This window comes from Pseudomonas morbosilactucae (genome assembly GCF_023241715.1).
In the GTDB taxonomy this organism is placed as follows: Bacteria; Pseudomonadota; Gammaproteobacteria; order Pseudomonadales; family Pseudomonadaceae; genus Aquipseudomonas; species Aquipseudomonas morbosilactucae.
In genome coordinates, this window is record NZ_JALQCW010000114.1 from 1 (window position 1) to 41,599 (window position 41,599).

Annotated in this window: 31 protein-coding genes and 5 pseudogenes; 20 read left to right on the top strand and 16 right to left on the bottom strand. The window is 64.5% G+C overall.

Translation table 11 applies throughout. From position 1 onward, the window contains the following. Positions 1–106: 106 nt before the first annotated feature. Together M1B34_RS34350 and M1B34_RS32230 are read right to left on the bottom strand one after the other, a co-directional pair. Positions 107–481 carry a phosphopantetheine-binding protein gene (locus tag M1B34_RS34350; protein WP_482827993.1) on the bottom strand — a complete coding sequence of 125 codons (375 nt, stop codon included), beginning with the start codon at positions 479–481 and terminating at the stop codon, positions 107–109. A gap of 45 nt (positions 482–526) precedes the next feature. Then, positions 527–6,712, bottom strand: a pseudogene (locus tag M1B34_RS32230) (amino acid adenylation domain-containing protein); the annotation flags it as partial. Positions 6,713–6,951: 239 nt separating this feature from the next. On the opposite strand from M1B34_RS32230, the gene M1B34_RS32235 reads away from it, so the two are divergent. Further along, a complete protein-coding gene (locus M1B34_RS32235) occupies positions 6,952–7,890 on the top strand; it encodes a siderophore-interacting protein (RefSeq protein ID WP_268267286.1) in 939 nt (312 codons plus the stop codon). Positions 7,891–8,090: 200 nt separating this feature from the next. Next, positions 8,091–9,224, top strand: a complete 1,134-nt coding sequence (locus M1B34_RS32240; protein ID WP_268267287.1) for a cupin-like domain-containing protein — start codon at positions 8,091–8,093, stop codon at positions 9,222–9,224. A 65-nt stretch (positions 9,225–9,289) separates the two neighbouring features. Here the strand turns inward: M1B34_RS32240 and M1B34_RS32245 are convergent, their stop codons facing one another. Continuing rightward, on the bottom strand, positions 9,290–10,030 hold the full coding sequence (locus tag M1B34_RS32245; protein WP_268267288.1) for a thioesterase II family protein: 741 nt from the start codon (positions 10,028–10,030) through the stop codon (positions 9,290–9,292). Between the two features lie 54 nt (positions 10,031–10,084). After that, a pseudogene (locus M1B34_RS32250) lies at positions 10,085–11,277 on the bottom strand (MFS transporter). Between the two features lie 148 nt (positions 11,278–11,425). Between M1B34_RS32250 and M1B34_RS32255 the strand changes: the two are divergent. From M1B34_RS32255 to M1B34_RS32280, 6 genes are all read left to right on the top strand, one after another. Continuing rightward, on the top strand, positions 11,426–12,037 hold the full coding sequence (locus M1B34_RS32255; protein WP_123335086.1) for a TetR/AcrR family transcriptional regulator: 612 nt from the start codon (positions 11,426–11,428) through the stop codon (positions 12,035–12,037). A gap of 101 nt (positions 12,038–12,138) precedes the next feature. Then, the gene (locus tag M1B34_RS32260) at positions 12,139–12,939 is read left to right on the top strand and encodes a glucose 1-dehydrogenase (RefSeq protein ID WP_123335084.1); all 801 of its coding nucleotides are present in this window, start codon (positions 12,139–12,141) and stop codon (positions 12,937–12,939) included. Continuing rightward, complete coding sequence (locus M1B34_RS32265; RefSeq protein WP_268267289.1) at positions 12,932–14,758, top strand: glycoside hydrolase family 15 protein; 1,827 nt, start codon at positions 12,932–12,934, stop codon at positions 14,756–14,758. Before M1B34_RS32260 ends, M1B34_RS32265 begins: the two co-directional genes overlap by 8 nt. 105 nt (positions 14,759–14,863) lie before the next feature. After that, positions 14,864–15,337: a hypothetical protein gene (locus M1B34_RS32270; protein ID WP_268267290.1), complete on the top strand. Its 474-nt coding sequence runs from the start codon at positions 14,864–14,866 to the stop codon at positions 15,335–15,337. A 22-nt stretch (positions 15,338–15,359) separates the two neighbouring features. Beyond that, positions 15,360–16,772 carry a TIGR01777 family oxidoreductase gene (locus M1B34_RS32275; protein WP_279653539.1) on the top strand — a complete coding sequence of 471 codons (1,413 nt, stop codon included), beginning with the start codon at positions 15,360–15,362 and terminating at the stop codon, positions 16,770–16,772. A gap of 9 nt (positions 16,773–16,781) precedes the next feature. Further along, complete coding sequence (locus M1B34_RS32280; RefSeq protein ID WP_268267292.1) at positions 16,782–19,220, top strand: PEP-utilizing enzyme; 2,439 nt, start codon at positions 16,782–16,784, stop codon at positions 19,218–19,220. A gap of 18 nt (positions 19,221–19,238) precedes the next feature. On the opposite strand, the pseudogene M1B34_RS32285 reads toward M1B34_RS32280, so the two are convergent. Further along, a pseudogene (locus M1B34_RS32285) lies at positions 19,239–20,230 on the bottom strand (GlxA family transcriptional regulator). 114 nt (positions 20,231–20,344) lie between these two features. Between M1B34_RS32285 and inhA the strand changes: the two are divergent. After that, entirely contained in the window at positions 20,345–21,034 is a 690-nt protein-coding gene (inhA, locus tag M1B34_RS32290; RefSeq protein ID WP_123335072.1) for an isonitrile hydratase, read from the top strand. 26 nt (positions 21,035–21,060) lie between these two features. Here the strand turns inward: inhA and M1B34_RS32295 are convergent, their stop codons facing one another. Next, positions 21,061–21,405: an antibiotic biosynthesis monooxygenase family protein gene (locus M1B34_RS32295; RefSeq protein WP_268262280.1), complete on the bottom strand. Its 345-nt coding sequence runs from the start codon at positions 21,403–21,405 to the stop codon at positions 21,061–21,063. 26 nt (positions 21,406–21,431) lie between these two features. Then, positions 21,432–22,061, bottom strand: coding sequence for a LysE family translocator (locus M1B34_RS32300; RefSeq protein ID WP_268267293.1), 630 nt, complete (start codon positions 22,059–22,061; stop codon positions 21,432–21,434). Positions 22,062–22,149: 88 nt separating this feature from the next. Between M1B34_RS32300 and M1B34_RS32305 the strand changes: the two genes are divergently transcribed. After that, entirely contained in the window at positions 22,150–23,475 is a 1,326-nt protein-coding gene (locus tag M1B34_RS32305; RefSeq protein ID WP_268267294.1) for an aminotransferase-like domain-containing protein, read from the top strand. Positions 23,476–23,885: 410 nt separating this feature from the next. On the opposite strand, the gene M1B34_RS32310 is transcribed toward M1B34_RS32305, so the two are convergent. Continuing rightward, complete coding sequence (locus M1B34_RS32310) at positions 23,886–24,185, bottom strand: ArsR/SmtB family transcription factor (RefSeq protein ID WP_259740433.1); 300 nt, start codon at positions 24,183–24,185, stop codon at positions 23,886–23,888. Beyond that, positions 24,172–24,630 (bottom strand): SRPBCC family protein, encoded by a 459-nt coding sequence (locus tag M1B34_RS32315; protein WP_268267295.1) that lies wholly within the window; start codon positions 24,628–24,630, stop codon positions 24,172–24,174. Before M1B34_RS32315 ends, M1B34_RS32310 begins: the two co-directional genes overlap by 14 nt. A gap of 185 nt (positions 24,631–24,815) precedes the next feature. Here M1B34_RS32315 and M1B34_RS32320 point away from each other — a divergent pair, with 185 nt between their 5' ends. Genes M1B34_RS32320 through M1B34_RS32330 form a run of 3 tightly spaced genes read left to right on the top strand, consistent with a single transcriptional unit; the run spans position 24,816 to position 26,590 of the window. Further along, positions 24,816–25,736: an ADP-ribosylglycohydrolase family protein gene (locus M1B34_RS32320; protein ID WP_268267296.1), complete on the top strand. Its 921-nt coding sequence runs from the start codon at positions 24,816–24,818 to the stop codon at positions 25,734–25,736. Further along, positions 25,733–26,143 carry a GFA family protein gene (locus M1B34_RS32325; RefSeq protein WP_268267297.1) on the top strand — a complete coding sequence of 137 codons (411 nt, stop codon included), beginning with the start codon at positions 25,733–25,735 and terminating at the stop codon, positions 26,141–26,143. Before M1B34_RS32320 ends, M1B34_RS32325 begins: the two co-directional genes overlap by 4 nt. 45 nt (positions 26,144–26,188) lie before the next feature. Then, on the top strand, positions 26,189–26,590 hold the full coding sequence (locus tag M1B34_RS32330; protein WP_268267298.1) for a lysozyme inhibitor LprI family protein: 402 nt from the start codon (positions 26,189–26,191) through the stop codon (positions 26,588–26,590). An 84-nt stretch (positions 26,591–26,674) separates the two neighbouring features. Here the strand turns inward: M1B34_RS32330 and peaD are convergent, their stop codons facing one another. The 4 genes from peaD to peaA all read right to left on the bottom strand — a co-directional run bounded on the left by peaD (position 26,675) and on the right by peaA (position 31,268). After that, positions 26,675–27,808 carry a quinohemoprotein amine dehydrogenase subunit beta gene (gene peaD, locus M1B34_RS32335; RefSeq protein WP_268267299.1) on the bottom strand — a complete coding sequence of 378 codons (1,134 nt, stop codon included), beginning with the start codon at positions 27,806–27,808 and terminating at the stop codon, positions 26,675–26,677. Between the two features lie 40 nt (positions 27,809–27,848). Then, positions 27,849–28,172 carry a quinohemoprotein amine dehydrogenase subunit gamma gene (qhpC, locus tag M1B34_RS32340; protein ID WP_123335048.1) on the bottom strand — a complete coding sequence of 108 codons (324 nt, stop codon included), beginning with the start codon at positions 28,170–28,172 and terminating at the stop codon, positions 27,849–27,851. 1 nt (position 28,173) lies between these two features. Then, a complete protein-coding gene (gene peaB, locus M1B34_RS32345; protein ID WP_123335046.1) occupies positions 28,174–29,604 on the bottom strand; it encodes a quinohemoprotein amine dehydrogenase maturation protein in 1,431 nt (476 codons plus the stop codon). Positions 29,605–29,684: 80 nt separating this feature from the next. After that, entirely contained in the window at positions 29,685–31,268 is a 1,584-nt protein-coding gene (gene peaA, locus M1B34_RS32350) for a quinohemoprotein amine dehydrogenase subunit alpha (protein WP_268267300.1), read from the bottom strand. A gap of 453 nt (positions 31,269–31,721) precedes the next feature. On the opposite strand from peaA, the gene M1B34_RS32355 reads away from it, so the two are divergent. Next, positions 31,722–33,371 (top strand): WG repeat-containing protein, encoded by a 1,650-nt coding sequence (locus tag M1B34_RS32355; RefSeq protein WP_268267301.1) that lies wholly within the window; start codon positions 31,722–31,724, stop codon positions 33,369–33,371. A 102-nt stretch (positions 33,372–33,473) separates the two neighbouring features. Next, the gene (locus tag M1B34_RS32360) at positions 33,474–34,142 is read left to right on the top strand and encodes an HAD family hydrolase (protein WP_268267302.1); all 669 of its coding nucleotides are present in this window, start codon (positions 33,474–33,476) and stop codon (positions 34,140–34,142) included. A 43-nt stretch (positions 34,143–34,185) separates the two neighbouring features. On the opposite strand, the gene M1B34_RS32365 is transcribed toward M1B34_RS32360, so the two are convergent. Then, a complete protein-coding gene (locus M1B34_RS32365) occupies positions 34,186–34,656 on the bottom strand; it encodes a DUF4265 domain-containing protein (RefSeq protein ID WP_123336069.1) in 471 nt (156 codons plus the stop codon). Positions 34,657–35,088: 432 nt separating this feature from the next. Between M1B34_RS32365 and M1B34_RS32370 the strand changes: the two genes are divergently transcribed. The 4 genes and pseudogenes from M1B34_RS32370 to M1B34_RS34260 form a co-directional block, all read left to right on the top strand. After that, complete coding sequence (locus M1B34_RS32370) at positions 35,089–36,213, top strand: alkene reductase (protein ID WP_268267303.1); 1,125 nt, start codon at positions 35,089–35,091, stop codon at positions 36,211–36,213. Between the two features lie 113 nt (positions 36,214–36,326). Beyond that, positions 36,327–36,632, top strand: coding sequence for an ArsR/SmtB family transcription factor (locus M1B34_RS32375; RefSeq protein WP_123335036.1), 306 nt, complete (start codon positions 36,327–36,329; stop codon positions 36,630–36,632). A gap of 316 nt (positions 36,633–36,948) precedes the next feature. After that, positions 36,949–37,218 (top strand): annotated as a pseudogene (locus M1B34_RS34255) (PAS domain-containing protein); the annotation flags it as partial. A 351-nt stretch (positions 37,219–37,569) separates the two neighbouring features. Further along, a pseudogene (locus M1B34_RS34260) lies at positions 37,570–38,514 on the top strand (methyl-accepting chemotaxis protein); the annotation flags it as partial. Positions 38,515–38,583: 69 nt separating this feature from the next. On the opposite strand, the gene M1B34_RS32385 reads toward M1B34_RS34260, so the two are convergent. After that, entirely contained in the window at positions 38,584–39,027 is a 444-nt protein-coding gene (locus tag M1B34_RS32385; protein WP_123336067.1) for a hemerythrin domain-containing protein, read from the bottom strand. Between the two features lie 195 nt (positions 39,028–39,222). On the opposite strand from M1B34_RS32385, the gene M1B34_RS32390 reads away from it, so the two are divergent. After that, complete coding sequence (locus M1B34_RS32390) at positions 39,223–39,990, top strand: AraC family transcriptional regulator (RefSeq protein ID WP_268267304.1); 768 nt, start codon at positions 39,223–39,225, stop codon at positions 39,988–39,990. Positions 39,991–39,994: 4 nt separating this feature from the next. Here the strand turns inward: M1B34_RS32390 and M1B34_RS32395 are convergent, their stop codons facing one another. Beyond that, positions 39,995–41,557 (bottom strand): DHA2 family efflux MFS transporter permease subunit, encoded by a 1,563-nt coding sequence (locus M1B34_RS32395; protein WP_268267305.1) that lies wholly within the window; start codon positions 41,555–41,557, stop codon positions 39,995–39,997. Between the last annotated feature and the right edge of the window lie 42 nt (positions 41,558–41,599).

Consider the following 41,599-nt stretch of genomic DNA (forward strand, 5'->3'; position numbering starts at 1 on the left):
CCGCAGGGGCCAGGGAAAACCCCACGCCAGCTGTCGCCCTCAGGTTGAAAGCTCAGACGCAGGGCATCATGTTGCTGCACCACGCCGACAAGGCTTTTCCAGCAGCTCAGCCTGCGACAGGAACCAGGGCCTTGAGCGCCACCGACTGATTCCAGTGATGCCGTGCCACGCTGTTTTCCGCGAAGAACGCTTGCTGCACCGGCAACAGCGGCATGCTGCCACTGACCGGCCCCTGATCGATCTGCACCCCCTGCTCGCCTTCGCTGGCCACGCTCGCCAGGCCCTGCACGGTCTGATACTGGAACAGGTCCTTGGGGGTGAAGTGGATGCCTGCCTGCCGAGCGCGACTGACCACTTGAATGGAAATGATCGAGTCACCGCCCAGTTCGAAGAAGTTATCGGTGACGCCCACCTGCTCCAGTCGCAATACCTGCTGCCAGACCTGAGCGATACGCTGCTCCAGGTCCGAACGCGGCGCCACATAGGCCAGTTGCAGCTCACTGATGTCCGGCTCGGGCAAGGCCTTGCGATCCAACTTGCCATTGATGTTCAGCGGCAACTGCTCAAGGAACAGCAGGTGCGCGGGAACCATGTACGCCGGCAACCGCTGCTTGAGCTGCTGCTTGAGCGCTTCACGCAACGCGGCCTGGGCCTCTCGCTCGGGCACGTCACGGGCGACCACATAGGCCACCAGTTGCAGGCCGGCGGCACCGGGCTGGGCCAGGACCACTGCTTCGACCACTTCGGGCAGGTCACGCAGGCAGGTTTCGACCTCACCCAACTCAATGCGGAACCCACGAATTTTCACCTGCTGGTCGATCCGCGCCAGGTACTCGACGCTGCCGTCTCGCCCATAACGACACAGGTCACCGGTGCGATACAGGCGGCCACCGGCCTCGCCGAACGGGTCCGGCACAAAGCGCTGGGCGGTCAAGGCGGGTTGGTGCAGATAACCGCGCGCCAGGCCTTGCCCTCCCACCAACAACTCGCCGGCCACACCCTCAGGCAGCGCTTCAAGAAAACTGTCCAGCACATACCCCTGGCGCTGACCAACCGGCCGGCCGATCGGCGCATAGCCGCTGCCGTCATCCGCCGTCGGGCACGGCCAGATCAACGGGCTGACCACTGCCTCGGTCGGGCCGTAGGCATTGAACAGCTGTGCAGGCCGAACCTGTTTCAAGTGGCGCAGCAGACTGCGGTCCCAGGCTTCGCCGCCCAGGATGCACACCCGCACCGAGATCGATCGTCCAAGGGCCTGCAAGGCCTGATCGACCTGGACCAGATAGGCCGGCGGCAGGTCAATCACGCTGACGGCGTGCTGTTCAAGCTGATCCAGCAACTGCTCCACCGACCATTTCGGTACATCACCCAACACCAGGCGAGCACCACGAATCAGCGGTAGGAACAGCTGTTCGGCGGCCGCATCGAAACTGCTGGAGGCGAATTGCAGCGAGCAATCGCTGGCCTGGATGCCATACAGGTCGGCAGCGGCCTGGCAATGCATGGCCAAGGCGCCGTGACTGACCGCCACCCCCTTGGGTGCGCCAGTGGAGCCGGAGGTGTAGATCACGTAAGCCAGACCGGATGGCAGCGCCGGGCTGACGAACTCCGTCACCGGGCTGGCCGATACCTCGAGGTCGTCCACCAGGAGCACGTCCACCGTCGGTCCGCAACGCTCGACCACCGATTGCCCGCGCTCGCTCAGCAACAACTGCAGGCCACTGTCTTCGATCATGTAGGCCAGACGCTCGGCGGGGTACTCAGGGTCCAACGGCACATAGGCGGCGCCGCTCTTGAGAATCGCCAACACCCCGATCACCCATTCGAAGCCCCGCCCCAGGGCGACCCCCACCAGCCGCTCCGGCCCTGCACCCGCGTTTTGCAGACGCTGGGCCAACCGATTGGCGCGCTGCTCCAGCTCGGCATAGGTCAGTTGCTCACGTCCCAGCACCAAGGCCGGGGCCTGGGGCGTCAAACGGGCTTGAGCCTCGAAAAGACGGTGGACACAGGTATCGCCAGCGTCTGCGGCGTACGCTGGATTGCGCGCCACCAGCACCCCATGCCGTTCGGCCGCATCGAGCAACGGCAATTGGGCCACGGGCTGCCCGGGATCCTTGACGATGCCTTCGACCAGGTTCAACCAATGCCGCGCCATACGCTCGGCAGTGGCGGTTTCGAACAGCTCCGCCGAGTACATCAGCGAGACATTCAGCCCCTGATTGGTTTCCAGGGTTTCCAGGGTCAGGTCGAACTGCGCCGCGCCGCCCTCAAGAGGAATTTCCCGGGCTTGCAGGCCGGGCAGGCTGTCGCTGGTCACGGCCGTGCCACGGGTCGACAGATGGTTGTACATGACCTGGAACAACGGGCTCTGATTCAACGTGCGTTGAGGGTTGAGCACCTCCACCAGCTTGTCGAACGGCAGGTCCTGATGGGCCTGGGCCGCCAGTGCGGTGTCGCGCATCTGTTGCAACGCCTGGCGCACCGGCAGGTGACCGTCGACCTGCGCGCGGAACACCAAGGTGTTGACGAAAAAGCCGATCAGGCCTTCAAGCTCTTCACCGCTGCGGTTACTCACCGGGATACCGACGCGGATGTCGTCCTGGCCGCTGTAACGCGCCAGCCACAACGAGAAACTACCCAGGAAGAACTGGAACAGGGTCATGTTCTGCTGTTTGAGCAACGCCCTGACGGACTGTTCCAGGGCGGGTGGCAGGCTAAAGTCGATACGCCCTTCGCGGTGCGCCGCGTGAGCGGGTCGCGGCAGGTCGGTGGGCAGGCTCAGGACCGGGTGCTCATGGCCCAGTTGGGCGACCCAATAGTCGATCTGGCGCTGCATCTCTCCTTGCGCCAGGGTCTCGCGTTGCCATTGGGCATAGTCAGCGTACTGCACCGGCAAGGCACTCAGGGTCGGCGCCTGCCCGACGTTGAAACTGCGGTACAACGACACGAATTCGTGGGCCAGAACGCCCATGGACCAGCCGTCGGAGACGATGTGGTGCAACGTCAGCACCAGCACATGCTCCTGCTCGGCCAGTTGCAGCAACTTGACCCTCAGCAGTGGGCCGTGGGTCAGGTCGAACAGTGCCTGGGTTTCTGCGTGTATCGCACCAGACAGCGCTGCCGAGGCAATGCTTTCAAGGGCCAGTGGCACGCGATGAGGCGGGTTGACCACCTGCAGCAGTGCATCCCCGGACTCGATAAAGGTGGTGCGCAGGGTTTCATGGCGCGCCACCAAAGCATCAAAGGTGCCCTGCAAGGCGGCCAGGTCCAGCGCCCCCAGCAAGCGCACGGCAATCGGCGTGTTATAGGCCGCGGTTTCCGGGTTCAACTTCCAGAACAGCCATTGCCGTTGCTGGGCATAAGAGGCCAGCAGCGGCTGGTCCCGGGGCAGGGATACAACGCCCAACCCAAGGTTGCCGCGGTTTTGGGACTGGACATGGGCCGCCAGTTCTTCAAGGTTGCGGGTCTCGAACAGGCTGCGCAGTGCGATCTCCACGGACAGCAAGCGCCGGATACGAGAAATCACCTGGGTGGCCAGCAGCGAGTGACCACCGAGGGCAAAGAAATTGTCATCCAGACCGACCTGCTCCACCTGGAGCACCTCGGTCCAGATCTGCGCCAATTGCTGCTCGACGCTGCTGATCGGCGCGCGGTACTGCCGGCCACTGTCCGTCGCCTCTAGCGGCGGCAAGGCCCGCACATTGAGCTTGCCATTAAGGGTCAACGGCAGGCTTGGCAGCACCAGGAAGTGCGCCGGCACCATGTAGTCAGGCAAGCTGCGCGCCAGGTGCTCACGCAAGGCATTCAGGCTCTGCGCAGGCTCCTCGCCGGCGGCCAGCGCCACATAGGCCACCAGTTGCTTGTCGGCACCGGCGCTGTGGACCTGCACCGTGGCCTCGCGCACGCTGGCATGGGCCAGGAGGCTGGCGGTGATTTCCCCCAGCTCAATGCGATAACCGCGAATCTTGACCTGATGATCGATACGTCCGGCGAACTCGATCGCGCCGCTGTCCTGGTAACGACTCAGGTCGGCGGTGCGGTACATCCGTGACCCGGCCGGGCCAAAAGGGTTCGGCACAAAACGCTCGGCCGTCAGCCCCGGGCGCTGATGGTAACCCCGGGCAACACCGGCTCCGGCCAAGTGCAATTCGCCGTAATTACCCACCGCCACCGGTTGCAGCGAGGCATCCAGGATATAGGCGCTGACATTGCCCAGCGGACGACCCAGGGGCACGCTCACACCGAAGCGGGCCGGACTGTCTATCACGTGCGCCAGGGCGCCGACGGTGGTTTCAGTGGGGCCATAGTGGTTGACCACGCGGCACTGGGGCGCGGCCTGCGCGATACGCCGCAGCAATTCACTGGAGCAGGCTTCGCCTCCCAGCACCAGGCAGCGCTTGGGCAGCACTTGCCCGGCCCATTCATCCGCCAGCAAGGCCTCGATATGGGAGGGGACGATTTTCAGCACATCGATCTCATGGCGATCCATGTACTGGCCGAAACGCGCCGCATCCAGTGAGGTATCCAGAGGCACCACGTGCAGGGTGCGCCCGGAACACAGCGCGCCGAACAAGGTGGTGTGGCCGAGGTCAGCGGCGATGGTCGATACCACGGCCATGCTGCGCGCGCCCTCCAATGGCAACCGCTCCAGCACCGCCTGCACGTAGTTGACCAGCGCTCCATGGCTGATGGTCACGCCCTTGGCAGCACCGGTTGAACCGGAGGTGTAGATCACATAGGCCAGGTTGTCCGGCGACAGGACCACGGGCTGCAGCAGAGGGCTGGGCGCCCGGCTTTCATCCAGGTACTCATCCAGCACCAGGGTCTGCACCGATGCCATGGACGGCAGGCGCTGCAACAGGTGAGCCTGAGTCAGCAGCCAGGCGATGCCACTGTCTTGCGCCATGTACGCCAAGCGCTCAGGCGGGTATTCCGGGTCGAAGGGCACGTAGGCGCCACCGGCCTTGAGCACCGCCAACAGGCCGACCACCATTTCCAGGCTGCGCTCCACTGCGATGCCAACCAGCACGTCCGGACCGACGCCTTGTGCCTGCAGGACGGCAGCCAAGCGTTCGGCCCGCTCGTTCAACTGCTGGTAAGTCAACGACTGCTCGCCGAACACCAGAGCGGTGGTGAGCGGCGACTGCTCGCCCCAGGCTTCGATAAGACCGTGAATGCTGCACTGATGGGGGTAACTCACCGCCCCCTGACGACCCTGCGAAATCACTTGCTGGCGCTCGCCCGCGTCAAGCATCTGCAGCTCGCCCAGACGCTGCCGAGGATCATCGACCAACCCGGCGAGCAGGTTCAGCCAATGGCCAGCCATGCGTTCGATGGTGGCTGCGCTGAACAACTCACTGGCGTAGGTAAAGGCGGCAAACAGGCGCCCCTCACGCTCGAAGGTGTCCAGCGTCAGGTCGAATTGTGCGTGCCGGGTGCGCCACTGCAGTGACGCCATGCTCAGCCCGGAACGGGTCCGTAGATTGCTCACCTCGGCCACGCCGGACTGGTGGTTGTAAAGCACTTGGAACAGAGGATTGCGCCCCAGGTTGCGCTCGACTTGCAGCGCCTCCACCAGGCGCTCGAACGGCAAGTCCTGATGGGCCTGGGCACCCAAGGTGGCTTCACGCACCGCCGCCAGCAACTGGCTGCCGGTGAGTTGCGGGTCGAGTTGGGTACGCATGACCTGGGTATTGACGAAGAAACCGATCAGGCCTTCGACTTCACGCCGGTTGCGGTTGGCGATCGGCACCCCGATGCGCACATCGTTCTGGCCGCTGTAACGATGCAACAGCAGGGTGAAACCGGCGAGCAGCACCATGAACAGGCTCGCGCCCTGGCTGCGTGCAAACGCACGCAGGGACTCGACCCGCCCCGCTTCCAGCTCGAACTCATGACGAACCCCTTCGTGGTTCGACACCGCCGGCCGCGGGTAATCCGTCGGCAAGGCCAGGACCGGATGCTCCTCGCCCAGTTGTGCCTGCCAGTAGTCCAACTGACGCTGTTGCTCGCCAGCCTCAAGCCAACTGCGCTGCCACAACGCGTAATCGCCGTACTGGATCGGCAAGGGTTGCAACGTCGCCAGCTCGCCCTGGCAATGACCATCGTAAAAAGCACTGAACTCTTCGATCAGCACCCCCATCGACCAGCCATCGGAAACCATGTGGTGCAAGGTCAGCAGCAGGACGTGCTCGGTCTCGCCAAGCTTCAGCAGCCCGACCCGCAGCAACGGCCCGGTGGCGAGGTCGAAGGGACGACGAGCCTGGGCTTGAGCGGCCTCCCGCACCTGGGTTTCCCGCTGCTCGGCGGTCAGCGAGCAAAGGTCCTGGCGCTCGACGATCAGCGGCTGCTCTGCGGGCAGGCGGTACACATGGCCGTCTTCATCCTGGCGAAAAACCGTGCGCAAGGTTTCATGACGCGCGATCAGGCTCGCGAACGCCTGTTCCAGCGCCGCCTCGTCCAACGCTCCCTGCAAACGCACCGCGCTGGGCAGGTTGTAGGCGCCACTCTGGGGATCGAGCTGCCAGAGAAACCACATGCGTTGCTGGGCGTAGGAAAGCGCTTGCCGATCGGTGCCTTCAACGCCGGACGGGATGGGAAACAGTGAAAAATCGACCCCTTCCTTCTCTAGAGCCTTCAAGAACAGCCGGCGCTTTTCCAGCGGCAATCCTATGAATCGGCGGGCGAGTTTCAAGGAATCTTCAGCATTCATCGTGTTTCATCCGTACATGTTGGCTATCGGGCATTACCCGGCTATCCCTACAAAACGGATGGAGCAACTGAAAAATTAACCCCCAGATCCCTGATTTACAGCGTCTCAGCACGCGGCTGGCAGGAGTGAAAAGACCGCCCGCTCCCGGTTAATTTTTCCCCCGGGCGGCTCGTCTAACTCACAAGCCCATCTGCATGCAGGCCTCGCCCATGTCCGCTCTGTCACTTGCCCACTCTTTAATGACAAGCCTGAACAAACTGGTCACTCCCGGCTTGAAGAAACGCACGGCCTATCGCCTGTTCAACGTCGAGCTCAAGCAGCGCATCCCTCTCAGCCCCTCCATGACCCGACTGGTGTTCACCGGCCCAGACGTGCAGGAAATGAATACCCTGGCTGCCGACCAGCGGATCAAGCTGTTTTTCCCCAGCCCCGATGGTTCGGCCAGCGATCTGCCCGACCACGATTGGCACGCGGCGCGACGTGCACTGCCGGTGGAAAAACGGCCAGCCATGCGCACCTACACAATTCGCCAACTGCGCGCCGAACAGGCCGAAGTGGATGTGGACTTTGTCTTGCACGGGGTCAATGGCCCGGCGTCCGCCTGGGCAACCCAGGCCAGGGTTGGCGACCAACTGCAATTGGTGGCGCCGGACCGCAACTACGCCGGCAGCACGGGCGGCTACGAGTGGCAGCCGCCGGAGGGCATGCGCCAGGTACTGCTGATCGGCGACGAGACCGCCCTGCCTGCTATCGCCGGCATTCTTGAACAGCTTGCCGATCAGCCCGATCCACCGGAGGTGCAAGCCTTTATCGAAGTACCCCATGAAGCTGATTGCCTGCCGCTGCGCTGTGGTCCCACCACCCAACTGCACTGGCTGCCACGGGACCTGTTACGGCAGCACCACGGCGAAGGGATGCTGCATGCCGTCCGGGAGCTGGCCAAGCTGCCTGCGGCCACAGTCGGCAGCAAGAAAAACAAAGCCCTGGAGAACGTCGATATCGAGCGCGACATCCTCTGGGAGCGCGCCAGCCAGGCCAATGGCGAGTTCTACGTCTGGGTCGCCGGCGAGTCGGCGGCTGTGATTTCCATCCGCCGCCACCTGATCAACGAGCGCGGCCTGGACCGTCGCGCCATCACCCTGATGGGCTACTGGCGACTGGGGCGCTCGCTGGAGTGAGTTCAGACCCGAAGCAGATCCTCGACACCCTCGCCCCACTGTAAAAACCTTTGGCACCGGAGCGCCGCCCTTGGCGCTCCCGACCATCGCCCCTAGCACCCGACAGACCTTCGATGCCCAGACGTGGCCGATAACGGTAAATTTACCTCGCAAAAACTCGTTCCCTCTCCAGGCCTACACCACAATCAAGAGGGATCGCCGTGGACCTGCACACCATTCTGTCCAAGCTGTTTGCCAATGCCGGTGCGGTCGGCATCGAAGGTGTTTTTCAGTTCGTGTTCGCACCGCAGCTGGCCTTCTGGTCCGAGATCAAAGCCGAAACCGTCACCGCGGCTGGCCGTCACGCCGCGCCCGATGTGACCATCTCGGTGGCTCAGCAGGACTTTCTCGGGATCATGACCGGCAGTGTCAACGTCGAAGAACTGTTTGCCAGCGGGCGACTGAAGATCGACGGCAACATGGGCCTGGCGACGCTCTTGCCGCAGATCATCGACAGCGCGCGCCGAGGCGGCGACAAGGTCGAAAAAGTCGACATGAACAAGCGCTACCCGACGCCGCCGCGCTTCAGTGAGCAGGTGTCCGCCGCCCAGCCGGCGCTGCACAGCGTCGAGCGGCGTTCACGCCAGAGCCTGTCACTCAGCGAGTTCCGCGATCATTACCTGCCTGGCGGCATTCCCCTGGTCATCAGCGATGCGTTACAGGACTGGCCGCTGTTCAACATGAGTCGTGAAGAATCTCTGGTGCATTTCGCCGAGCTGCAGGGCATCACCCGCCACGGCGACTACGTGAAGAAGACCTTTTCCACCGAGCGGGATTTCCGCTCCACGTCCATGGCGGACTTCATTGCGTCTCTGGAGCAGCCGGCAGCGAAGAATGCGGACGGCTCGCCGCCGGCCTACATGGGCAACAACATCGTTCCCGCTCAGTTGCTGGAACAGATCCAGTTCCCGCCCTATTTCGACCGTTCCCAGTTCATTTCGCCACGGATCTGGATCGGCCCCAAGGGCACGCTGACCCCATTGCACCGTGATGACACCGACAATCTGTTCGCTCAGGTCTGGGGGCAAAAACGCTTCACCCTTGCCGCGCCCCATCACCGTGAAGCCCTGGGCACCTGGTCCACCGCGCCCAAGGGCGGCCTGGATGGCTGCGATGTCAATCCCGATGCCCCGGACTACCAGCGTTTCCCAGCCTCGCAGCACGTGCCGTTCGTGCGGGTGCTGCTGGAGGCTGGCGACTTGCTGTTCCTGCCTGAAGGCTGGTTCCACCAAGTGGAGTCGGTGTCCACCTCGCTGTCGGTGAATTTCTGGGTCGATTCCGGGCGCGGCTGGTAAGTCGCCAACACGCGGGCATAAAAAAACCAACGCTCAGCGTTGGTTTTTTCATTCCGGCAAAGGCGTCAGATCGCCAGGGCAGAAGGTCGAGCATGCCGCCGCCGATGAGGCTCCAGATGATCCTTGAGCATGCGCAGCACCTTGGCTTCGTGCTCATGGATGAAGAAATGCCCGCCGGCCAGCATGTCCACGGAGAAGCTGCCGCGGGTTTCCTGACTCCAGGCGATCAGTTGCTCGGTGGTGGCGCGGTCGGCCTTGCCTCCCAGCACGTGCACCGGGCAATTCAGCGGGGCGCGTTGCGCCGGGCGGAAGCCGCCGCACAGGAGGAAGTCGGCGCGCAGTACGGGCAGGGTCATGCTCATGAGTTCCTGGTTGGCCAGGATCTCTTCCGAGGTGCCGTTGAGGGTGCGCAGTTGTTCGATCAACTCGGCGTCGGTCTTGGGTTCGGCCAGGTCGCGGTCGTATTCGCTGCGCATGCTCGGAGCGGCGGTGCCGGAAGCGAACAGTGCCACCGGCTCGAGTTGGCCCAGTTGGCGCAGGGCATGGGCCATTTCACAGGCCAGCAAGGCCCCCAGGCTATGGCCGAACAAGGCGTAGGGCCCGCGTAGCGCTGGGGCGTGTTCGGCGGCCAGTTGCCGGGCCAGAGCGCGAATATCGGTCTGCAACGGCTCGCCAAAACGCGCCCCGCGCCCGGGCAGTTCCACCGGTTGCAATTTCAGCCACTCGGGCAGCTTGCGCCGCCAGCGGCTGTAGACCATGGCGCTGGCCCCGGAATAGGGCAGGCAAAGAAGTGTCAGTTGGGTCACTGCACTTACCTCAATCAGTTATGTGTATGAAGAACGGATTGCGACCAACGCAAATTAGTCGGGCTGCGCCGGGCGCCGGCTCAAGCGCCGACAACTCTGCACGGCCGTCCACAACACCACGGCACCCGCCGCCAATGCCACCCAGAAACCGCTGCGGGCGCCATGGTGGTCGCGAGCCAGCCGGAGCTGGCGGCGCCGATGGCCACGCCGATGCTCAGGCCGGTGACCAGCCAGGTCAGGCCTTCGGTGAGTTTGGCGGGGGGCACGATGTTTTCCACCAGTGCCATGGCCACGATCAGGGTCGGGGCGAAGAACAGGCCGGCGACGAACACCGCCAGGGACAAGCCGAGGATGTTGCTCACGATCAGCAACGGCAAGGTGGTGACGGCGGTGGCGATGCCGCCGTACATAAACAGCCGGGGCAAGGGGATGTTCGGTTTCCAGGCACCGAAGGCGATGCCGGCCAGGCATGAACCGATGGCGTACACCGAGAGCACGATGCTCGCCGCCGCCGGTTGGCCCTGCTGTTGGGCGAAGGCCACGCTGACCACATCCACCACACCAGCGGTGGTGCCCATGGCGACCATCAGCAACACCAATAGGCGCAGTTCCACCGAGCGAATGATTGAGCCCTGGTGCTGCGGTTCATGGGGATGCACCGCCGGTTCGGTGGCGCGTTGCAGCACCAGGGCGGTGACGCCGATGGCCAGGGCGAGCAGTGCGACCAAGGGCCCGGCCTCGGGGAAGAACCCGACGCTCAGGCCCACCGACAGCGGCGGGCCGATGATAAAGCACAGCTCATCGAGCACCGACTCCAGGGCGTAGGCGGTCTGCAATTGGGGCTGGCCGCGGTAGACCTCGGTCCAGCGTGCGCGGACCATGGCCGACATGCTCGGCATGCAGCCGGCCAGGGCAGCGAACAGGAACAGGGTCCAGGTGGGCGCCTGCAACCGGGTGCACAACAGCAAGGCCAGTAACGCCCCGCCCCCGACACTGGCGGCCAATGGCAGCACCCGGCCCTGGCCAAAGCGGTCGACCATGCGCGAGACCTGGGGCGCGCAAAACGCCGTGGCCAGGGCGAAGGTAGCCGCCACGGCACCGGCCAGGCCATAACCGCCCTTGAGCTGGGACAGCATGGTGATGATGCCGATACCGGTCATGGAGATCGGCATGCGCGCGATCATCCCGGCGATGACAAAGGCGCAAGTGCCCGGGGCGCGGAACAGCTCGCGATAAGGGTTAACCATGAAGTCTCAACCTCGGCAGGGGGCCTGCAACTTGCCATAAATAGCCGTTGCAGTAAAAATACATACGGTGCGTATGTGAGAAATAATGCGAACATACGCGGCGTATGTCAATTCACCTTTGCCTTCTTTGCCTTGATGAGAACCCGCCATGAGCTCACGCCCTCGCGCCGAAATGATCGAAGCCACCCGTGCCAAGTTGCTGGCCAGTGCGCGCCAAGCCTTTGGTAGCCTGGGTTATGCGCACACCTCGATGGACGACCTGACGGCCGAAGCCGGCCTGACGCGAGGGGCGCTTTATCACCATTTCGGTGACAAGAAAGGCTTGCTGGCGGCGGTGGTGGCGCAGATCGACGGCGAGATGGACCAACGCCTGATGGCGATTTCCAGCCAGGTGGCGGACCCCTGGGAGGCTTTCTGCCAACGCTGTCGTGCCTACCTGCACATGGCGCTGGAGCCGGAAATCCAGCGCATCGTGCTGCAGGATGCGCGGGCGGTACTCGCCGACAGCAAGGCGGGAGAAGAACAGTGCATCGAGACCCTGGGCGCCTTACTCAGCCAATTGATGCAGGCGCAGGTGGTCGAAGCCGCAGCGCCCATGGCCCTGGCACGCCTGATCAACGGCAGCCTGGTGGAGGCGGCGCTGTGGATCGCCAATGCCGAGCAGCCGGCGCAAAAACTCGATGAGAGCCTGGGCGGCCTGCAACTGCTCCTGCGCGGGCTGCGCCGTGAAGATGCCCCGCCATCAACAACCGGTCGCTAAAACACCCCTCCCTGAAAAACCTGCGGATTGACCCCGTCCGCTGAACTCCCGGCGCCCTTTATCAGTCAGCTAATCACGCTCCCTGATTTGAGGATCGCCCCATGCGTCTCTCTCTTGATCAACAAGTGGCCCTGGTCACCGGCGCCAGTTCCGGCATCGGTGAAGCCGCGGCCAAGGCCCTGGCCGCCGCAGGTGCCTCGGTGGTGCTCAACTACCACAGCCAGCCCGAACCTGCGGAAAAACTCGCCGCCGACATCAATGCCTGCGGTGGCCGGGCGATTGCCATCGGCGCCGACGTGTCCCAGGAAGAAGAGGTCGAGCGGCTGTTCGCCAAGACCTTGGAGGCCTTCGGCTTCCTCGACATCCTGGTGGCCAATTCCGGCCTGCAGAAAGACGCGCCGGTCCTGGACATGACCCTGGAAGACTGGAACCAGGTGATCAACGTCAACCTCACCGGGCAGTTCCTCTGCGCCCGGGCCGCCCTGCGCATCTTCACTGAGCAGGGCATCCGCAATGGCGTCTCCAAGGCGGCGGGCAAGATCATTCACATGAGCTCCGTGCACCAGTTGATTCCCTGGGCCGGGCACGTCAATTACGCGGCGTCCAAGGGTGGCGTGGAGATGCTGATGCGCAGTCTGGCCCAGGAGGTCAGCGGGCTGGGTATCCGGGTCAACGGCATTGCCCCGGGGGCGATCCGCACCGCCATCAACCGCGATGCCACCGAAGGCGATGCGGCCCAGGCGTTGCTCAAGCTGATCCCCTACGGACGCATCGGCGACGCCAAGGACGTGGCCAACGCAGTGGTCTGGCTGGCCTCCGACGCCTCCGACTACGTGGTCGGCAGCACCCTGTTCATCGACGGCGGCATGAGCCTCTATCCGGAGTTTCGCGACAATGGTTGAACGGCATCAGGAACGTCAAAGCCCGATCGACGCCCACGGCATCATCGGCGACCTGCGCACCGCTGCCCTGGTCAATGACCAAGGCAGCGTGGACTTTTTCTGCTGGCCGGAATTCGACAGCCCGACAATTTTCGGCGCCCTGCTCGACACCCCCGAGGCCGGCATCTTCCAGCTCAAGCCGGACTTACCCGACGCCCGCCGCCAGCAGATCTACCTGCCCGACAGCAACGTGCTGCAGACCCGCTGGCTGAGCGAACAGGCCGTGGTGGAAGTCACCGACCTGCTGCCGGTGGGTGATAGCGAAGACGACCTGCCGCTGCTGATCCGCCGGCTGCGGGTGGTCAGCGGCAGCGCCTCCATTCACCTGCGCTGCGCGGTGCGCCACGACTACGCGCGCAGTGCCAGCCGGGCCCGCAGCGACCAGGGCTCGGTGTGTTTCGAGGCCGAGGGCCAACTGGGCCTGCGCCTGGTCGGCAGCCAGGCGCTGCACATCGACCAGCACAGCGCGGTGGCCGAGTTCGTCCTGCACCAGGGGCAAAGCGCCGAGTTCATCCTGGGCGGCGTCGACGACCCCAGGGTCATCACCGGCTGCAGCGAACTGGCCCTGGAGCGCACGCTGAAGTTCTGGCACGACTGGATCGGCCAATCCAACTACCGTGGACGCTGGCGGGAAATGGTCAACCGCTCGGCCCTGGCCCTGAAGCTGCTGACCTCGCGCAAGCACGGGGCGATTCTCGCTGCCGCCACCTTCGGCCTGCCGGAAACCCCGGGCGGCGAACGCAACTGGGACTACCGCTACACCTGGATCCGCGATGCCTCGTTCACCGTCTACGCCTTTATGCGCCTGGGCTTTGTCGACGAAGCCAACGCCTACATGCGCTGGCTGCGAGGACGGGTCAGCGACGGCTGCGGGCAACCGAGCAAACTGAACATCCTCTACGCCATCGACGGGCGCCAGGAGTTGAGCGAGAGCCAACTCGAACACTGGTCCGGCCACGGCGGCGCACGGCCAGTGCGGATCGGCAACCAGGCCTGGGAACAGGTGCAACTGGACATCTTCGGCGAGCTGATGGATGCGGTGTACCTGGTCAATAAATACGGCGAGGCGATCTCCCACGAGGGCTGGAAACACACCCGTGAAGTGGTGGATCAGGTGTGCGAGACCTGGCAGCAAAAAGACGTGGGCATCTGGGAAATGCGCGGCGAACAGCATCACTTCTTGCACTCGCGGCTGATGTGTTGGGTGGCCCTGGACCGGACCATCCGCCTGGCGTCGAAGCGCTCGCTGCCGGCGCCCTTTGCCCGTTGGGACCAGACCCGGCAAGCGATCTATGAAGACATCTGGAACAACTTCTGGGACGAGGAGCGGGGGCATTTCGTCCAGCACATCGGCGGCACGGCCCTGGATGGCTCGATGCTGCTGATGCCCCTGGTGCGTTTTGTCAGCGCCAAAGACCCGCGCTGGCTGTCGACCCTGAAGGCGATCGAAAACAGCCTGGTGCGCGACGGCATGGTCTACCGCTACCGCAACGACGACAGCGGTATCGACGGCCTGGCCGGCACCGAGGGCGCGTTTGCCGCCTGCTCGTTCTGGTACGTCGAATGCCTGGCCCGAGCCGGCCAAGTGGACAAGGCCCACCTGGAGTTCGAGCAACTGCTGCGCTATGCCAACCCCCTGGGGTTGTACGCCGAGGAGTTCGACAGCCACGGCCGTCACCTGGGCAACACGCCCCAGGCCCTGACTCACTTGGCGCTGATCAGCGCGGCCAGCTTCCTCGACCGCCAGCTCAGCGGGGCGAAAACCACGTGGCAGCCCTAGAGGAATCACTAGAGGGATAAATCGGCGAGCCAAGCTCTAGCAGGCGCTCACGGCGGCAAAAATCGTTACACTGCCCCGCCCCCATGGAACCTCATAGGACACGGAATGTTGCCCGCTGATTCGTCCCTGCGCCGAGCCTTGGTGCTCTGGCTGTACGCCGCCGCCCTGGGCCATCTGCTGGTCGCCGGGGTGCTGACCTGGGCCGCCGGCCACCCGCTGCTCGAGGGTTATCTGCTGAGTGTCGAACAGGCCTTCTGGAGCAGCGCGGCCCCCGCTGCGGCGCGCAGCCAGCAGGTCTGGTGGCTGAACCTGTTCGGCGCCACCCTGCAAAGTTATTCCCTGTTCCTGCTGGCCCTGGTGCACCTGGGCCATCGCCTGCGCAGCGCCACGGCCTGGGCCTGGTTGATGGCCGGGATCCTGCTGTGGGCGCCCCAGGACATGTGGATCTCCTGGCAGGCGCGGATGACGTCGCACCTGTGGCTCGACAGCCTGGCCCTGCTCACCCTGTTGCCCCCGTTGCTCTGGCTTTATCGCCATGACCGCCGCCCCTCCACTTTGAAAGGACCTCTGCGTGGTTGAACTTCCCCTGCTGCACTGGGCCATGCTCTTGTTGCTGGTCCAAGGCACCCTCGGCGCCCTGGACACGATCTATCACCACGAACTCACCGTGGCCTTGCCACAACGCCACAACGCCCGCCTGGAGCTGGCGATCCATGCGATCCGCTCAAGCTTCTACGGCGTTCTGTTTCTTGGCATGGCGCACTTCGCCTTCCACGGTACCTGGGCCCTGGTGATCGCCGTGCTGTTTGCCCTGGAAATCGGCCTGACCCTCTGGGACTTCGTGGTCGAGGACCGTAGCCGCAAGCTGCCGGCCATCGAGCGCATCATGCACACCGTGCTGGCGGTCAACGGCGGAGCTTTTTTCGCCCTCTACGGCGTGCAGTTGGTGCAGTGGTCGAGCTTGCCCACGGCCCTGATGGGCATCGACTTCGGCTGGCTCGGCTGGCTGCTGACCCTGTTCGCCATTGGCGTCACCGCCTCGGGCATCCGCGATGGCCTGGCCTCCCTGCGCCTGCAGCGCCAAGGCCTGCCGGGCAACCCGTTTGCCGGCGGCAAGCACCAACGGGTCCTGGTCACTGGCGGCACCGGGTTAATCGGGGAAGCCCTGGTCAACCAACTGCTGGACGCCGGCCACAGCGTCAGCGTGCTGGCCCGCGACCCGCTGCGTGCGGCCTACCTGTTCGACGGTCGTGCGCGTTGCCTGCGCGACTTGAGCAAGCTGGGCCACAGCGAACAGTTCGACGTGATCATCAACCTGGCGGGGGCGCCCGTGGCCGGGCCACGCTGGTCGGCCAAGCGCCAGGCACAGTTGCTGGCCAGCCGGGTCAGCACCACCGAAGCGCTGCTGGCCTGGTTGAAGAACGCCGAGCACAAGCCGGCGCTGTGGATCCAGGCCTCAGCCATCGGCTTCTACGGCGTGCGCGATGCCAGCCAGACCCTGGACGAAAGCGCCAGCCGTGGCGAGGGTTTCATGGCCGAGCTGTGTGCCCGCTGGGAGGCCTCGGCACAACCCGCCACGGCGTTCGGCGTGCGCCAGGTGGTGCTGCGCCTGGGCGTGGTGTTCGGCCCTGGCGGCGCCCTGATGCCGCTGCTGATTCCGTTCCGCCTGGGCTTCGGCGGGCGCATGGGTGACGGCCAGCAGATCATGAGCTGGGTGCACCGCGACGACGTAATTCAGGTGATTGCCCGGGCCATGAGCGACCCGAGCCTGTCGGGCACCTACAACCTGGTGGCGCCCGATGCCGTGAGCCAGGCCACCTTCGCCGAAACCGCGGGCGCGGTGCTCAAGCGCCCGGTCTGGCTGCACGTGCCGGCGGCGCCAGTGCGGGCCTTGGCCGGGGAAATGGCCGAGCTGTTTTTCGACGGCCAGCGCGTGGTGCCCCAGCGTTTGCTGCAAGCCGGCTACACCTTCCGCTACCCGACCCTGGACGGCGCCTTGCGCGACCTGGCCTGAGGACTGTTGATGAGCAAGCCCCTTCTCTACCTGCTGGCGGGCAACGGCAGCGCCGCCGACTGGTGGGACGATGCCCTGCCGCACTTCCAGCGCTACCGGGTGCAGCCCCTGGAGCTGCCGGGGTTCGGCAACAACCCGTTGCCGCCGTGCAGCGACCTCGGGGAATACGCCGACGCCCTGCTCGGCATGACCGACCCGGGGCATGCAATCCTGGCGGTAGGGGTCAGCGGCTTGCTGGTGCTGCATGCCTTGCAGCGTCGCCCCGGGCACTTTTCCCGTAGCGTGTTGCTGGCACCGGTGGGGGCGTTCCTTTGGCAGCGGCGGCTGCCGGCGCTGATGTCGCCCCTGCCCCTGCGCCAGCTGATTCATACGTTGCTCAGCCACAAACCCCAGTGGTTCGCCCACAAGTTTTCCCAACAGACCTGGACCCCAGCCCAGTACCAACGCATGGGCGCCGGTTATGCGCGCTGCCGAGCTTTTGTACCGTCCTGGGAGCAACTGCGGGCCGACACGGCGCTGCCGCTGCTGGAGTGGGTCAGCGACCCGATCGAACTGGTCTGGGGCGATCAGGACGCGTTCCTCGGCAGCACCCAGGCCGCCGCCTGGTCGGCGATCCTGGCCCGAGCGGACCTGCGCATCAGCCTGCAGCCGGGCTGGGGCCATTACCCGTGGATCGACAACCCTGGCGAATTCGCCGCCTGGCTGGAAAGTGCCGAGCCGGGGTTTGTCGCCCACACCAAGGGCGGTCGCCTGCGTCTGGCGCAATGGGCGGGGCAGCCGGTGCCGATGGCCCTGAACCTGGAACAGGCCGACGACCCGCGCCTGCCGGCATTGCTCGCCAGCCAGCCTGACGCCCTGTGGGCGGTGCGTTCGTCCAGCTATGGCGAAGACCAGGCCGACGCGGCCAATGCCGGCTTGAGCACCACCTACCTGCGTGAGCCGGCGGCCAACGTCGCCCATCGGGTCGCCGAGCTGAGCGCCGCCGGGGTCGAGGAAGTGGTGGTGCAACGTTTTATCGACCCGGTGCTCTCGGGCATCGCCTTTGTCCGCCACCTGGCAGTGGAACTGGAATGGGTCGAGGGCCACCTGGAATCCCTCGCCGACGGTCACGCCAGCCCGCAACGGGCGGTGCTCTCACGCCTGGGCGCCGCCTGGGAAGATGGGCACTTTGCAACCACCCAAGGCCTGAGTGCCCAAGCCCTGTGGGACTTTCTGCAAGGGGTGCTCAAGGTCTTCCACTACGTGCCCGGGGATGTGGAATGGGCCTGGGACGGCCAGCAACTGTGGCTGCTGCAATACCGCCCCATCAGCGATTACGGCTGGCGTCGGCACCTGACTGCGGCCAATATCGCTGAAATTTTGCCCCCGCAACCCAGCCGCTTTGTCGAGTACGGCCAGCGCCGGGCGGCGGCGAGCATCCCGGCGATCATGGCCCGCTGGGACGCCCGGGTGTTGCAGGACAACGAGCCGTTCACTGCGGTGTTCGGCGGCGCGTCCTATATCAACAACGACCTGTTCCTGGCGCGCCTGGCGGACTGGGGCATCTCTGCGGCCAGCTACGCCGGTGAAGTGGGCGGCGCCACCCCGGCCCTGCCCTGGCGCCCGCTGCGGCTGCTGCGTTCGCTGCCCCGGCTGCTGCGCATGCAACGCATTGCCCGCGGCCATCTGCTGGGCCTGCAACGGGGCCTGGAACGCTTCGACCGCGAGCTGGCGCAACTGAAAGCCGCCGGGGCCGATGGCCAGCAACTGGCAGACTGGTTCAGCCGTTTTTATGTGTTCGTGGTCCAGGGCAACCTGTGCATCGCCACCGCCCTGGCCAGCAGCGGCGGCGCCCTGCTCGGCCGCCCGCCCACCGCCTACGGCGACCTGGACAACAGCCCCCATCGCCTGCCCTGGGAAACCGACCCCGGCACCCCGCGCCCACCTGCCTGTGAGCTGCCCCTGCAAGCCCTGCCCGCCTGGCCCGGGGCCATTCGCCTGGCCCACCACCTGGGCCTGCCGGGCCTGCGCGGTTACTACCTGCAAGTGCGCGAGTGGTACCGCGACAACCTGATGCGGATTTTCTTTCGCTTACACCACGCGGTGCCCGAAGCCGATCGCAGCCACTGGTTCGCCCCCCATGAAGACCGCCGCAGCCGCGATGGCAGCTTCTGGCAGGACGGCCGTGACGGCCGTGAGCAGGCCACCGGGTTCATGATCTACCCCGGGCAGGTGCAGGGCATTCTCGGCGAGGACATCCTCCTTGAAGACAGCCTCGACCCCGGGCGCCACGCTCACTACCAAGCGGCGCGGGCGGTGATTGCGCGGATGGGCGGGCGGCTGTCCCACGGCTCGACCTTGCTGCGCGAACTGCGCAAGCCCTCGGCGGTGTTGCCCCAGGCGGACCCGGCCTGGATCGGCCGCGAAGTGCTGTACTGCGATGGCCAGTTGAGCCTGGTGCAGCCTTAGGGGCGGCGGGTTCGCGGCCTAGAACGCCTCCAGGGCACCCTCGGCGGCGAAGCGTTCGCGGTAGGCCTGGGGCGTTACGCCGATGGCCCGCAGGAAGCTGCGGCGCAGGGTCTCTTCGCTGCCGAAGCCGCACTGCCCGGAAATGCGCTTGATCGGCAATGGCGTGTCCAGCAGCAGGCGCCGGGCGCTTTCCACCCGGATCAGCTCCACGGCCCGGGCGGGGTTTGCCCGGTGTCGGCACGGTAATGGCGGACGAAGCTGCGCTCGCTCATACCAACCTGCTGGGCCAGGGTGGCGATGTTCAGGTCCAGGGCCAGGTGCTCGGCAATCCACGCGTGCAGTTCATCGAAGCGCTGCCCCTCCTGTTGCAGGCCCAGGGTCACACTGAACTGCGACTGGCCGCCGGGGCGCTTGAGGAACACCACCAGTTGCCGGGCCACATCCAGGGCCACCGCTCGCCCCAGGTCTTGCTCCACCAGGGCCAGGGCCAGGTCGATGCCGGCGGTGACCCCGGCAGAGGTCCAGACCGGGCCGTCGTTGATAAAGATCGGATTGGGCTCCACCCGCAACTGCGGGTATTCCTCGGCCAACTGCTCGCAACGCGTCCAATGGGTGACCACTCGCCGGCCATCGAGCCAGCCGCTGGCCGCCAGCAGAAAAGCCCCGGTACACACCGACGCCACGCGGCGCGAACGCGCGGCCTGGCGCGCAACCCAGTCCACCAACCGTAGGTCTTCGGCGGCGGCATACACGCCCCAGCCTCCGGAGATGATCAGGGTATCGCTCGGTGCGTCCTCGGCCGGCAACGGCTCGGCCACCAGCGCCAGCCCCGCCGAGGTCTGCAACGGGCCGCCCGGCGCGGCGATCACCGTGGCCACATAGGGCGCCGGCAACCCGCGCTGGCGCAACAGGTCATTGGCCGAGGAAAACACCTGCAAGGGGCCGGTGACGTCCAGCACTTGGGCATTGGCAAAGGCCAGCACGTAAACGGTTTTGGCGGCGTTGGGCATGATTGGCGTGATTCGTGGGCAGGTTGGCGGATACGCCAGAGATTAGGGCGCTAGAGTTCAGCCGTCCACCCGCTTTTCGGGTAAGAGCCATCGGATCGACCAAGGGGAAATGCAATGACGCTGCAGATAGGTTTTCTACTGTTTCCACAGGTTCAGCAACTGGACCTGACCGGCCCTTACGACGTGCTGGCCTCCCTGCCTGACGTCAAAGTGCACCTGATCTGGAAGGACCTGGAGCCGGTGGTCGCCAGCACCGGCCTGGTCCTGCACCCCACCACCACCTATGCCGACTGCCCGCCGCTGGATGTGATCTGCGTGCCCGGCGGCTCCGGTGTCGGCCCCCTGATGGAGGATGAACCCACCCTGGACTTCATCCGTCAGCACGCCGAAGGCGCGCGCTACGTGACCTCAGTGTGCACCGGTTCCCTGGTGCTCGGCGCCGCCGGCCTGCTGCAAGGCAAGCGCGCCACCACCCACTGGGCCTACCACGAATTGCTTGCGCCCCTGGGCGCCATCCCGGTGCAGGAGCGCGTGGTGCGTGACGGCAACCTGCTGACCGGTGGCGGCATCACCGCCGGCATTGATTTCGCCCTGGTGCTGGCCGCCGAGCTGTTCGGCCAGGCCCGTGCCGAGCTGGTGCAGTTGCAGCTGGAATACGCACCGGCACCGCCGTTCAACGCCGGCCGCCCGGACACCGCCCCGGCTGCGGTGCGCGATGAGGCGCTGAGCAAGGTCGTCGAGTCCTTGAAAGTGCGCACCCAAGTCACCCAACGCGCGGCCCAGCGCCTGGGCCTCGCGGGCTGACCGATGCCCTGCCACGTGGGCCCGGCTCAGGCCCGGCCCACGTGCCCCGCGCGACTGTTGCCAAGTAATTGGCTGATGCGCCCGTCGCCATAGGTGCGCTCCACCTTGGAAATCACCACCTGATAACCCGCGTACCAGCGCTGATATTGGCGCTTGGCGGCCAGGTGCTGCGGGTGACGGGCAAAGGCGCTGATCGAGGCTTCGTCTTCCCAGTAATAGCTGGCGTTGATCAACTGCTGATCGGCAGACACCCACGACTGGCTGCCGACAAAACCCGGCAGGCTGTGGGCAATCTCGTCGATGATCGCGCTCAGGCGCTGAAACTCCTCATCCCGTTGTCCCGGCTTATAGATGAATGCGGCGATGTACATGTTCGAACTCCCTTGTGAGTGATCCATCAAACAGGGCGGGCCATCAGCAGCAAACGCAGGGCCAGCCACAGCAACACCGCCGCCAGCAGCCAGGGCTGAACCCTGGCAAACCCGGAACCCGTCGAAAAAAACCGCCGCAGCCCCCCGCCAAACACACCCAGCAGGGTATGAAAAACCCCGCTGACCAGGGTCAGCAGCAACCCCAGGACCAGCAGTTGCCCAGCGATGGCGCCGCGTTCCGGGTGCACGAACTGCGGCAGGAAGACCATGAAAAACAGCAGCGCCTTGGGGTTCAGCAAACTGTTGCACAGCGCCCGCACAAACACCGTGGGCAGCGGTACCCTGGGGCGGCTGTCGAGGTCGACCGGGGCCTGGGACCGCAACGCCTGATACGCCAGCCAGAGCAGGTAGATCACCCCGGCGTAGCGGATCAGGTCGAAAGCCGGCGGCCAACCGGCCACCAGCGCCGTGACGCCGCTGGCAGTCAGCAGGGTCAGGAGCACGTCCGCCGCACCGATGCCCAGCCCCGAGGCCACGCCACCACGCCAGCCATAGGCCACGCCGTGGCTGATCACAAAGGCCATGTTCGGCCCCGGCGAGAGCAGCAACAGCAGCACCGCGCCCAGAAAAATCGAGAGGGTTGCCAGGTCCAACATGGCGGGAGCGCTCCAACGGGAAAGGCGCTAGATTAGGCCGCCAATCTGATACAAACAAAAAACTGTTCTAGATACAGCAGGCCCTGCCATGCCCCGTACCCGCTACAAAATCATCGTCGACCGCTTCGCAGGCCTGATTCGCAATGGCCACTTGGCCCCGGGCATCCAACTGCCCACGGTGCGTGCCTTGATGGCCGAAGAGCGGGTGGCCCTGGCCACGGCGCTCCGGGTCTACAACGAACTGGAAGCCACCGGCCTGGTGGTGGGCGAGCCGGGCCGTGGCACCTTTGTCCGCGACACCTGCCTGCCCCGGGGCATAGGCCTGGAGCAACAGCCGGCGGCCGACGGCCTGCTCGACCTGACCTTCAACTACCCGTCCCTGCCCGGCCAGGCACAAAGCCTGCGGGAAGGACTGCGCGCCATCGCCGCCTCGGGGGACCTGGATGCCCTGCTGCACTCGGCGCCCCAGGGCGGGCGCCCCCACGAGCGGCAAACGGCGGCCCGGCATTTGCGCAATCGGCAGGTACGGGTCGGCGGTGACCAGGTGCTGATCGTCAACGGTGCCCAGCAAGGCCTGGCGGTGACGGTGATGGCGCTGCTCAAGCCGGGGGAGGTGCTCGCCCTCGACGCCCTCACCTACCCGGGAATGAAAACCCTGGCCCACAGTCATCGCCTGGATTTGGAAGCCCTGCCCCAGCGTCAGGGACAAATGGACCTGGATGCCCTGGAAGCCTTGTGCCAACGGCGCCCGGTGCGGGCCGTGTATTGCATGCCGACCCTGCACAACCCCCTGGGCACAGTGATGCCCGACGCCGACCGGCAACGCCTGGTGCACCTGGCCCGAGCCTACGATTTACTGCTGATCGAGGACGGCGCCTACGCCTTCCTTGCCGAGCCTTCGCCCAAGCCCCTGCAAAACCTCGCCCCGGAGCGCACGATTTATGTGAGCGGCTTATCCAAGAGCGTGGCTTCGGGCTTGCGCCTGGGGTTTATCGCCGCGCCCCTGGCATTGATCCCGGCCCTGGAGCAGGCGATTCGCGTGTCCACCTGGAGCACGCCGTCGCTGACCGTGGCCCTGGGTTGCCGCTGGATTGAGTCCGGCTTGGTGGACAGCCTGGAAGAACAGAAGCGCCTGGATGCCCAGGCTCGGCAAACACTTGCACGACGAGTGCTCAAGGGCTGTGAGTACCTGGCTCACCCGAGTTCCTATTACCTCTGGCTGACACTGCCCGAAGGCCTGCGCGCCGACAGCGTGGTCGGTGCCCTGGAGCGACAGGGCGTGCGGGTGACCTCGGCCCAGCCCTTCGCCACCACCGCCCATGTGCCCCAGGCATTGCGGCTGGCCCTGGGGTCCATTGGCCTGCCATTGCTGGAACAGGCCCTGACCCAGGTTCGCCATGAAGTCACGCGGTGAATGGGCTTCACGGGGAGGGTGGCCTTACGGGCCCTATCGCTGGCAAGCCGGCGCCTACAGATGTGTTCGGGGATGCAAGAGCCTTGCAGGAGCCGGCTTGCCGGCGATGGTGATCTTGCGGGCCTCATCGCTGGCGAACTCGCGACAGGCTGCTTGCTTGAATCGCAGGCAAAAAAAAACCCGCCGAAGCGGGTTTTCTCCAAGACCATCGGTGACTCCCTGTCGGTGCCTCCATGCAGATGGTCGATCGTCCCTGATCCTGCAGCACTTCCTGTGCTGCAGTTGATGGAATGAAGGTTACGGGGAAAGTCCTGAGGGCAAAAGGCGATATTCTTACCGTCTGACGTAAGACATTCGCTATAGCCCCCCCCCTCCGAAAACCCTTAGCCCCAGGCGCAAACCTGAGTTGTTCAGCGGCAGAAACGCTCTAGCGCATGCAGGGCCAGGATCAATTGCGTCGGCTCCAGGGCCCAGCGCCGCTCGCGCCCCTGCTTGGCATCGCGCACCAGGCCGGCCAGTGCGAGGACTTGCAGGTGCTTGGTCACCGCCTGGCGGCTGATGTCGGTGGCCTGGGTCAATTGGCTGATGGACAAGGGCTGGCCCTCACACAGCAGCGCCACCAAGCGCAGGCGGGTGCCGTCGCCCAGGGCCGCAAAGATCAGCGCCGAGCGCTCCATGATGGCCCTTGAGGCCGGGTCAGGGTTGAGCAAGGTAGGTCTCGATGTTGTTCATCTGCTCGTCCCAGCCACGGCTGTTCATGCGAAAGGCCTTGAGCCGCCGCTGTGCCGGGATGCCATCGAAGCCCGACTCGGTGACCCGCAGCAAGGTGCCGCCCTGCAGGTCTTCGAGCTCGAATTGCACCAGGGTGGTGGGTTCGGCCGAATAGTCGGTCCCCGGTTCCACCGCATAGGGGTGCCAGCTGAACGCCAACACCTCCTCGGGCAGCCGTTGCTCGATCAACACATCCCAGACCAGGTGCTCGTAGCCGGGGTAGGTAATCGGCCCGCGGGTCCGCTGACCAGGCACAAACGCCTGACCGGCCAAGGCCACGCCAAACCAGCTGCCGAAAGTTTCGGCATCCGCCAGCGCCGCCCAAACCTCGGCACGCGGGGCCTTGAGCAAGATTTTTCGTTCAATGCGATCAGATGAGTTCATGGGTTACCTCCAGTGCTGAACACTAGTTGGCCCTGGCTCAAACGCAACCAATGAGTTGCATGACTCCGACCGTTGGGCATCAAGCGGAGTGCCACAGCATGGCTCGACGGTCGCCTGCGCACGGTCCATTCCCCCTCGGGAAAATGCTACTGTCGCAAGCCCCAGCCTGACCCCAAGGACGATTCATGCTTCTGCGCCTCTCTGACCGTTACCGTGGCAGCCTGCTTGGCCTGGCCTGCGGCGACGCCGTCGGCACCACGGTGGAGTTCAAACCCCGCGGTTCTTTTGCCCCCGTCACGGACATGCTTGGCGGCGGGCCATTCAACCTCAAGGCCGGGCAGTGGACCGACGACACCTCCATGGCCCTGTGCCTGGCGGAAAGCCTGATCAACAAAGGCGCCTTCAACCCGGCGGACCAGATGGGCCGCTACCTCAACTGGTGGCAATGGGGCTACCTGAGCGCCACCGGCGAGTGCTTCGACATCGGCATCACCGTGCGCGAGGCCCTGGCCGAGTTCCAGGCCACGGGTAACGCCTATTCCGGTTCGAGCAACCCCTACACCGCCGGCAACGGCTCGCTGATGCGCCTGGCGCCGGTGGTGCTGTTCGCTTTCCCCGATGCCCAGCGTATTGCCCAATTGGCCGCCGACAGCTCGCGCACCACCCACGCCGCGCCGGAAGCCATCGAGTGCTGCCAACTGTTCGCCGCGCTGATCGCCAAGGCCTTGCACGGGGCCACCAAGGCCGAGCTGCAACGGCTGACGGACCTGAGCTTCAGCGAACCCAAGGTGGCGGCCATTGCCCAGGGCCAGTACCTGGAAAAACCCCGCGAAGCGATTGTCGGCAGCGGTTACTGCGTCGCCTCCCTGGAAGCCGCATTGTGGTGTTTCCAGCACAGCGACAGCTTCGCCGACGCGGTGCTGCAAGCCACAAACCTGGGGGATGACGCCGACACCACGGCGGCGATCGTCGGCCAACTGGCGGGCGCCTATTACGGGGTCCAGGGCATTCCCGAGGCGTGGCTGGCCAAACTGCACATGGCCGATGAGATCCAGGCCAGCGCCGATGCCTTGCTGGTACTGGCCAACACGGAGTCGCACCCATGAAGCCCCTACAAGGCAGTTGCCTGTGCCAGGCCGTACGCTACGAAGTCGATGGCCTGGACATGCCCATCGGCCATTGCCATTGCCGCACCTGTCGCAAGGCCCACGCCGCGGCCTTCGCTTCCACCGCCGGGGTGATGCGCGAGCATTTTCGCTGGCTCAGTGGGGAAGAAAAGCTCTCGTCCTTCGAGTCATCGCCGGGCAAGCTGCGGCACTTCTGTTCGGTGTGTGGCTCCCATCTGCTGGCCGAGCGGCCGGGGCAGCCCCATGTGATCCTGCGGGTGGCGACCCTGGATGATGATCCGGGCAGCGTTCCCCACGTGCAGATCTGGACCTCCCACGCGGTGCCCTGGCTGGCCCATGAAGACGTGGAAATGTGGCCCGAATGGCAGCCACCCGCCACCGGCTAATCTTCCACACCTTTCCAACCGCCCCCTTTCACAGAGAGATTGCTCATGCGCCCTACCCTGTTTCTCGCCCTGATTCCGCTGTTGCTGGCCCCGCTGGCCCAGGCCGACAACTGTGACAACGCGGTCACCCAAGGCGATATGAATCAGTGCGCCGCCCAGCAGTACAAAGCCGCCGACAAAGAACTCAATGCCCGTTACCAGCAGATCAACCAGCGCCTGAAAGAACAGCCCGAGATCAAGAAGCAACTGGTCGGCGCCCAGCGTGCCTGGGTTGCGTTTCGCGATGCCGAGTGCGGTTTCTCTGCATCAGGGGTGGAAGGCGGCAGCGTGTACCCGCTGGTGTACAGCAACTGCACCACGGCACTGACCAAGGTACGGGTGGAACAACTCAAGACCTACCTGAAGTGCCAGGAAGGCGACCTGAGCTGCCCGGTACCCGGACTGTAGAAGCAGGCTTGCCCGCGAAGGCGTCGGCAGGGACTTTGCCGGCCAGCCGGCGCACACGACAGGAGCCGGTGGCGGCAGACGAAGTCAGCGCACGAAGATCTGCGCCGTGGTGATGGCCATGTCGCCGCCCGGCAGCTTGACGCTGCCAACCTGCTTCAGGCTCTCGGCGTCGAAGATCGCCACGTCATTGAAGGTCCCGGCCAGGTAGATCTTGCTGCCGTCCTTGTTGAACGAAATGCAGTAGTAGGAGTGATCCAGGGTCGCTGACTGCAGCAGCTTTTTCTGCTTGATGTCGTACTTGGCCAGGCGATTGAGCACGCCGAACATCAGGTTCGGGTCCTTGGGCGAACGCATGCCACTGAAGTAGATCTCGGTCAACGGGCCGAAGTCCGTGGTTTCGGTCTTGCCGGTCTTCAGGTCGACGCTGAACAGCCCGTACAGGTAATCGGCGGTGGCCGGGTCCTGCTTTTTGTCCTTGAACTTGGCGGTGGTGTAGAGCAGCGAAAAATCGTGGCGATAGGTCTGCTGGTTCCACACGTAGAGCACGTCCGGGGCGCTGTAGTTGGGGCGTTTCCAGTGGCGGCTGGGGATCAGCACGTCGAACTTGCCGGTCTGCACATTCACTTTGTAAATGTCGGCACCGGCCACATACAGGGTGCCGTCGTCGCCGCTCTGCATGATGGTCAGCTGGCGCGGCGCCGGGAAGCTGCGCACCGGCTTGGCGTTCATCCCGGCGTCGGTGGCGTAGACGTCCAGGCGCGGCTGTTTCACCTCATAACGGTCGTTGAGCATCTGGGTCGGGTTGGCCACGGTGTACAACTCCTTGCCGTCGTGGCTGACGGTGAAGGCAAACATCGAGCGCGCCTTCTCCCCGGGCTGCTGGGTGATGCTGGCGTGGAACACCTGCTTGCAGCTGTCCAGCTCGACGCCGTAGACATCCGCGTAGTGGTTATTGAGCACGTAGGCGATTTTGCGGTCCGGCGACAATTGCACGCTGCCGGGGCCGAAGGCGTCGGGCATCTTGCAGGTCTTGTAGAGGCTGTCGTTGGCCAGGTCGATCAGGTGCAGGTTGTTCGGGTAGTTGGTGGTCACCATGTATTCATGGCCGGGGTTCAAAGCCCGGTTTTCAGGGGCCGGCACTTCATCGGCCAGAACGCTGAGTGAACAGGCACCCAGGATGGCGGAAGCGGCCAGGCCGCAAGCAGTAATGGATCGCATGCTGGAATCCTTCTTCTGTTCCGTTGCTGTCTACGGGCGGTTACTTGTCTTTGGGGAACACGGTGCCGAGGTTGCGCCAGCTCTCGTTGGACGCCTGGGCGTCCTTGTTCCAGTCCGGGTAGGTACTCATCATGTCCGGCACCTGGGCCGGCCACCAGCAAGGGTCGGAGCAGCCGTAGAGGTCCGCTTCCATCGGCTGGCACAGCGACGACACACCGCCAAAGGCGTCGATTTCCCAGCCTGGGTCGGTGGTCGAGGCGCAACCGGCCACGGAGTTCATCGCCACCACTTCTTCGATACGGTTGTCGGCGGCGGCCTGTTCCAGTTTCTGGGCTTTGTTGTTGATCGGCTTGAGATGCTTCATGTCAGTGGGCCTTGCGCGGAGTGATGTAACTGCTGATGAACGCAGGGTTGTGGGCCATGATCCGGCTGTAGACATCGATGCCGAAATCCACCCAGTCACGCATCAGCTCGCAATAGTGATAGGTCGGGTGCGCCGGGTCGCCGTAGCGCGCATAGCTCTCGTGGTAGCAGCCGCCGGAGCACAGATTGCGGATGCGGCAGCTCTCGCAGCCGGTGTTGCTGCGGTCCAGGCGCTGGGACAGGAAGTCGTTGAGCTCCACCTGCTTCACCCCGCTGTGGACATTGCCGAAGGTCGGCAGGGACGAGCCGGTGAAACGGTGGCAGAGGTTCAACTCGCCCTTGTGATCCACCGCCAGCATCTTCAACCCGGCGCCGCACGGCAGGGCCTTCTTGTGCCCCTCGTGAATGTCGGTAATCAGTTGGTGCAGGTTGGAGAAGCCGATATTGCGATGCTCCAGGGCCGCCTCCAAGTAGCGCCCGCCCAGGCGTTTCATGCTGGCGAAGACTTCGATCAATTCCTCGCCGGAGAGGTTGAAGCTACTGATATCGCCGGAGGTCACCGGGGCGAAGCCGACCTCGGCGAACCCCAGTTCGTTGAACAGGTGATCCCAGATGGTTTCGACGTCGGTGACGCCGGTGGTCAGGGTGACCCGCGCGCCCACCGGCCGGCTGTTGTAGCGCGACAGCAGCATCTCGGCCTTGCGCCGTACCACGTCGTAGGTGCCCTGCCCGCCCACGGTGATGCGGTTGCGGTCGTGCACGGTCTTGGGCCCGTCGATGCTCACCGACAAACCAAAACGGTGGGCGTTGAGGTAGTCCACGGTTTCTTCGGTGAGCAAGGTGGCGTTGGTGGTCATGACGAACTCGACAAACTTGCCGGCCTCGCGAAAACGCTTCTCGCAGTAGTCGACCATGTACTCGATCAGCTTGCGGTTGCTCAGGGGCTCGCCGCCAAAAAACACCACGGTGAAGCGTTCTTCGTCCGGGGATTCCTTGAGCAGCATTTCCACCGAGGCGATGGCGGTCTCGACCTCCATCTTCTTGCCGGCCGAGGGCTTGTCCAGGTCCTCCTTGTAGCAGTAGGTGCAACTCAGGTTGCAGCCGGTGTTGACGTTGAGCACCACGGTATTGATCGCCGTGCGCTCGACCCGGCGCACGGCGATGTCCGGGGTCAGGGGCGAGCCATCGCTGACCAGCTCCAGGGCCATCAGCTCGTGCAGGGTTTCGGTGACTTGCGCACCGTCGTAGCGGGCCGCCAGACGCTGGACCAGATCGTCCGAGGAACAGCCTGCGCCACGCAGCGTGTCGATGATGCTTCCGGTCAGTTCATCGCTGGCGAACAGCGAACTGCTGGGGATATGGAACAGCATGCGGTCGGCGTCCACCTGCACTTCATGCAGGTTACGCTCCACCAGGTTCAAAATTGCGCCCATCACAACCTCCTGTGCAGCCCCCTTTTCGGGGGCCTGCGGTCATTCCTGAAAGTCTCTGTCGTGCTCTGTTCAACAGCGCCTCAGGGAATGGGTGGATTGTTCCAGCGTTGCACGGTGACGATCAGGTGACCCTCACCGGTCAGCGCCTTGCCGCCGTCCTCCACGGCCGCGATGACCTTGAGGTTGCCGGCATTATTGGTGGACATCTTGCGTTGCGGGTTGGGCCCGGCGTCGCCTGGGGTGAACACCCCAGCATCGGCCTGCATGGTGCCGGCGAACTTGACGTCTTCGTCGTCCTTGGCGCGCTCGTCGAAGGCCTCGACCTTCCACTGCGCCGGGACCACGCCGATGCGATAAGCCTTGCCATCGGCGCCCTTGCCCCAGGCTTCGGCGTCAAAGCGCCCCTGGACCTTGGGCGTCGAACCGCCGCCTTCGCCAATCCGTGCCACGGAGAACGCCGGCACCACCTTGACCTCGGCAATGCGGTTGTACACCGCCAGGCTCGCGCCCTTGAGCGTGCCGACGCTGACCTCACGCACACCCGGCTTGGCATCGGCCGCCGCTTTGAGACGGACCCGAATACGCTCGGGGCTCTGCTCCAGCACCTGGAGCACGTGCACGCCTTTGCCGAAGCTCGGCGTACCCGCAAGGCCGGTGCCCACCAGGGTCACTTCGCTTTCGCCACCGGTTTTCAAGTAGCCCGGCTGCACCGCCAGCAGACGTTGGCTGCCGTGCCTGGCTGCGACAAAGTCCAGGCCGCGCTCATCATGCTCGGCTTCGAACATGCGCCCTTGCAGTTCGTCGCCCTTGGCCGCCAGCACCTGGCGCATGACCACACCATCCACCGTGACATTGCCGCGCCATTCGTAGCCGCTGTAGAGGATCGCACTGCCCTCGCCATTGAACGGGCTGCCGTCGGCGTACTGGCCCTTGACCGTGACCTTGAACTGGTCAGCGCCGGCGCTTGCCACGCTCATCACCCCAGACAACTCGCCCTTGCCCGGCAGGTGCCCGCTGAAGCTCCAGTCACCCGCCATCGCCTCGGCCTGGGGACGGGCCTGCTGCCAGGCTTTCCAGGCCGGATTGTCGAGGGGATAACGCTTGGCCAGCAACGGCACCATGTCCTTGCGGGCCAGGTCGAACCAGTCCCGATCCCGGGACAGGGCCTGGTACTCCAGGGACGGCCATTGCCCCAGGTGGAAGTTCACCAGGCGTTCCCATTCCTCGGCCGGGCGACGTTGCAGGGCAACCCGCGCCCCAGAGTGGCAGCGGCCGCACATCTGGCTGGTCTGTTCGTCGAAGTGCTCGACCGTATTGAGCCGGCGCTCCAGGGCGTAACGCACGCCCTCGGTCTCGCTGGGGGCCAGGCCCTGGGTGTCGGCCAGGTACTTGACCAGGGTGCGGCGGTCGTCATCGCTGATCTGCAAGCCGTGCATGGTCTGCATCCGCGCAATGCTCATCAGCCAGCCTTCCGGGGTCTTGCGCTGATGGCTGATACGGCTCAGGGCGTCGCCGGCTTCAGGGGTGTGACAACCCTGGCAGGTTTGCTTGAGGAGGGTCTGGGCGTCGCGCGCATCGGCGAAACTGGGCGGGGCATGCAAGGTGGCACAGGCGGTCATGGCCAGCAGGCTGCCGGTCAGCCTCAAGCGGAGTTTTCTCTTCATCTAGGTCGAACCTCCCACGGTACTTTCTTATTTTTAGTCGGTCGTTTTTATGGTTTCTGCCACGCCCGGCGAGGCCGGTCATGGAGGCAAGAGAAACGTCTGGCTTGAGCAATACACGGAGCGTGCCAGCTTATAAAAATCAACCTAATCAATAACTTGAAAATACAATCCGGCCAATAGGCGCCCACCAAGGGCTGAATGCCGTTCAATTTCGCGACACACGTCTCAGTGTGAGACGTGGGCCGACCAAGGCGACGCGCCCGCCGCCGTGTTTGCAGTAAAGCCGTCGCCGGGCCGACTAGGGGCTTTATTGCGAAATACACCCGCCCAGCGTGATTTCAGGATGATGGCACTTGCATTTTCGGCCCAGCCTTGGACAATCGGCGCGCCTTACGCGCCGGTGCCACAAGCGCCGAGTGCCCAGAATCGTCAATGCTCAAGGAACCTCTGTTCATGGATAGACATACCACCGCCCGTATCGGCTCTTTCATCCTCTCGCTGTCGGCCCTGGCCCTGGTCGGCTGCAAGGAAGACGCCGCGCCCAAGGCCCAGGCGGCAGCCCCTGCGCCACTGGTGGTGCCGCTGTGCGCCAACGGTGAATGCGCGGTGCTCGACCAGAACGCTGTGGTGCGGGTCAGCCCCGACAACGACTACGACGCCGTGGTGTCGATCCCCCTGCAAAGCAGCTTCCTGTTCGCCAAGGACGGCCTGTGGAACCTGGCCAGTGCCGACGGCAAGCAAATCATCAAGGCCAACTTCACCGACGACCTGCGTCTGCTGACCCCGGGTTACTTCGGCTTCGGCCAGGACGGCAAGCTGGGGGTCATGGACCAGCAGGGCAAGCAAATCCAGGCACCGCGCTTCGATGACCTGTACGTCGGCGGCAACGACGACTTCATCGTCTACGAGCTCGATGGCAAGCGCGGCATCCTCAGCCCCGAGGGCCAGGTGGTCACCGAAGCGGTGTGGGATTCCAGCGTGGTGCGCGATGACTTCACCAAGCGCGGCGGCTGGATGACCGGTGAACACGGCGACCAGAAATGGGCGCTCAACCTCAAGACCGGCGAACAGACCCAGGTAGAGTTCGACAGCATCGAGTCGGCGGGCAACCAGTACCTGGTGGTCAGCGCCGAGGGCCAGGGCAAAGGCCTGGCCGATGCCAAGGGCAAGCTGGTCACCGACCTGAGTTACCAGTGGATGGGCGTGCCGGGCGACGGCCTGGTGGCGTTTCGACAAGCCTATGACAGCCCATGCGGCTACATGGATTTCCAGGGCAAGACGGTGATCCCGGCGCAGTTTTCCACCTGCCAGGTGTTCGGCAAGAAGGGCGCGCTGGTGATGGCCAAAGGCGCTGAAGGGGAACGGGCCAAGGCCGGGCTGATCGACCGCCAGGGCCAGTGGCTGGTGCAACCGGTCTACGACTCGGCAGAGCCTGCCGGCTTCAGCCCCATGGGCATGCTCAAGCAGGTGTCGGGCTACAACCAGACCGGCGTCCTGCAAAACGCCTTCAGCGCCACCTTCGGTATCTTCGATGTGGACAACGGCGTCGAACTGTTCAAGCCGACCTACACCCAGATCGGTGCGCTGAATGCCGACCTGTTCATCTTCAGCACCGCCAACAGCCCGAGAAAACAGACCACCGTGTTCGGCCAGCCGACTCAGGTCCAGACCGTGGGCGTGATGGACGCCAAGGGCAAGGTGCTGCTGGAGCCTGGGCAGTACGCCAATATCCGCCTGGACGCCAGCAGCCACTTCCTGCTGGCCTTTGAAGACACCACGTCGCTGTCGAAAGTGGCGCTCTATGACCTCAAGGGCCAACGCCTGATCCCGGCCCATTGGCAGGAACTGGTGATCGACGAAGCCCGTGGCGCGATCTTCGGTTATGCCCTGGAAGGCCTGGGTGACGATCAGACCCGCAGCCTCAAGGCCCTGTACCGCCTGGACGGCACCACAAGCTTTGCCGTCAGCCAGTTGGAATGCGGCGCCGAGCAAGTGCTGGATGGCCAGAACAAGGTGCTGTGGCCAGCCAACGCGCAAGACTACTGCCCGCAACCCGAGACAGCCGATGAGGGTCAGGCACAGGGTGCCAGCGAACAAGGCTGAGCCCTGACACGACCGGGCCACGGTGGCGGACAAGCCTGCTAGGATGCGGGGCTTGATCGCTTCAGCCACCGGCCCGGACGTGGCCCGACAGGAACCGCCCCCATGCTCAACGCCTTGCTTTTCGACCTCGACGGCACCCTGACCGACACCGACACCCTGCACTTGTTGGCTCTGCAACAACTGCTGCTGGAAGAGGACGATCGGGTGTTCACCCTGGAAGAATTCGAAGCCCATGTCAGCGGCCAGGCCAACGCCAATATGTGTCGCTACCTGTTCCCCGAACGCACGGTGGCCGAGCACGAGGCCTTTGCCGAACGCAAAGAAGTGCGCTTTCGCCAACTCTCGCCACAACTCACGCCCATGCCGGGCCTGGTACACCTGCTGGACTTTGCCCAGGCCCAGGGCATTGGTGTGTGCGTGGTGACCAACGCGCCACGGGCCAACGCCGAACACATGCTCAGCGTGCTCGGCTTGCGCCAGCGCTTCAACACCGTGCTGGTGGCCGAGGAGCTGCCCCGGGCCAAGCCCGATCCCCTGCCCTACCTCACCGGCCTGGAATGCTTGCAGGCCCCGGCCACCCAGGCCATGGCCTTTGAGGACTCGGTGCCCGGGCTGACGGCGGCGGTAAACGCAGGGATTTTCACTGTCGGCCTGGCCACCAGCCAAAGCCGGGAAACCCTGTTGCGGGCCGGCGCCCACTTGGTGGTCGACGACTTCAACGACCCGCAGCTGTGGGCGCAGATCGAACGCATGCTCGGGGCAACCGCCTGACCTGCCTGCCGGCCTTGTCCTGAGGCCGGCACCGGTTGGCCCTTTACTCGGTCAGCCACCAGTCCAGCAGGGTTTCATCTTCATCGTCGTCGAGGTTCTGGTAGATGTTGCCGTAGAACCACTGGGCGTCAGTGTCGGCAAAGAACTGGTCGAAAAAACGGCTGGTGCGCTCCAGGCCCTGTGTGGCGGGAATGCTCAGCGCCAGGTTGCCTTCGGCAACGCCATCCAGGGTGCCGTCCAGGCTCTGCGCCACCTCCAATTCCAGTCGCACCAGCGTCTCGTCGGCAAAGGTGTCGGCATACACCTGCACACAAAAATGCCCGCCGCGTTGCAGCACCACGGCGTGGGTCAGGGGGTTCTTGATGGAGACGATGTCGCCCCGCGCCAGGTTCAGCGCCAGGCCGGGCGAACTGAGCAGTTCGTAGATGTAGGTGTCGACTTTGCGCGCCGGCAGTTCTTCGTACACCGGGTGGCCGTCATCGTTGTCGGCGTACACCTCGATCAGGGTATGCATGGAAGCGCAGTACGCGCCGGGGCGGGGCTGGTTTTGATTCATAAGCTCGGATCAGGCCGTCAGCCGGAAAAGGGCGACCATCATAACGGCATCTTCGACGGCGCTGGGCAGTGGCAAGGGCGAGGATTGCAGCGGGGAAAACCAGGCAAGCGCTGGAAAGGTAGGAAGGGTGCTCGCCCACACTTCGGCAGTGGCACCTAAGCCGAAGTACCCCCTTTGGCTGGGCGAGCGGGAGGAAATATACGTGGCTGCCTGGGGCGCTTCTATCGGACAGGTCTGAAAGCACAAACCGAATGTTCTAAAAAAGTGGTGAGGATTGTCTTCAGGCACCGCCCTTCCCGAATCTTCGCTTTGACATGCATATATTGACATATATCAATATCTAGAAATATAGTTCGCCCCCGCTCCACTTCCTTGTCCAAGCGAATCCCCATGCCTCAGCACAGCCTGTTCACCCCCACCCAACTCGGGCCCTACACCTTGCGCAACCGCGTGGTACTGCCGCCTCTGACCCGTTCGCGCAGCTCGCAGCCGGGCAACATCGCCAATCCGTTGATGGCCACTTACTACCGGCAACGCAGCGGCGCCGGGTTCATGGTCACCGAGGGTACGCAGATCGAACCCCGCGGCCAGGGTTATGCCTGGACCCCGGGCATTCACTCCGCGGAGCAGATCCAGGGCTGGCGCCAAGTGACCGAGGCGGTGCATGCCGAAGGCGGCATCCTGTTTGCCCAGTTGTGGCACGTGGGCCGGGTTTCCCACACCTCGTTGCAACCCGATGGCCGGGCACCCGTGGCCCCCTCGGCGATTGCCGCGAAAAACGTCAGCGTGTTTATCGAGACCGGGCCCGGTACCGGCACCCTGGCCGAGCCGTCGCCGCCCCGAGCCCTGGAGACCGAGGAAGTCGAAGAACTGGTGCAGTTGTATGCCCAAGCCGCGCGCAACGCGCTGCTCGCCGGTTTCGATGGCGTGGAGTTGCATTGCGCCAACGGCTACCTGATCAACCAGTTCATCTCCGCCCACAGTAACCAGCGCACAGACCTATACGGCGGCAGCCTGGAAAACCGCCTGCGCTTTCTGCGCGAAGTGATTGCCGCGGTGTCCGCCGTGGTCGGCCCTGAGCGCCTGGGGGTGCGTTTTGCCCCGCTGTTCAGCAGCACCGACGAGGCCCGGGTCTATCTCGGGCTGGTGGAAGAAGACCCTCACGCCACCTACCTCGAAGCGATCCAGGTACTGGAAGACGCCGGCGTGGCTTACCTGTCCATCGCCGAAGCCGACTGGGACAACGCCCCGGAACTGCCGGCGACCTTCCGCCAGGCGGTACGGGCCGCCTTCAGCGGCGCCATCATCTACGCCGGGCGCTACACCGCCGAACGCGGCAAGCAGGTACTGGACGCGGGTTGGGGGGACTTGATCGCCTTTGGTCGTCCCTTTATTGCCAACCCCGACCTGCCCCAGCGCATCGCCAACCAATGGCCGCTCAACCCGGTGGATGAAACCAGCCTGTACGGGGGCACCGCCATCGGTTATGTCGACTATCCAGCCTACGCCGAATAACCGACGCACCCAGGCGCTCCCGTGCCGGGCCGGCCAGGGGGCGCCAGCTTGTTGATCAGGCGGTCATGTCTTACCATCGCGCCGTCAAAATCCACGGTGATCAGGTGTCTGCAATGAGTGTCGATGTGAGCGAAGCGCTGAAGGCACTGGATAACCCGGCCCGCCTGAACATCCTCAGCCTGCTGAAAAATCCCCGGCAGTCCTTCCCGGAACAGGAAGTCGACCCTGAGCAAGTGGGCGTATGCGTGAGCATCATCCAGGAGCGCGTGGGCCTGTCCCAATCCACCGTGTCGCTGTACCTGACCGCCCTGCAACGGGCGCAACTGGTCACCTCCCAGCGCATCGGCCCCTGGACCTACTACAAGCGCCACGAGCAGAACATCGCGCAGTTCCAGCAGGCCTTGAACGATTTGATCTGACACGCCCGCCTTCGCTGATCGCCCCCCATTGCCATCGTCACGACATTTTCTTCACGGCGTTTTCACCTGGACTCGCCTAGATTGATAGTCACTCCTTTGCAGAATCCCATTTCAGTCCGTGTTAAGCGGGCTTTTTTTTGCCTGCAAGGTGCCCGTGGACAACGGGCACCGGGGGTCGATGATGGCGTTTTACAGGCAGGCGATTATTGTCGGACAATAATCGCAACGCATTGTTATAAAAGGTGAATTTAAAAAACATTCACCTTTGGCAGTTGTCAGCCGATGGCTTTTCACAGGACACATGGAGCAACTGGAAATGAGAAACAATCAACCCGTCACACAGCGTGAGGTTGCGCTGTCTGCGCAACAGAAGCTCATCTCCACCACCGATGCTCATGGCGTGATCACCTACTGCAACGACGCATTCGTCGAGATCAGCGGTTTCGTCCGCGAAGACCTGATCGGCGCGCCGCAAAACATCGTCCGCCACCCGGATGTGCCCCCCGCCGTCTTCGCCCATATGTGGGCCGCGCTGAAGCAGGGGCAGCCGTGGATGGGCATCGTCAAGAACCGCTCCAAGAGCGGCGACCACTATTGGGTCAACGCTTACGTAACGCCGATCTTCGACGGCAGCCGCGTGGTGGGTTACGAGTCGGTGCGGGTCAAGCCTACCGCCGAGCAAGTGCGTCGGGCCGATGCGCTGTACAAACGCCTCAATCTGGGCCAGGCGGCCATTCCGGCCTGGCATCGCTGGCAGCCGGCATTGCTCGGTTGGCTGCCGGTGCTCGGTGCGGGCCTGGCGGGCTGCCTGAGCGCCCTCTGGCTGGCCCCGCCCCTGGCCTTTGCGGTCGCCGCCGTGGTTTCACTGCCCTTGGCGCTGCTGGCCCAGCAACGGCAAAACCAGGCGCTGCAACGTGTGCTGCGCATGACCGACGCCTCCACCTCGGACGCCTTGCTGGCATTAATGTACAGCGATGAACCCGGCACCCAGGGGCGCCTGGAGACGGCGTTCGTCAGCCAGAATGCACGCCTCAAGACCTGCCTGACGCGCCTGCAGGACACCGCCGAGCAGCTCAATGAACTGGCCGGTCGCTCCGACCGCCTGGCCGGCGACAGCTCCCGTGGCCTGGAACGCCAGCGGGTGGAAACCGAACAGGTGTCGGCGGCGGTGAACCAGATGGCCGCCACCACCCAGGAAGTGGCCAGCCACGTGCAGCGCACCGCCGACGCCACCCAAGAGGCCAATCAGCTGACCCGCCGTGGCCGCGACGTGGCCCGAGATACCCGCGAGGCCATCCAGCGGCTGTCCAATGTGGTCGGGGAAACCGGCGAAACCGTGGCCCAACTGGCGCGCGACAGCAATGAAATCGGCAGTGTGGTGGATGTGATCAAAGGCATCGCCGACCAGACCAACCTGCTGGCGTTGAACGCCGCCATCGAAGCGGCCCGCGCCGGCGACATGGGCCGGGGGTTTGCCGTGGTGGCCGACGAAGTGCGGCAACTGGCCCAACGCACGGCCCAGTCCACGACCCAGATCCACAACCTGATCAGCCAGTTGCAGACCTCGTCGAACAATGCGGTGCAAAGCATGGAAGACGGCCAGCGCCAGGCGGAAGAAGGCGTGGCGCGGGTCCTGGAAGCCGATCAGGCCCTGGCCGGGATCAGCGACGCGGTGGCCCATATCACCGACATGACCACGCAGATCGCCGCCGCCACCGAAGAACAGACGGCGGTAGCCGAAGAGATCAGCCGCAACATCACCACCATCGCCCAACTGGCCGATCAGACCTCGGAACAGGCCGTGCACTCGGCCCAGGTCAGCCAGGAACTGACCCAGACCGCCGCCACCCAGTATTCCCTGGTGGAGCGTTTCAACCGCTGAAAACCCGGTTGGCCAGCCCGGGCGCCGCTGCAGGCGCCAGCGCTGGCCACTCAGGCTCAGCGCAGGAGCTTACTCCGCGGCCAACTGCTCTTCGTACTCTTTGACGTAGCCATTGGCCAACTGGTCTTTCTGTTTGTCATCGAGGATCTTGCCCGCCATCTGGAAGAACTTCTGTTCCTCTTCCTCCAAGTGGTGATGCACCTTTTCCGCGAGCTTTTTCGCGGTGGCCAGCCAGGCCGGGCTGGACATCTCGGTGTCGTCCAGGTCCTCCATCAACTCGTCCATCGCATGGTGTTCGGCAATCGCATGGCGGCTCAGGTCAACGCCATTGTCATGCTCCATCAGGGGCACGTAGAAAAACCGTTCTTCGGCGGTTTCGTGGGCCTGCAGCTCAGCCTTGAGCTGGGCATAGGCGGCCGTGCGCTCAGGGGTATCGCCGGAGGTCTGGATCAGTGCCGCGGCATAACCGCGCTGACGTTCATGACTTTCACGCAGGGCTTCAAAAATGTTCAAGGACAGTTCTCCAAACAGGCCAATCACGGGGTTGTTCTGACTAGACACTGGCGCAAGAACGACGGTTCAACCTGATTGCACTGCCAGAAACCAAACCTTTTCCAGGTCATCAGGCGCCACTTGTCTTGAAATGGACATTTGGTTTTATGATGGCCGCCCGGTGTTTTGCCACAGGCCCCAAGGCGGTTCGTTTCCATGTCCGATGTGTTTGTCGTGTCGTCCATCAACAGCCTGGCCACCCCGGTCACCAGCATCGCGGTGGACTACCCCAACGGCCACGTGATCCCCGCCCACAGCCACCCGCGCTCGCAACTGGCCTACGTCATCGAAGGGGTGCTGGTGATCGACACCCGCTCCGGGCGTTGGGTGGTGCCGCCCAGCCGCGGCGTGTGGCTACAGGCCGGTGTGGAGCACACCGTGCGTATGCGTGGGGCGGTGCGCATGCGCAGCATCTTCGTCAATGTCGATGCCATGGGCGACCTGCCCGATAACGACTGCGTGATCGAGGTCTCGCCGTTGCTGCGCGAGCTGATTCTGGCCGCCGCCCAAGTGGCTGATGGCTACCCCGAGGACAGTCGGGACGGACGGCTGATGCGCCTGATCCTCGATGAGCTGCGCTCCTTGCCGATCCTGCCGTTCAGCCTGCCCTGGCCCGAGGAAGGGCGGATGCTGCGGGTCTGCCGGACCCTGGCCGAAGACCCCGCCGACAGCAGCACCGCCGAGCAATGGAGCGACCGGCTGGCCATGAGCGCCAAGACCTTCCATCGCCAGTTCCAGCGCCACACCGGCATCACCTTCGGCCGCTGGCGCCAGCAGGCCCGGCTGCTGATGTCCCTGGAGTGCCTGGCCCAAGGCATGCCCGTGGTGCAGGTGGCGCTGCAGCACGGCTACGACAGCCAGAGCGCCTTCGCCGCGGCCTTCAAGCGCCAGTTCGGCACCCCGCCCTCGGCGTTCTACCGCTGAGTCTTCAGGCCCGGCGCAAGAGAAACCCCGCCAGCACGCACAGCAGCATCGCCAGCCCGGCCAGCAAGAAACCATCGCTGTAGGCCAGCAACAAGGCGTCGCGGTGCACCACCTTGTCCATCAGCGCCAAAGCCTGCTGGCGCAAGGGCCCCGCAGCGCTTGAATGCAGGGCACTGGCCATGTCCAGGTGGCGCTGGGCCAAGACATTGACCAACGCCGCCCAGCGCTCCTGGGTGGCCTGGGTAAACAGGTTCAGTGACTCGCCAATGTACTGGGCGTGCAACTTCTCTCGCTCGACCACGATCTGGCTGGACAGCGCGATGCCGATGGCGCCGCCCACATTGCGCACCATGGAGAACAACCCCGAGGCCGAGCCCAACTGCTCTTTTTCCAGCCCCTGAATCGCCATCACGCCCAGGGCCACCACCACCAGCGACTGGCCAATGCCTCGCACCACCAGGGACGGTACGATCACATTCAGTGAGGCGTCAGGGTTGAGGTGCATGTTCATCAGGCAGCCGATGGCGGTGAAGGCAAAGCCGGCAATGATGATGGTGCGGGCGCTGGTCCAGCGCATCAAACGCGGCGTGGCGAACGACATGGCGAACTGCACTAGGCCGTAGGGAATCATCATCAGGCCGATTTGCCGGGCGTTGAAACCGTGGATCTCGGCAAAGTAGTTGGGCACCAGGAACACCACGCCGAACACCACCGCACCAAAGGAAAACTGCATCAGGCTGGCGATGCCGAAGTTGTAGCGGCCCAGCAGGCGCAGGTTGATCAACGGCTGCTCACGGCGCAGTTCGATGTAGACGAACGCCAGCAACCCTACGACCGCCAGCAACGCGCAGTTGACGATAAACGACGAGGCGAACCAGTCATGCCGGCCGCCCTCCTCCAGCAAAATCTGCAACGCCGCCAGGCCCACAGCCATGGTCGCGATCCCGCCCCAGTCGCCCTGGCGCAACTTCTCCAGCGCCATGGGTTGCGGGCGCACCGACCAGCCGATGGCCGCCAACAGCAATAGCCCGGGCGGCACCTGCAAATAGAAAATCCAGCGCCACGAATAGGCGTCCGTGAGCCAGCCGCCGAGGGACGGCCCGGCGGCCTGGGCGACGTTGTTGGCCACGGCAAACAGGGCCATGCCCAAGGGGTGCCTGGCCGCCGGCAATTCACTGACGATCAGTTGAAACGACAAAGGGATCAGCACGCCGCCGAACGCGCCCTGCAAGACCCGGGCGAGGATCAGGCTCTCGATGGTCGGCGCCAGGGAGCAGGCAATGGAAAACAGCACGAAGCCGGCGCTGCCGACCATCAGCACCCGGCGCATGGAAAACACCGACACCAGCCAGCCGGTCATGGGGATGATGATGATTTCCGCCACCAGGTAGGCCGTGGTGATCCACGAGCCCTCTTCGAAGGTGGCGCCCAGGGAGCCACGGACATCCGGCAGCGAGGCATTGGTCACGTGCACATTCATGCCGGCCATAAAGCAGCCCACCACGCTGCCCAGCACCGCCACCCAAGTGCGCAGGGAAATCGCCGGAACGGCCTCGGCGCTACTCATGACGGGTGTCCACGGTGACCACCACCGACATGCCCGGGCGCA

Excerpts from the sequence above, each read along its gene's own strand:
- M1B34_RS32305 (WP_268267294.1), top strand. The coding sequence starts at position 22,150 with ATGCCCCGTACCCGCTACAAAATCATCGTCGACCGCTTCGCAGGCCTG.
- M1B34_RS32355 (WP_268267301.1), top strand. The coding sequence starts at position 31,722 with ATGGATAGACATACCACCGCCCGTATCGGCTCTTTCATCCTCTCGCTG.
- M1B34_RS32260 (WP_123335084.1), top strand. The coding sequence starts at position 12,139 with ATGCGTCTCTCTCTTGATCAACAAGTGGCCCTGGTCACCGGCGCCAGT.
- inhA (WP_123335072.1), top strand. The coding sequence starts at position 20,345 with ATGACGCTGCAGATAGGTTTTCTACTGTTTCCACAGGTTCAGCAACTG.
- peaD (WP_268267299.1), bottom strand. The coding sequence starts at position 27,808 with ATGCGATCCATTACTGCTTGCGGCCTGGCCGCTTCCGCCATCCTGGGT.
- M1B34_RS32280 (WP_268267292.1), top strand. The coding sequence starts at position 16,782 with ATGAGCAAGCCCCTTCTCTACCTGCTGGCGGGCAACGGCAGCGCCGCC.
- M1B34_RS32275 (WP_279653539.1), top strand. The coding sequence starts at position 15,360 with ATGCTCTTGTTGCTGGTCCAAGGCACCCTCGGCGCCCTGGACACGATC.
- M1B34_RS32315 (WP_268267295.1), bottom strand. The coding sequence starts at position 24,630 with ATGAACTCATCTGATCGCATTGAACGAAAAATCTTGCTCAAGGCCCCG.
- peaA (WP_268267300.1), bottom strand. The coding sequence starts at position 31,268 with ATGAAGAGAAAACTCCGCTTGAGGCTGACCGGCAGCCTGCTGGCCATG.
- M1B34_RS32255 (WP_123335086.1), top strand. The coding sequence starts at position 11,426 with ATGAGCTCACGCCCTCGCGCCGAAATGATCGAAGCCACCCGTGCCAAG.
- M1B34_RS32330 (WP_268267298.1), top strand. The coding sequence starts at position 26,189 with ATGCGCCCTACCCTGTTTCTCGCCCTGATTCCGCTGTTGCTGGCCCCG.
- M1B34_RS32320 (WP_268267296.1), top strand. The coding sequence starts at position 24,816 with ATGCTTCTGCGCCTCTCTGACCGTTACCGTGGCAGCCTGCTTGGCCTG.
- M1B34_RS32370 (WP_268267303.1), top strand. The coding sequence starts at position 35,089 with ATGCCTCAGCACAGCCTGTTCACCCCCACCCAACTCGGGCCCTACACC.
- M1B34_RS32295 (WP_268262280.1), bottom strand. The coding sequence starts at position 21,405 with ATGTACATCGCCGCATTCATCTATAAGCCGGGACAACGGGATGAGGAG.
- M1B34_RS32270 (WP_268267290.1), top strand. The coding sequence starts at position 14,864 with ATGTTGCCCGCTGATTCGTCCCTGCGCCGAGCCTTGGTGCTCTGGCTG.
- M1B34_RS32235 (WP_268267286.1), top strand. The coding sequence starts at position 6,952 with ATGACAAGCCTGAACAAACTGGTCACTCCCGGCTTGAAGAAACGCACG.
- M1B34_RS32300 (WP_268267293.1), bottom strand. The coding sequence starts at position 22,061 with ATGTTGGACCTGGCAACCCTCTCGATTTTTCTGGGCGCGGTGCTGCTG.
- M1B34_RS32265 (WP_268267289.1), top strand. The coding sequence starts at position 12,932 with ATGGTTGAACGGCATCAGGAACGTCAAAGCCCGATCGACGCCCACGGC.
- M1B34_RS32360 (WP_268267302.1), top strand. The coding sequence starts at position 33,474 with ATGCTCAACGCCTTGCTTTTCGACCTCGACGGCACCCTGACCGACACC.
- qhpC (WP_123335048.1), bottom strand. The coding sequence starts at position 28,172 with ATGAAGCATCTCAAGCCGATCAACAACAAAGCCCAGAAACTGGAACAG.
- M1B34_RS32365 (WP_123336069.1), bottom strand. The coding sequence starts at position 34,656 with ATGCATACCCTGATCGAGGTGTACGCCGACAACGATGACGGCCACCCG.
- peaB (WP_123335046.1), bottom strand. The coding sequence starts at position 29,604 with ATGGGCGCAATTTTGAACCTGGTGGAGCGTAACCTGCATGAAGTGCAG.
- M1B34_RS32395 (WP_268267305.1), bottom strand. The coding sequence starts at position 41,557 with ATGAGTAGCGCCGAGGCCGTTCCGGCGATTTCCCTGCGCACTTGGGTG.
- M1B34_RS32375 (WP_123335036.1), top strand. The coding sequence starts at position 36,327 with ATGAGTGTCGATGTGAGCGAAGCGCTGAAGGCACTGGATAACCCGGCC.
- M1B34_RS32390 (WP_268267304.1), top strand. The coding sequence starts at position 39,223 with ATGTCCGATGTGTTTGTCGTGTCGTCCATCAACAGCCTGGCCACCCCG.
- M1B34_RS32325 (WP_268267297.1), top strand. The coding sequence starts at position 25,733 with ATGAAGCCCCTACAAGGCAGTTGCCTGTGCCAGGCCGTACGCTACGAA.